General features: G+C 69.7%; 28 protein-coding genes and 1 pseudogene. 13 read left to right on the top strand and 16 right to left on the bottom strand.

The features are described 5' to 3' along the window. The first annotated feature begins 422 nt into the window (after positions 1-422). Entirely contained in the window at positions 423-2,576 is a 2,154-nt protein-coding gene (locus JWQ05_RS08115; protein WP_299657323.1) for a S9 family peptidase, read from the top strand. 46 nt (positions 2,577-2,622) lie between these two features. On the opposite strand, the gene JWQ05_RS08110 is transcribed toward JWQ05_RS08115, so the two are convergent. From JWQ05_RS08110 to JWQ05_RS08100, 3 genes are all read right to left on the bottom strand, one after another. Continuing rightward, positions 2,623-2,994 carry a response regulator gene (locus JWQ05_RS08110; protein ID WP_299657320.1) on the bottom strand — a complete coding sequence of 124 codons (372 nt, stop codon included), beginning with the start codon at positions 2,992-2,994 and terminating at the stop codon, positions 2,623-2,625. Next, positions 2,987-5,485 carry a PAS domain-containing protein gene (locus tag JWQ05_RS08105; protein WP_299657317.1) on the bottom strand — a complete coding sequence of 833 codons (2,499 nt, stop codon included), beginning with the start codon at positions 5,483-5,485 and terminating at the stop codon, positions 2,987-2,989. Before JWQ05_RS08105 ends, JWQ05_RS08110 begins: the two co-directional genes overlap by 8 nt. 280 nt (positions 5,486-5,765) lie before the next feature. After that, positions 5,766-9,422 carry an AsmA family protein gene (locus tag JWQ05_RS08100; RefSeq protein ID WP_299657274.1) on the bottom strand — a complete coding sequence of 1,219 codons (3,657 nt, stop codon included), beginning with the start codon at positions 9,420-9,422 and terminating at the stop codon, positions 5,766-5,768. Positions 9,423-9,650: 228 nt separating this feature from the next. Here JWQ05_RS08100 and JWQ05_RS08095 point away from each other — a divergent pair, with 228 nt between their 5' ends. Further along, positions 9,651-10,127 carry a hypothetical protein gene (locus JWQ05_RS08095; RefSeq protein WP_299657271.1) on the top strand — a complete coding sequence of 159 codons (477 nt, stop codon included), beginning with the start codon at positions 9,651-9,653 and terminating at the stop codon, positions 10,125-10,127. Here the strand turns inward: JWQ05_RS08095 and JWQ05_RS08090 are convergent. The 4 genes from JWQ05_RS08090 to JWQ05_RS08075 are packed head-to-tail and all read right to left on the bottom strand — an operon-like array spanning position 10,064 to position 14,137. Then, positions 10,064-11,488 carry a TAXI family TRAP transporter solute-binding subunit gene (locus tag JWQ05_RS08090; RefSeq protein WP_299657268.1) on the bottom strand — a complete coding sequence of 475 codons (1,425 nt, stop codon included), beginning with the start codon at positions 11,486-11,488 and terminating at the stop codon, positions 10,064-10,066. The genes JWQ05_RS08095 and JWQ05_RS08090 overlap by 64 nt on opposite strands. After that, positions 11,485-12,537: a DUF2955 domain-containing protein gene (locus JWQ05_RS08085; RefSeq protein WP_299657265.1), complete on the bottom strand. Its 1,053-nt coding sequence runs from the start codon at positions 12,535-12,537 to the stop codon at positions 11,485-11,487. The genes JWQ05_RS08090 and JWQ05_RS08085 overlap by 4 nt, the downstream gene beginning before the upstream one ends. Next, the gene (locus tag JWQ05_RS08080; RefSeq protein ID WP_366944571.1) at positions 12,527-13,654 is read right to left on the bottom strand and encodes an HlyD family secretion protein; all 1,128 of its coding nucleotides are present in this window, start codon (positions 13,652-13,654) and stop codon (positions 12,527-12,529) included. The genes JWQ05_RS08085 and JWQ05_RS08080 overlap by 11 nt, the downstream gene beginning before the upstream one ends. A gap of 15 nt (positions 13,655-13,669) precedes the next feature. After that, positions 13,670-14,137, bottom strand: a complete 468-nt coding sequence (locus JWQ05_RS08075; RefSeq protein WP_299657262.1) for a hypothetical protein — start codon at positions 14,135-14,137, stop codon at positions 13,670-13,672. 791 nt (positions 14,138-14,928) lie between these two features. Between JWQ05_RS08075 and JWQ05_RS08070 the strand changes: the two are divergent. Together JWQ05_RS08070 and JWQ05_RS08065 are read left to right on the top strand one after the other, a co-directional pair. Further along, positions 14,929-18,942 (top strand): annotated as a pseudogene (locus JWQ05_RS08070) (response regulator); the annotation flags it as partial. Further along, positions 18,939-21,032 carry a response regulator gene (locus tag JWQ05_RS08065; RefSeq protein ID WP_299657259.1) on the top strand — a complete coding sequence of 698 codons (2,094 nt, stop codon included), beginning with the start codon at positions 18,939-18,941 and terminating at the stop codon, positions 21,030-21,032. The pseudogene JWQ05_RS08070 and the gene JWQ05_RS08065, both read left to right, overlap by 4 nt. 72 nt (positions 21,033-21,104) lie before the next feature. On the opposite strand, the gene JWQ05_RS08060 is transcribed toward JWQ05_RS08065, so the two are convergent. Next, positions 21,105-21,347, bottom strand: a complete 243-nt coding sequence (locus JWQ05_RS08060) for a hypothetical protein (RefSeq protein WP_299657256.1) — start codon at positions 21,345-21,347, stop codon at positions 21,105-21,107. A 189-nt stretch (positions 21,348-21,536) separates the two neighbouring features. Between JWQ05_RS08060 and JWQ05_RS08055 the strand changes: the two genes are divergently transcribed. The 3 genes from JWQ05_RS08055 (at position 21,537) to JWQ05_RS08045 (ending at position 25,401) form a co-directional block, all read left to right on the top strand. Further along, entirely contained in the window at positions 21,537-23,903 is a 2,367-nt protein-coding gene (locus JWQ05_RS08055) for an ATP-dependent helicase (RefSeq protein ID WP_299657253.1), read from the top strand. Positions 23,904-24,303: 400 nt separating this feature from the next. Then, positions 24,304-25,020: a PhoH family protein gene (locus JWQ05_RS08050; RefSeq protein ID WP_299657250.1), complete on the top strand. Its 717-nt coding sequence runs from the start codon at positions 24,304-24,306 to the stop codon at positions 25,018-25,020. Positions 25,021-25,155: 135 nt separating this feature from the next. Beyond that, the gene (locus tag JWQ05_RS08045) at positions 25,156-25,401 is read left to right on the top strand and encodes a hypothetical protein (protein WP_299657247.1); all 246 of its coding nucleotides are present in this window, start codon (positions 25,156-25,158) and stop codon (positions 25,399-25,401) included. An 88-nt stretch (positions 25,402-25,489) separates the two neighbouring features. On the opposite strand, the gene JWQ05_RS08040 is transcribed toward JWQ05_RS08045, so the two are convergent. The 3 genes from JWQ05_RS08040 to JWQ05_RS08030 all read right to left on the bottom strand — a co-directional run bounded on the left by JWQ05_RS08040 (position 25,490) and on the right by JWQ05_RS08030 (position 29,393). Continuing rightward, entirely contained in the window at positions 25,490-26,971 is a 1,482-nt protein-coding gene (locus tag JWQ05_RS08040; RefSeq protein ID WP_299657244.1) for a L,D-transpeptidase family protein, read from the bottom strand. A 353-nt stretch (positions 26,972-27,324) separates the two neighbouring features. Then, positions 27,325-28,278 (bottom strand): acetyl-CoA carboxylase carboxyltransferase subunit alpha, encoded by a 954-nt coding sequence (locus JWQ05_RS08035; protein WP_299657241.1) that lies wholly within the window; start codon positions 28,276-28,278, stop codon positions 27,325-27,327. Positions 28,279-28,463: 185 nt separating this feature from the next. Beyond that, positions 28,464-29,393 carry an AEC family transporter gene (locus JWQ05_RS08030; RefSeq protein WP_299657238.1) on the bottom strand — a complete coding sequence of 310 codons (930 nt, stop codon included), beginning with the start codon at positions 29,391-29,393 and terminating at the stop codon, positions 28,464-28,466. Positions 29,394-29,635: 242 nt separating this feature from the next. On the opposite strand from JWQ05_RS08030, the gene JWQ05_RS08025 reads away from it, so the two are divergent. Continuing rightward, on the top strand, positions 29,636-30,421 hold the full coding sequence (locus JWQ05_RS08025; RefSeq protein WP_299657235.1) for a 3-hydroxybutyrate dehydrogenase: 786 nt from the start codon (positions 29,636-29,638) through the stop codon (positions 30,419-30,421). 62 nt (positions 30,422-30,483) lie between these two features. Here JWQ05_RS08025 and JWQ05_RS08020 read toward each other — a convergent pair whose 3' ends face one another. The 3 genes from JWQ05_RS08020 to meaB all read right to left on the bottom strand — a co-directional run bounded on the left by JWQ05_RS08020 (position 30,484) and on the right by meaB (position 32,613). Then, entirely contained in the window at positions 30,484-30,828 is a 345-nt protein-coding gene (locus tag JWQ05_RS08020) for a CsbD family protein (protein ID WP_299657232.1), read from the bottom strand. A gap of 157 nt (positions 30,829-30,985) precedes the next feature. Continuing rightward, positions 30,986-31,612, bottom strand: coding sequence for a peptidase C15 (locus JWQ05_RS08015; protein WP_299657229.1), 627 nt, complete (start codon positions 31,610-31,612; stop codon positions 30,986-30,988). Then, the gene (meaB, locus tag JWQ05_RS08010; protein WP_299657227.1) at positions 31,609-32,613 is read right to left on the bottom strand and encodes a methylmalonyl Co-A mutase-associated GTPase MeaB; all 1,005 of its coding nucleotides are present in this window, start codon (positions 32,611-32,613) and stop codon (positions 31,609-31,611) included. The genes JWQ05_RS08015 and meaB overlap by 4 nt, the downstream gene beginning before the upstream one ends. 231 nt (positions 32,614-32,844) lie before the next feature. Here meaB and JWQ05_RS08005 point away from each other — a divergent pair, with 231 nt between their 5' ends. Both JWQ05_RS08005 and JWQ05_RS08000 read left to right on the top strand, forming a co-directional pair. After that, on the top strand, positions 32,845-33,891 hold the full coding sequence (locus JWQ05_RS08005) for an alpha/beta hydrolase (protein ID WP_299657326.1): 1,047 nt from the start codon (positions 32,845-32,847) through the stop codon (positions 33,889-33,891). Positions 33,892-34,007: 116 nt separating this feature from the next. After that, entirely contained in the window at positions 34,008-34,376 is a 369-nt protein-coding gene (locus JWQ05_RS08000; protein WP_299657224.1) for a hypothetical protein, read from the top strand. A 111-nt stretch (positions 34,377-34,487) separates the two neighbouring features. Here the strand turns inward: JWQ05_RS08000 and JWQ05_RS07995 are convergent, their stop codons facing one another. After that, complete coding sequence (locus tag JWQ05_RS07995) at positions 34,488-36,155, bottom strand: L,D-transpeptidase family protein (RefSeq protein WP_299657221.1); 1,668 nt, start codon at positions 36,153-36,155, stop codon at positions 34,488-34,490. Positions 36,156-36,299: 144 nt separating this feature from the next. Between JWQ05_RS07995 and JWQ05_RS07990 the strand changes: the two genes are divergently transcribed. After that, positions 36,300-37,169, top strand: a complete 870-nt coding sequence (locus JWQ05_RS07990; protein WP_299657218.1) for an SDR family NAD(P)-dependent oxidoreductase — start codon at positions 36,300-36,302, stop codon at positions 37,167-37,169. A 30-nt stretch (positions 37,170-37,199) separates the two neighbouring features. Here JWQ05_RS07990 and JWQ05_RS07985 read toward each other — a convergent pair whose 3' ends face one another. Next, positions 37,200-38,702 (bottom strand): Dyp-type peroxidase, encoded by a 1,503-nt coding sequence (locus JWQ05_RS07985; protein ID WP_299657215.1) that lies wholly within the window; start codon positions 38,700-38,702, stop codon positions 37,200-37,202. 521 nt (positions 38,703-39,223) lie between these two features. On the opposite strand from JWQ05_RS07985, the gene zwf reads away from it, so the two are divergent. Continuing rightward, a complete protein-coding gene (gene zwf, locus JWQ05_RS07980; protein WP_299657212.1) occupies positions 39,224-40,702 on the top strand; it encodes a glucose-6-phosphate dehydrogenase in 1,479 nt (492 codons plus the stop codon). Positions 40,703-40,809: 107 nt separating this feature from the next. Beyond that, positions 40,810-41,003 (top strand): GntR family transcriptional regulator (locus tag JWQ05_RS07975; RefSeq protein WP_299657209.1); only part of this gene is annotated, 194 nt, incomplete at its 3' end.

Here is a 41,003-nt window from a genome sequence, read left to right as displayed (position 1 = left end):
AACAATATTTCTAGTGGTTCGGATTCTAGACGTGTTCCAATCTTGTGCACGCCTTCGACCGTGGCCGTGTATCACGGACGTATTGACGCAGCCGGCGGCTTTCGCCCCGGGCGATCATTCGCATCCCTCGCGCTTGCGCGCGGGCGAGGGTCGCGGCACATGGCAAACCCACTTGGAGGGTCCACTGGGAAGATCCATCCGGCCGTCCCACGGGAAGGGCTCGCGCCCTTCGAGCGAAAGTGCCCGTCGCCTCAGCTAAATCTCAGGCACGACAAGGATATCCAGGTAGACCAGGGACACGGGCAGGCAAAACTCCGGTTGAGTCGACATTCGAAGCGACGCGCCGCGCGCAAGCCGAAACCTAGCCGGACACGATCACGCTTCCAATTCTTTCTCTCGCACTGTTTCCAGGATTTTTCGCGATGGCCTCCCAGCCCGATTCAATCACAGTTTCGTCACCGGCGCCGGTGGCCGAGGTGCGCCACCACACCGATACAATCCATGATCGCGTGATCGGGGACGACTATGCTTGGTTGAAGGCCGAGAACTGGCGCGAGGTGCTGAAGGATCCCGCCGCCCTGCCGGCGGACATCCGGGCGCATCTCGAGGCCGAGAACGCCTATTCCGAGGTTGCCCTCGCCGAGACCCTGCCGCTGCGCAAGACCCTGGTCGCCGAGATGCGGGCCCGCATCCGCGAGGACGACAGCAGCGTGCCGGAGCCCGACGGCCCGTTCGCCTACTACACTCGCCACCGCGAGGGCGGGCAGCATCCCCTGGTCTGCCGGCGCCCGCGCACCGTCGTGGTCGTGCCCGGCCAGGGCGCCGAGACCGCCGCCGACGGCGGACCCGAGGAGGGCGAGGTCATCCTCCTCGACGGCGACCACGAGGGGAAGGGGCTCGCCTTCTTCGAGATCGCGGCGGCGGTCCATTCCGACGATCACCGGCGGCTCGCCTGGAGCGCCGACGCCAAGGGCTCGGAACTCCACACCATCCGGGTGCGCGACCTCGAGACCCGGATCGATGCCGAGGACCGCATCGAGGCGACCACCGGAGAGGTGGTCTGGACCGTCGACGCCGAGGCCTTCTTCTACGTGGCGGTGGACGACAACCACCGCCCCGCCCGCGTCATGCGCCACCGTCTGGGGACGCCCCAGGCCGCCGACACCCTCGTCTACGAGGAGGCCGATTCCGGCTTCTTCGTGCATATCGAGAAGACGCAGTCGGGCGATTACCTCGCCATCACCGCCTCCGACCACGAGACCTCGGAGGTCCACCTCCTCGACCGCCGGGTGCCCGACGCTCCGCTCAAGGTCGTGCAGCCGCGCGTGCCGCTCCTCATCTACTCGGTGGAGAACTGGGCCAACCACCTCTTCATCCTCACCAACGCCGACGGCGCCGAGGACTTCAAGATCGTCACCGCCCGGGTCGAATCCCCCGGCCGCGAGACTTGGACCGACGTCATCGCCCATCGCCCGGGCGTGATGATCCGCCACCAGCACGTCATCGCGGACCATCTGGTGCGCCTCGAGATCGAGAACGCCCGCCCCCGCATCGTGGTGCGGGACACGCAAGGCAGCGAGCACGTGGTGGCCTTCGCCGAGGAGGCCTATTCGCTCGGCCTCCAGTCCGGCCACGAGTTCGAGACGGCGGTGATCCGCTTCACCTACTCGTCGATGACGACCCCCGCCGAGACCTACGACTACGATTGCGTCACCCGGGCCCGGCAATTGCGCAAGCGCCAGACCGTGCCGAGCGGGCACAACCCGGCCGATTACGTGACCCGCCGCCTGTTCGCCACGGCGCCGGACGGCGAGACCGTGCCGATCTCCCTGCTGCACCGGCGCGACTGCGCCCTCGACGGGACGGCGCCGCTGCTCCTCTACGGCTACGGCTCCTACGGCACCCTGATGCCGGCGGCGTTCCGCACCAACCTGCTCTCGCTGGTGGATCGCGGCTTCGTCTACGCCATCGCCCACGTGCGCGGCGGCACCGAGAAGGGCTGGCGCTGGTACCTCGACGGCAAGCGCGAGAAGAAGCCCAACACATTCACCGACTTCGTCGCCTGCGGGCGGGCGCTGATCGAGGCGGGGTACACCGCCGAAGGGCGCATCGTGGCCCATGGCGGCTCGGCCGGCGGCATGCTGATGGGGGCGGTGGCCAACCTCGCGCCGGAACTCTTCGCGGGAATCGTCGCCGACGTGCCCTTCGTCGACGTCCTCAACACCATGCTCGACGGCGACCTGCCGCTGACCCCGCCCGAATGGCCCGAATGGGGCAACCCGCGCGAGAGCCTCGCGGCCTTCGAGACCATCCTGGCCTACTCGCCCTACGACAACGTCAAGCCGCAGGCCTATCCGGCGATCCTGGCGCTCGGCGGCCTCACCGACCCGCGCGTGACCTACTGGGAGCCGGCCAAGTGGGTCGCCCGCCTGCGGGCCACCATGACGGGGGGCGGCCCGATCCTGCTGCGGATCAACATGGAGGCCGGCCACGGGGGCGCCGCCGGCCGCTTCGACCGCCTGGAGGAGGTCGGCCTGATCCAGGCCTTCGCGCTGCTGGCCGTCGGCAAGGCCTGACGGCGCGGCCTCGGGGAGCCGGTTCCCTCGAACGGAACCGGCTCCCCTAATCCCGCAGGAGTTTCTCGAGTTCCCGGAGCACCATCTCCGGCTCGATGGGCTTCTCGAGGCGGCGGATATGCGCATAGGCGGGGGGGATCGCCGCCCGGTCGTACCCCGTCGTGAATACGAACGGCACGGCGCGGGCGATGAGGGCATCCGCCAGCGGGTAGACGGTCTCGCCGCCGAGGTTGACGTCCAGGCTCGCGGCGTCCGGCACCTGGCCGCCCGACAGGATGCGAAGCCCGTTCTCGACGCAGGCCACGGGCCCCAGCATCTCGGCCCCGACCTCCTGCAGGAGGCCGTTCAGCTCGTCCGCCAGAAAGTACTCGTCCTCCACGATGAGGATGCGGCGCCCCTTCAGCAGGCTCTCAGGCATCGGCTCTCCTCCCGGAGATCGTGCGGCCCGAAACGGGCAGCGCGATGGTGCAGTGAATGCCGTCCGCTTCCATCACGTAGGTTGTTTTCGCGCCGAGTTGGTACGGCAGGGCACGCTCGATCAGCTCGCGGCCGGAGCCGCTCTCCTCCGCGCCGGCCCGTGCCGGCATCCGGACGTCGCGCTCGCGCCAATCCACATGCAGCCAGGGGCCGCGCTCGGGTTCCGGGTAATCCACGTACCAGCGGATTTCGAGCCGCGCCTGCGGCTGCCGGAAGGCCCCGTATTTGGCCGCGTTCGTCGCGAGTTCATGCACGGCGAGGGCGAAGCTCTGCAGCGTCGACGAGCGCAGGGCGACGCCGTGCGGGCCCTCCAGCGTGACCTTGCCGGCATCGCCGTCGAGGGCCGCGACCTCGCTGTGGATCAGGTCGTCGAAGGTGACGCGCTCCCCCTCGGCGAGGCGGGAGAGGAGCCCCTGCACGCGGGCGAGCGAGGCCAGGCGCGTGCCGTAGCGCGCCTTGAAGTCGGGCAGGTCCGCGCTGCGCCGCAGGGTCTTGTCGGCCATGGCCCGCACCACGCCCATCAGGTTGCGGGTGCGGTGCTGCAGCTCGGAGACGAGCACGCTCATGTGCGCGGCCGTCTCCTTCTCCTCGGTGATGTCGCGCCCGACGCCGCCGATCCAGCGCACGGTGCCGGTGGCATCGCGCATGGGGAAGTCGGTGTCGCGCAACCAGCGCACCTCGCCGTCGGTGGAACGCCGGACGCGGTACTCGAAGGTGACGCGCTCGCCGGCACCGACTCGCCGCAGGTTCTCGACGGCGCGTTCCCGGTCCTCCGGCACGATCAGCTCGACCCAGCCGAGCATGTTGTCGCCGGACAGGGCCGCCGTCCGGTCGAGGCCGTAGATCGTCTCGAAGGCGGGGGTGAGGTACACCCACTGGAACGTCGCGGCGTCGCGCATCCAGAGCACGTCGGAGGAGGCCTCGCCGAACTGGCTGAGGCGCGCCTCGCTGTCGCGCAGCGCCCTCTCGGTCATCTTGCGCGCGGTGACGTCGCTGGCCGCCCCCAGCCATTCCCTGATCTCGCCCGTATCGTCGAGGATCGGGACCGCCCGGGACGAGGTCCAGCCGAGCGAGCCGTCCATGCGGATCATGCCGTGCTCCAGCTCGAAGATCGCCTTGGCCGCGATCGCCCGGTCGATGGCGGAATGAACCGATGCCTGCTCGTCGGGATGAATGTAGCGGTCCAGCCAGGTTTCGCTGGCCTCGTCCGTGTCGCTCAGGAAGGCGCGGCCATCCAGCCGGCGCATCTCGGTCCAGCCCGGGCCCATCCGGTAGACCACGTCGGAGCTCGCCGTCACGAAGGCGCGGAAGCGCTCCTCGCTCTCCCGCAGCGCCGCCTCGGTGCGGGCGCGTTCGATGGCCGACCGGACACGCTCACCTGCGCTGCGCAGGAGACCCTGCTCCGCGTCCGTCCAGAGGCGCGGGGTCGCGTGTTGCGCGCAGAGGATGCTCGTCCGCTCATTGTCGCCGAGCAGGACCACGTCGGCGAAGGCGGCGATGCTGCGCGACCGGAGTTCGGCCTTCGCGGCGGCGCCGAGGCGCCCGTCCGTCTCGACATCGCACACCGTGACGACCGCGCCGACCCGATAGGCCGCGACGAAATCCTGGTCGAAGGCGTTCAAGGGATAGTCGCCGACGGCCGAGGAGACGCCGCGCGCATGATCGCGCTCGATCCACAGGCGACCGGCTCGCATCTCGCCGTAACAGGCGCGATCGAGGTCGAGGTGTTCGCCGAGTTGCCGGGCCGCGGCCTCCGCGATGTCGGCGGGCGTCTTGAGCGGCCGCAGCATGTCGCTGAGGCGGAGCAGGAAGGCCTGGTGCTCCTCGCTCTCCCGCAGCGCCTTCGTCCGATCCGCGACCCGCTGCTCCAGGTCCGCCCTGGCCGTCTGCGCCTCCTTGAGGGCGCCGTTGACCACGTGCGCGGCGGAGGCGAACCCGGTCAGCCGGGTGAGCAGCCGGAGATCCTCGCCGTCGAAGGCGCGCCCGGCATCGTGGGCGCTGACCCAGAGCGTGCCGACGGGCTCGTCGTGGGCGTGGAACGGCACCAGCAGGATCTCGTGGATGAGCGGCTCCACCTTGGCGGCGGGGAAGTGGGCGTGCGGACGCGCGAACAGCAGGGGCGTGTCCCGGGTCACGACGATGCCGCAGGGGCTGCCGTCGAAGGGCATGAGTCCGCCGAGATGCTCGGCCCAGAGCCCGGCCACGGCCTGCCATTGGAAGCTCTTCGTCGCCTCGTCCGGGATGAGGATGCTGATGCCGGCGGACCCCGCCAGCTTCATCTCGACGATCAGATCGACGAGGCGCTGCAGGACCGTGCCGGGGCTGGCGGCCAGTTCCCGCGCCAGTTCCGACAGGGCCTGGGCCTCCGCCGCATAATCCGGTGGGCGGGCGGGACGCGTCGTCAACGCATCGGTGATCAGGACCTCGTCCAATCCCGCGAGGACCTCCGGGACCGGCGCCCTCTCGCCTCGGTGCTCGTCCGTCATCGGAGCCTGCGATTGTTGGGGAGGGGCTCAGGATACAACGTCCGCTCGCGCCAACCGATCCGGCCTGCAACTTATGCAAACCCGCGCGCCAAGCGCGTTAACCTGCGTTAGGCACAGGCCGGCGGCGACCGGGTGCCCGGTCCGAAATCTCCGTTTCCCGGAGCGGACGCACCGGCGGCGGCCGGGAACGGACCGTCTTCCCGGGACCACGGTCGGGCGGTGTCCATCAAGGCTGAGGCACCGGCACGGCGTCGCCCGCCGGGGCGTCCGCGTCCGGGCGCTGGCGCCGCGCCGCCTCGTCGGCGGCCTGCTGCGCGCGCAGGCGCGCCTGCCGCGCGGCCTCCTCGGCCGCTGCTTTCTCAGCGGCGAGTTTCTCCGCCGCCGCCTTGTCGGCCGCCGCCTTCAGCGCGAGGGCGCGGGTCTTGTCCATCTCGATGCGGCCGCGCCGCCGCAGCCGCTCGGTCTGGTCGGCCTCGAACAGCTCGATCTTCTCGAGTTCGCGCTGAAGCACCAGGGCGGCGAGGCCGTTCGTGGCCGGGCCGGCATCGACGCTGCGCTCCGGGCTGCGCAGCGTCCCGCCGAACCCGAGCTGGATCGACGGGGTCGCCCCGGTCCATCCCTTCGGGCTTTCGCCCGCCGTGAGGGTGCCGCGCGCGTCGAGGCGGCCATCCCTGAGGTCGAGCCCGAGGGTGCCCGCCCAGCGCGCCGCGCCGAGGTCGAGGCTCAAGGGGCCCGCCCGCAGGGTTCCGCCCACCAAGCTCACCGGGCTCGTCACCGGCCCGCGAGACACCAGCGGACCGGCACCCAGTTCCTCGACGACCAGCGCCTGCAGGCGCCCCTCGCGCAAGGGGTCGTCCTCGGCGAGCGCCTGGGTCAGCGCGCGGGGCAGGCCGGCGGGGTCGGCGCCCGGCAGGCCGAGGCCGGCGATGGCGATCTCGCCGCTGCCGCCGAGATTGTTCATCAGCCCGGTGAGGCTGGTGCCGGAGGCGCCGAAGCGCAGTTGGGCGTTGAGGCGGCCCGCGACGGGCCCGCCGCCGGCCAGGCCCGCGATCGCCGCATCCGTGATCGTCCCCTCGCCGGAGATTGCCGCCGCGCCGCCCTGGCGGCTGAGGGTGGCGCCGCCGGCGATCCGGCCGCCCGCGAGCGCGCCCGAGAGGTCGCTGAACGTCAGGGCCTCGCCGTCGAGGCTGGCGCGCAGCGCCGCGCCCGTCGCGACGAACCCGCGCCCGAGGTCGAGGGCATCGACGCGCAGGGCCAGCGAGACCGGCGGCCGGCCCGCCGGCATCGGCGCGAACCGCCCCGCCGGCTCCACCGGCAGGACCGTGGCGCCCGCGAGCAGCGGCAGGGAGAGCCGCGCCAGGGTGAGGTTCCCGCCGATCTCGCCCTCCGGCCCGCCGGTCAGGTCGGCGGAGACCGGCTGGCCGGCGATGCGCCCGACGAGTCCCGCCCGCGCCTCGGGGCCGGCGCGGGCGAGGCGCAGGCTCACCTCCGCCGGCAGCGGCCCGGGAACCAGGCGCGCGAGCGGCGCGGCACAGCCCGCGAGGCTCAGGAAGGGCGTCAGGTCGGGGGCGGAGAGCTGGACCTCTCCGGCGCGGGGGAAGTCCGCGCCGGATTCGAGCTCCAGCGGCTGCACGGTCGCGACGGACAGGTCGGCGATGGTGCCGCTCAGGCGCAGGGCGAGCCCGGCGCCCGCGCCACCCGCCTCCGCGGGCAGCGACGCGCCGGCCAGATGCAGGCGCCCGGGGCGCCGCAGGGCCGGCACGTCGCCCCGCCCGAACCAGGGGCCGGCATTGGCCGCCGCGACGGTGAGGTCGATGGTCTCGATGCGTCCGGCCCGGTTCAGGAGGTCGAGGTCCAGGGTGCCGCCGGCGGCATCGCCCTTGGCGGCCACCCGCAGAGTGTCGGCGGCGCCGGCATCCCGCTCCAGGCTGACGGCGAGGTCGAGGGCGCCCGCGCGCAGGAAGGCGGGGACGCGACGCGCCTCCGCCACCCAGACCCGGTCGAGGAGCGCGAACAGGGGGGCCGCCACCGCCGCCGAGACGCGGCCCGCGATCCGCCCGGTGCCGTCGGGGGCGATCCGCCCCGAGAGCCGGGCGTTGGCGCCGGCAAGCTCCGTGACGTCGAGGCTGTCGACCACGAGGCCCGCCCCGTCGGACTGGATGCTGGCCGCGATGGTGCCCTGGCCCGAATGCAGTCCGGCGGGGCCGTAGCGCACGTCGCGGGCCTGCAGGGTCAGGCCGAGATCGTGACCCTTCAGTTCCGAGAGGGCTCCGCCGAGGGCGGGCAGGGCGGCGATGTCGATGCCCTGGCCGGCGAGCTGCGCTTCGAAGCGGCCCTGGGTGGCCCCCTCGGCTGCGGTGTAGCGGGCGTTGCCGGTGATCCGGGCCTCGCCGAGACCGAGGCGCAGGTTGCGCAGGGACACAGTGGGCGCGGCCACGGATAGGTCGGTGCCGAGCTGCACCGGGCGCCCGTCCATCACGGCGACCGCCGGGCCTTCCAACCCGAGCCGGCGCAGGTAGCGCCCGAACCCGTCCGAGGCCGGCGTGTCGAGGGACAGGTGGCCGGTGAAGCGCAGGGCCGTGTCGGTGTCGATCTCGCCGCTCGCCCCGAGGACCGTCGCGCCGGGGGCGGTGACGTCGAGGCGGCGCAGGACGAGGCCGCCGGTGCGGTCCAGGGTGGCGCTGGCCGAAAGGCCCGACCATTCGTCGAAGCCGAACGCCAGGCTTTCGGCGGCGACGTCGAGGTCGAGCATGATCGGCAGGCCGGACCCGGTGCGGGCGCCGTTCGCCCAGCCCGCGCTCACGCCGCGCGCGATCAGCGCCTGTCCGGCCGCCGAGGTCAGGAAGGCATCGAGGTCGAGGCGCCGGGCGGCGAGCGCGAGGGCGCCGCGCCATTGGCGCAGGTCGAGGCGGCCGGTGCCCCCGAGCCGCACGGCCTGGCCGCCCGGGTCGATCTCCAGGGCGACGTCGCTGAACGTCGCCGTCAGGCCGCGACCCGTGAACTTGCCCGCCAGGGAGAACGGCAGGTAGGCGCCGGCCGCCTGGACCGGGGGGCCGACGACGATCCGGGCGCTGCCCTCCGCCTCGGGCACCACCGCGCGCAGCCCGGCCGCCTTCTGACCGGCGGACTTCTCGCCGGCGGTCTTCTCATTGGCCGCCCTGGCACCGGCCGGCACCCGCGACGGCACCAGGGTGATCCGCGCATCGGCCTCGAAGCGCGGCTGGGTGTCGCCGCCGCCCGCGATCTTCACCGCGACGCCGTCCGCGCTCGCTTCCCCGGTGGAGACCCGGAACGGCACCCCCCGGCTCGTGCCCTCCGCCCGCCAGGGCCCGAGGAGCGCGGGCGCCTGGACCCGCAGACCCTCGGCGTGGAACTGTTCCGTGCGCCCCGTGGCCGCCACCTGCGTGGTCAGCACGAACTGCGCGATCGTCAGGTCCTCGATGGCGAGGTCGCGCGCCGATCCGACGGGGAGCCCCGCGCCCGGCACCAGCATGCCTTCGCCGTCGGTGACGGGGAGCTTCACCTCCGCCCGGCCGATCCGCGTCTCGGTGAAGCGGATCTCGCCCTTCAGCAGCGGCGCCAGGGCGATCTCGGCCTTCAGCCATTGAAGGTCGAGGCTCGGCAGGTCGAGGCCCGGCCGATCGAGGCTCGGATTCTCGGAGGTGCCTGCCCCGAGCCGCAGGCGGTCGAGCTTCAGCCGCGGCGAGGGCAGGAGGCGCAGGCCGATGCGCCCCTCGGTGTGGGCCTCCAGCCCGAGGGAGCGGGCGATCGTCCGGTCGAGGGTGCCGCGATAGCCTTCCCAGGCCACGAAGGGCGGAACGGCGAGCGCCGCGACGAGCAGCAGGATGACGGCGCCCGCCAGCGCGGTCAGGATGTCACGCACCGTGTCTGTTCCGCCTCGTCACCCACATTCCGTGCGGCATAGCACAACGTCGGCGAATGTGCGTCCGGCCGCCGCCGCGATCTCCCCGCCATCATCCGGGGCCGGGGTTCGGGACCCGATGGCCGGGAAACCCGGCCGCCACGCGCCACAGGATTGATCGCGAGCGTCGCGAAGGAACACACTGTGCGTCGCGCCCGCCTGGTGGCGGCCCGTTCGGGGAGGGGCTGCATGGGTCAATCGCCACGATTGGCGGCCGCCTATGGGGGGCTTCTCGCCCTCCAGACCGCCGCGGCCTCCTGCCTGCTCTGGATGATCCTGCCGGTTTTCCGGCGAATGGTCTCTCGCCTCGGCGAGCCGCAGGAGCTCGAGCCCCGGCGTCTCGCGATCCTCGTCGGCAGCGTCGTCGTCCTGCAAGCCTGCTACTGGGTGAGGCTTCGGTGCGTCCCGATCTCCGCGCCGTTCCGGAACATCCTCGTCGGGCACCTGCTCCTGTTCTCCAGCCGCGCGAGCTTCTTCTTCGGCGGCGCGTTCTTCTCGCTGGTCTTCTTCCGGCATGTGCCCGAGCTCGGGGCGCTGCCGCCATTCGGCCAGGCCGCGGCCAAGGGAATCGCGATCCTCGCGGTCCTGTTCTCGCTGTTCTGCTACTCGCTGGAACTGGAGCGGCTGGGCAAGGCCATCGAGGACGCGCCGGGCGAGGGCCGGTGATCCGCCGGGCCGAGCGGGGCCGTCGCTTCGGCCTCGACGAGCCGCGGTTTGGAAGTGGCCTTCGGTGTCGCCTCGGTCGCGGCCGGATCGCCGAGGCGCCGGGCGATGGTGGCACGCGCCTGCGCGACGATCCGCTCGATGAACCGGAAGTGGTCGCGCTCGATCTCGCCCGCCGCGAGCCGCTCGAACAGCCACTCCGTGATGGCTTCGAACTCCGCGTCGGCGGCGGCGAGCTGCGCGCCGGTGCCGACCTTGGCCAGCCGGACCAATTCCACCACCCGGCGCAGCGTCGCGCCTTCCTCGTGGCTGCGCCGCCGCCGGCGCCGCGACGCGATCCAACCCACGAGGGGCGCGAGGATGGCAAAGACCATGACGGCGAGCCAGTAGACGTTGACCGTCTGGTCCAGGAGGCTTTCCTGCTCGCCGTTCAGGTAGGCCAGCGTCCCGGGATGGACGGGGAGCAGCGCGGACCGCTCGGTGTCGGGCGCCTCCATCTGGGCCGCCGCCGGCAGCGTGGTGACGAGCTTCGCCTTCGTGGTCGAGAGGAGCCGCGTGAGTTCGCCGGCCACGCGGTCCGGCAACCCGGGCCGGGAGACGAGCAGGATCCGGACCGCGACGGTGTTGATGGTTTCCGTCGGCTCGGTCGGCGTGCCCCCGAAGGTGCCCTGCTTGATCTCGACCGATTCATAGGCGGGCCAGCGGGCGGCGACGGCGTCCGCCTCGGCGATGTCGAGGTAGGACGGCTTGGCCTTGAGGCTCCTGCGGATGCCCGCGAAGGCGTCCGGGATCGCCCCCGGGCCGAGGGGGCCGCTGACGATCGCGGCGACGACGCGCCGCGCCCTCAAGGCGGGTCCGAATTCCGCGGGCGGCATCGCGAGGAGGTCGGCCGCGCGCAGCCCGTAGAAGTCCGTGAGAGCCTTGAGCAGGCCGGGATCGGCGCCCGTCGCCACGGCGAGCCTTTTGCCGGCGAGTTCGCTGACGCCTTTGATCTTCGCCTCCGGCGGCAGGATGACCGCGACGGCGTCCCGCAGCAGCACGAAGACCGTTCGGCCGTGCGCGGCCGCCGCGTCGTCGCTGCGCACCACCGCCAGGTCGACGCGGCCCTCCCTGAGGGATCTGGCGCCCTCGGCCAGGCTGTCCGTCGGCACGGGCACGAGGCGCACCAGCGGATGCTCGGCGGACAGGTCGCGGATGAGTGCGGCGAGCACCTTCTGTCCGTCGCTGCCCACCGGGCCGGTGGCGAGGGTCAGGCTGTACCGGGCGGAGATCAAGTCCGGATAGCGCGTCAGCAGGGAGGCCCCCGCCGCCGCCGCGAGGAAGAGGGCGCCGAGCGCCGCGGCGATCTTGAGCACCCGCCTCACGGCGCCCTCGTCCTGCCCGGCGTCAGGCGGAGCGATCCGCCGCGCCGGCTCCCCAGGAGCGAGACCGCCCCGATGGCATAGGCCGACGCCATCAGGACGTTGACGAGCCGCGCCGCGAAGGCCTCCCCGCTGCCGCCCGGCAACGGCGACATCCCGAGCCCCAGCAGGAGGATGAAGGTCGCCAGCGCGATCGCGTTGACCGGCGCCCGCGCACCGGCGCCCGCGATGCGGCCCGCGAACATCAGCGTGGCGGCGAGGCAGACGAGGACGAAGAACGGCAGCGTGTCGTTCATCAGGATCAGGTCGTAGGCGACGGCCGCCGCCACGCCGCCGATCAGGTTGCCCAGGATCAGCCCCAGTGCCGCGCGCCGCCCCGTCTCGGGATCGTGCTGCCGGAGTAGCGTCACGATCACGATCAGCACGACGACCGCGAGTTCCGTGGCGACGAGGATGAACCCGGTCAGGACCGGCAGCAGAACGAGGGTGTCGAGGAGCGCCCCACGTGCCGCGTCAGGCGGGGCCGAGGCGCCGATCGGCGGCGCACCGGATTCGGGGCCGCCGCCCGGAAATGCCGCGAAGGCGAGCCAGACGGTGAGCAGCGCCACGGTCCCCGCGCACAAGAGCGTCGCGGCAAAGCCCGTGGCCGCGTCCGGCGCGGCGACGGCGAGGACCGGCAGGGACACCGCCGCGATCTGGATCAGGAGCGTCACGAGGTCCGGCGCAGCCCTGCGATGCGCGTAGAACGACAGGTAGAGCAGGAGCGCCAGCGCGAGGATCAGGACGGCGGGATGGCCGATGAAGGAGGCCGTGACCGCGAGGACCAACCCCGTCGACAGCGCGATCGCGACGAGGAGGCCGACGCCCTGGCGAAGCGTCGGCGGCTGGCGGAGCTTGACGAGCATCTGCGCGGTCAGCAGGGGCACCAGGAAGGTCGCATCCCAGCCGCGCGCCTCGACGAGGCCGAAGCAGGCGGTGGCGCCGAAGGCGAGGCGAAGGGCGGCGCGGCGTGCCCCGGCAGGCCCGACGTCACGGGCGGGATCAGTGGACATAGGTCAGGAGCGCCACGAGCCGCATGCGGAACCGCCCGATGGCGTTCATCACGGGGCTGTCGTGGGGATAGACCATCACGCTCGCCTGGGAGCCGACGCGCAGGGGGCGGGTCTCCCGGTCGAACTCGATCCGCACCGGCATGGCTTGCGGCGTCCAGATCCAGCCGCTCTGGGCGCGCGGGCTGGGCAGGCCCGTGCGGGCATCGACGCTGCGGTTCCCGACGCCGTAGCCGAGGGCCGCGACGCGCCCCGGGATCACCCGTCCCGGCAGGATGTCGAGGACGATCTCGACGGGATTGCCCACCGCGATCGCCTCCAGGCTGTTCTCGCGGAACGCCGCCTCGATCCAGACCTCGCGCAGGTCGATATAGGTCATGGCGGCCTCGCCCTTGCCGAGCACCTGGCCGACCGCCAGCGAGAGATTGGTGACGCCGCCGTCGGACGGGGCGACGACCGCCGTGCGCGTGAGGTCGAGATTGGCCTGTTCCAGCGCGCCCAGGGCCTCGCGGATCTGAGGATTGTCCTGGCCCTGCGGCCCGAGGGTCTGCTGGGCCTTCTCGACCTCGGCCTGCGCCTGGGACACGCCCGCCTCGGCGGAGTCGAGGGTCGTCTGCGCCTGCTGCTGGCGGGCCTGGGCGTAGACGCCCTTCCTGACGAGCTCGAAGATGCGCCCCGTCTGCTCGCGCGCGTTCTCGCGCTTCGAGACCGCGTCGGCGAGCTTGGCCTGGGCCGAGGCGACGGCGGCCGTCGAGGCACCGATCGATTGCCCGGCGGCTTCGAGCTTCGCTTCGGCGCGGCGCACGGCGAGCGCATAGGCATCCGGATCGATGCGGAACAGGACCGTGCCGGCATTCACGCGCTGGTCGGTGCGCACGCCGACCTCGGTGACCTTGCCGGCGACCTCCGGGGCGATCCGCACGAGATAGGCCTGGACCAGGCCCTGCGCGGTGTAGGGTGTCTCGCGGTCACCGGCGATGCCGTAGGCGAAGAGGACCGCGCCCAGCGCCACGACCGCCAGGGTGACGCGGCGCACCGGGTTCTTCGCGGGGCTTTGCCGCTGCGCGGGAAAGTCCGGCACGGAGCCGTCGCCCTCGCGATCCGCTGACATCCGGGCCATGGCTGGAGCGATCTTTCAGTTGAGCTTCCGATAGAGCCGCACGATCGCCTCCTCGGCGACGAGCATCGTCACGACGACCACGATCAGCGTCACCATTCCGTGGAAGGCGCCCTCGAAACGAACGCTGCTGCCGAACACGACCGTCAGAGCCTCCAGGATCACGAACTTGGAGCCGAACAGGACCAGCCAGGCGAAGAAGAAGCGCGAAAATTTCATGACGGCGCCGGATCTCGCATTGAAGAAATCGGCGACCCAATGCTCGACGACGATCGTAAGCTTCAGCAGGACCTGCAGCAGGATGGCGGCCAGCAGGGAAATCGTGAACGACTCGATGAAGACTTTCCCGGAATATTCGACGAACAGGTTCAGCACGACGAGGTCGATCAGGATCGCCGTGAAATATCGCAGGAACAATCGCTGATTGTTCGACGGCGCGACGGCCGAGAGCGGCAGGAGTGTGTCGATCTGCGCTGCCATGGCCATGCGCGACTCCCGGGCATCAGTGAATCACCTGATGCTCAGACGCTACACGAATATTCGAGCAAAGTCGAAGGTGGTGCTATCAATCGCGTCGAAGCGAAGGATTGAATTGGATGGCGAGACGCCAGAGTCTAGTGCTTTCGCGTATCAGAAGCACTGTCGCGGGTTTTCCGAATACTCGTGTGCCCGACCTCCGCTTCTGAATGGAGACACGCGCCGGCCGGGCGCGGTGAGATCGGGCCGAGCCGGGCCGTCACTCCGCCCGCCGGTCGATGCCGATGCTCCGGCCGCGACACCCCCGGCCATTGGCCGACCGCAACGGGCAAGGCCATGGGGCGTTCGGCATGTGCGCAGAAGTTGTCGATCGTCGGTCGGTGTCGTCGAGTATCACCGTAGGTAGAATTATGATCTGGCGGCGCAAACGCTTGTAAGCAAGAAACCGTACAGTAGGATTGCGTTTTCCCTGTACCCTGAAAACCGTTCGCTTTTGTCAACGCCAGCGATTAAGCCGCCGTTCAACCTGAAACCCGTACCCGCCTTTCCTCGACGTCTCGCGTTCTCTTCCCGTCTCCGAACTTTCACTCCGATGGTCGGGCCGCCAGGCCAGAGCTTCCTGCCGAAGGTATGTCCGAATGACGCCGTCCTCGTCGCAGCTTGAGCCGAAGCTCCTCCTGAAAAGCCTGCGGGCCTTCCGCCGGGGGGACTTCGCGGCCCGCCTGCCCCTCGACCTGACCGGCATCGACGGTGAGATCGCCGAAGCCTTCAACGACATCGTCGAGCTGAACCAGGGGCTGGCGCGCGAACTCGACCGGGTCGCGCGCGCCGTCGGCAAGGACGGCCGCATCGGGGAGCGCGGCAAGCTGCCGGCGGCAACCGGCGGCTGGAACGATTGCGTGGACTCGGTCAACGCGATGATCGGCGATCTCGTGCAGCCGACCACGGAAGTCGCGCGCGTGATCGGGGCCGTGGCCAAGGGCGACCTCAGTCAGACCATGCAGATCGAGATCGAGGGCCGCCCGCTCCGGGGTGAGTTCCTGCGCATCGGCAAGGTGGTCAACACGATGGTGGACCAGCTCAACTCCTTCGCCTCCGAGGTGACCCGCGTCGCCCGCGAGGTCGGCTCGGAGGGCAAGCTCGGCGGCCAGGCGCAGGTGAAGGGGGTCGGCGGCACCTGGAAGGACCTCACCGACAACGTCAACCTGATGGCGGCCAACCTCACGGGGCAGGTCCGCAACATCGCCGAGGTGACCACCGCCGTCGCCCGGGGCGACCTCTCGAAGAAGATCACCGTGGACGTGAAGGGCGAGATCCTCGCCCTGAAGCTGACGATCAACACGATGGTGGACCAGCTCAACTCCTTCGCCTCGGAGGTGACCCGCGTCGCCCGCGAGGTGGGGTCTGAAGGCAAGCTCGGCGGCCAGGCCCAGGTGCGCGGCGTCGGGGGCACTTGGAAGGACCTCACCGACAACGTGAACATGATGGCGGCCAACCTCACGGGCCAGGTCCGCGGCATCGCGGACGTGGTGACGGCGGTGGCTCAAGGCGACCTCAAGCGCAAGCTCTCGGTGGACGCCAAGGGCGAGATCGCGGCCCTCGCCGATACGGTCAACAAGATGATCGAGACCCTGGCGATCTTCGCGGACCAGGTCACCAACGTCGCGCGCGAGGTCGGCGTCGAGGGCAAGCTCGGCGGGCAGGCCCGGGTGCCGGGGGCCGCCGGCCTGTGGCGGGACCTGACCGACAACGTCAACCAGCTCGCGGCGAACCTGACGACCCAGGTGCGCGCCATCGCCGAGGTGGCGACCGCGGTGACCAAGGGCGACCTCGCCCGCTCGATCTCGGTGGAGGCCTCGGGCGAGGTGGCCTCCCTGAAGGACAACATCAACGAGATGATCCGCAACCTTCGGGATACGACCCTGAAGAACGCGGAGCAGGATTGGCTGAAGACGAACCTGGCGAAGTTCACCCGGATGCTGCAGGGCGAGCGCGACCTCGCCACGGTCTCGAACCTGATCCTGTCCGAGATCGCATCGCTGGTGAACGCGCAGCGCGGCGTCTTCTACATGGTGGAGGCCGACGCGGGCGAGCCCGTGCTCGATCTGATGGCGAGCTACGCCTTCACCGAGCGCAAGAACCTCTCGAACCGCTACCGCATGCGCCAGGGCCTCGTCGGGCAATGCGCCTTCGAGAAGAAGCGCATCCTGCTCACCAACGTGCCGGGCGACTACATCACCATCGGCTCCGCCCTCGGCGAAGCCGCTCCCCTCAACATCATCGTGCTGCCCGTCCTGTTCGAGCAGGAGGTCAAGGCGGTGATCGAGCTCGCCTCGTTCAGCCGCTTCAGCGAGACCCACCAATCGTTCCTGGACCAGCTCACGGAATCGATCGGCATCGTGCTCAACACGATCGCCGCCAACATGCAGACCGAGGGCCTGCTCAAGCAGTCGCAGCTGCTCACCGGCGAGCTGCAGAGCCGGCAGGAGGAACTCAAGAAGACGAACGACCGCCTCGAATTGCAGGCCGCCTCGCTTCAGCAATCCGAGGACATGCTCAAGAACCAGCGCGAGCGCCTGCAGACGACGAACGAGGAGCTGGAGGAAAAGGCACGCCTCCTCGAGATCCAGAAGAAGGAGGTCGAGGGCAAGAACCGCGAGGTCTCCATCGCCAAGACGGCCCTGGAGGAGAAGGCCGAGCAGCTCTCGCTCACCTCGCGCTACAAGTCGCAGTTCCTGGCCAACATGAGCCACGAGCTGCGCACGCCGCTCAACAGCCTGCTGATCCTGTCGAAGCTCCTGTCCGAGAACAAGGACGGGAACCTGAGCGACAAGCAGCGGGAATTCGCCAAGACCATCAACGCGGCCGGCTCGGACCTCCTGTCGCTCATCAACGACATCCTCGACCTGTCCAAGATCGAGTCCGGAACCGTGTCGCTGGAACTCGGCAACGTCGCCCTGCAGGACATGGTCGACCACCTCGACCGCACCTTCCGGCAGGTCGCCGAGGAGCGCCGGCTCGGCTTCACCATCGAGGTCATGCCGGGCCTGCCGGCGGCGGTGCGCACCGATTCCAAGCGCCTGCAGCAGGTGCTGCGCAACCTCCTCTCGAACGCCTTCAAGTTCACCGAGACCGGCAGCGTGACGCTGCAGATCGGGTCGGCGGAAGGCTCGCCGCTGCGAACCGGCAGCCAGTGGATGGCGTTCTGCGTCAAGGATACGGGGATCGGCATCCCGGAGGACAAGCAGCGCATCGTGTTCGAGGCGTTCCAGCAGGCGGATGGCACCACCAGCCGCAAGTATGGCGGGACAGGCCTGGGCCTGGCGATCAGCCGCGAGATCGCGCGCCTGCTGGGCGGTGAGATCGTCCTCGAGAGCCACCCCGGACAGGGCAGCACCTTCACGCTGTTCCTGCCCTACGAGCCCCCGGTGCATGCGGGTACGAACGCCCCCGCCGACCTCGCCGAGAGCCAGGGCGCGCCGCCCCCGCACAACCGCCAGCCCTCCACCGCCATGGCGCTCTCGGCCTCGGCGGACGACCGCCACGTCATCCACCCGGGGGATCACACGGTCCTGATCGTGGAGGACGACGCCATGTTCGCCTCCGTTCTCCTGGAACTCGCCCGCGAGCGCGGCTTCAAGGGGCTGATCGCGCAGGACGGCGCCGGGGCGCTCGCGCTGGCGCACCGCTACAAGCCCAACGCCATCACGCTCGACATCGGGTTGCCCGACATGGACGGCTGGGCCCTGCTCGACCTCCTGAAGAACGATCCGCGCACGCGGCACATCCCCATCCACGTCATCTCCGTCAACGACGAGAAGAAGCGCGGGCTCAAGGCCGGCGCCTTCGGATTCCTGGAAAAACCCGTCGATCGCGAGGGCTTGTTGAAGGCCCTGGAGCGCTCGAAGGAGTTCATCACCCGCCCGGTCCGCAACCTCCTCCTCGTCGAGGACGACGAGAACCAGCGCGCCGGGATCACGGCCCTGCTCGGGATGGAGGACGTGCAGGTCTTCGGCGTCGGCACCGGGGCGGCGGCCCTCGAGGCGGTGGAGGGCGGGCGCTTCGACTGCGCCATCGTCGATCTCGGCCTGCCCGACATGCACGGGGCCGACCTCATCCAGCAGATCCGGGCGGCACCGGGCGGCGAGGAGTTGCCGATCATCGTCTACACGGGGCGCGAACTCACGGCGGCGGAGGAGCACCAGCTCAAGCAGACCGCCTCGACCGTCATCCTCAAGGACTCCCTCTCGTCGGAGCGGCTCCTGGACGAGACGGCGCTGTTCCTGCACCGCGCCATCGGCAACGCGCCCGCCGACGACCGGATCGTGGTCGAGCGCCGGGAGCCCGCCTCGCTCCAGGGCTGCCGCGTCATCCTCGTCGACGACGACCTGCGCAACATCTTCTCGCTCACCAGCGCCCTCGAGGAATACGGGCTGACGGTGCTGTTCGCCGAGAACGGCCGCGACGGCATCGAGCTCCTGAAGGCCAATCCCACCGTCGACGCGATGCTGGTCGACATCATGATGCCGGGCATGGACGGCTACGAGACCATGCGGGCGGTGCGCAGCCACCACGCCTTCCGGTCGCTGCCGCTGATCGCCGTCACCGCCAAGGCGATGAAGGGCGATCGCGAGAAGTGCCTGGAGGCCGGGGCCTCGGATTACGTCTCGAAGCCCATCGACATGGACCAGCTTCTCGCGGTCCTGCGCGTTCAGCTCGACCGGCGCAGCATCGCGGCGGATCGGGACGCGCATGGCGTGAACGGCGCGGCTCCGGCGGCGGGCACGGCTCCGGTGGCGGGCTCTTCCCCATGAGCGAGCTCTCGACCCTCGTCGCGCCGGGGCCGGATGGTCCGGGCGTCGTGGCGGAAACCGGGGATCCGGTGATCCGCGCCAAGATCCTGATCGTCGACGACGATCGGCGAAACCTGCTCGCCGCCTCGGAGGTGCTCGACGAGCCCGGCCTCGACCTCGTCCTGGTGGACTCGCCGGAGGAAGCCCTGCGCCGGACCCTGCGCGACGACTTCGCGCTGATCCTGCTCGATGTGCAGATGCCCCGCATGGACGGCTACGAGGTCGCCTCCCTGATCCGGAGCCGCCCCCGGAGCTCGCAGGTCCCGATCCTGTTCCTGACGGCCCACAACAAGGACGACATCCACATCTTCCGCGGCTACTCGGCCGGCGCCGTCGACTACGTCTTCAAGCCGATTCAGCCCCTGGTCCTGAAATCGAAGGTCGGCGTCTTCGTCGAGCTCTACCGCAAGACCGAGGAAATCCGGCGGAAGGCGGCGGCCGAAAAGCAGTTGCTCCTCGAGAACCTGCGCGTTCGGGGCGAGAAGCTCGAAGCCGAGCGGGCCCTGCGCAGGGGCGAGCAGCATCAGGCCGCCGTGCTGCGCAGCCTTCCGATCGCCCTCTACACCGCGCCCCTCGGGGAAACGGACCGCTGCCTGAACTTCACCAGCGACAACATCGAGCGGATCACCGGTTTCCCCCGTGACGCGTTCGGGGGGGCGGGTTTCTGGCAATCGCAGTTGAATGCGCAGGACAGGGACCCGGTTCTCGCCGCGCTCCGCGCCGTCACCGAGACCGGCACGGTCTCGCTGGAATATCGCTGGCGCAACGCCGATGGCGACGAGCGGCACATCCTCGATCAGATCGTCGTCAACCATCCCGACGACGGCAGCCCGCCCGAGCTCTTCGGGATGTGGTTCGATGTGACGGAGCGCAAGGAACTCGAACTCAGCCTGCTCCACGCCTCGAAGCTCGAGGCCGTCGGCCGTCTCACCGGCGGCATCGCGCACGACTTCAACAACATGCTGAGCATCGTCATCGGGAACCTGGACCTGCTGCAGGGCTCGCTTCGCGGCGACGAGAAAGCCCTTCGGCGCGTGCAGAACGCCATCGAGGGCGCGCAGCGCTGCGCCGAACTCACGAGCCGGCTCCTGACGTTCTCGCGGCGCTCTCCCCTCCAACCCGTGGGCCTGGATTTCGCGGCCTTCATGCCCGGCCTGATCGAGCTGCTCAAACGCACCCTGGGCGAGCGGGTCAGCCTGTCCCTCTCGATGGAGGAGCCGCTGCCGGACATCTGCGTCGACCACGCGCAGTTGGAGGCGGCCCTGATCAACCTGGCGGTCAATGCCCGCGACGCCATGCCGGAGGGTGGACGTCTGACGATATCGGTTCGCCCCCAGGCGCATGCCGCCGCGGGCGGCGAGGCGGCCGACAGGTTCGTCGAGATCACGGTCTGCGACACGGGCACGGGCATGCCGCCCTCCGTCCTGGCCCGGGTCTTCGAGCCCTTCTTCACGACCAAGGAGGCGGGCAAGGGCACCGGGCTCGGCCTCAGCATGGTGCACGGCTTCGTTCAGCAGAGCGGCGGCGCGATCTCCGCCGAGAGCGTGCCGGGACAGGGCACCCGCATCACCCTCGCGCTGCCGGCGGCGGACCGCGACGACCGGACCCGGGCGGCGCCGCATCCGGACGAGATGTCCGAAGCTCTGCAGGGTGGCGGTCGAACGATCCTCGTGGTCGAGGACGACGACGACGTGCGCCAGACCACGGTCGCGGCCATGGAAGCGCTCGATTTCGAGGTCTTCGCGGCCCGGAACGGCGATGAGGCGCTCACGCTCCTCGACCAGAAACCGGGGATCGCCCTCGTGTTCAGCGATGTGAACATGCCGGGGTCCCTGACGGGTCTGGAACTCGGTCATCTCGTGAGACGGCGATGGCCCCACATTCCGATGATCCTCACCTCCGGCTTCCTGCGCGAGGAGCAGGATGCGAGCGCCTTCGATCTGCTGCAGAAGCCGTACCGCGCGGCGGACCTCGTCTCGAAACTGCAGGCGCACCTGCTGAATTCAGAGGCGCCCCCTTCGGACACTTCAACCTTGGCGCTGGAGGCCTGAACCACGTCGCGCCTGACGGTATCGGGGCCCGTGACCCCGTCGCGGAACCGGCCGGCGACCGGGCGCGTGGTCTCAGCGGCGTCCCGGAACGACGATCGGGGCGGAGGGGGCGCTCGGGCGGAACAGGTCGCTGCGCTGGATGTCCATGCGCGTCTGGTTGTTCTGGAACTGCTGGCGCTGCTCGATGCCCCGGATCTCGCTGCGGTTCGAGAGCCGCTCGTTGGTGGCGTTAAGGCTGTCGATCCCGCCGCGCGACTGGGCGAGGGCCGGGCCCGCCGCGAGGAGCGCCAGGCCGGCGAGGAGGGTGGCACGCATGGATTCGTCCTTGTTCGATGACGTGTGGGATCTGCCGAGACGACTCGCGGGTGCGAAGGCGGGTTCCCGAGGCCCTGGCCCATGCGACCCTGTGGTGACGGCCCGGCGCCGAGCGCCGGCGACGCCCGATCGCTCCGGCGACCCGGCCCACCCTCGACGCCGTTCGCGTTTTGGTCCAGGGATGGGCCCATGACCCAGCGCTCCGACGCGGCCGGCCACTTCGCCACCGACGCCGCCCCGACCTCCATCGCCGCCCGTGCCATGGCCGCCCTGCGGCCCCAGGGCGGGTCCTATCTCGAAGGGCTGAACCCCGATCAGCGCCGCGCCGTGGAGGCGACCGACGGGCCAGTCCTGGTGCTCGCCGGCGCGGGCACCGGCAAGACCCGCGTGCTGACGACGCGCATCGCCCACCTCATCGCGACGGGCAAGGCCCGGCCCTTCGACATCCTTTCGGTGACCTTCACCAACAAGGCCGCCCGCGAGATGAAGCACCGCATCGGCGGGCTCATCGGGCCGGCGGGCGAGGGCATGCCCTGGCTCGGCACCTTCCATTCCATCGGCACCAAGATCCTGCGCCGCCACGCCGAACTCGTGGGCCTGCGCTCGGATTTCACCATTCTCGGCATGGACGACCAGCTTCGCCTGATGAAGCAGGTCATCGCCGACCAGAACATCGACGAGAAGCGTTGGCCGGCGCGCGCCCTGTCCTCGGCCATCGACGGCTGGAAGAACCGGGGCCTCCTGCCCGAGCAGGTGCCGCCGGGCGAGGCCCAGGCCTTCGCCTTCGGCAAGGGCGGCACGCTCTACTCCGCCTACCAGGCCCGGCTGCTGACGCTCAACGCCGCCGATTTCGGCGACCTGCTGCTGCTCTGCCTCAAGCTCTGGCGCGAGAACCCCGACGTGCTGGAGAACTACCAGCAGCGCTTCCGCTACATCCTGGTGGACGAGTACCAGGACACCAACGTCGCCCAGTACCTCTGGCTGCGCCTGCTGGCGCAGGGGCACCGCAACGTGGCCTGCGTGGGCGACGACGACCAGTCGATCTACGGCTGGCGCGGGGCCGAGGTCGACAACATCCTGCGCTTCGAGCACGATTTCCCCGGCGCCGTCGTGGTGCGTCTCGAGCGCAACTACCGCTCCACCGGCCATATCCTGGCCGCCGCCTCCGGCCTCATCGCCAAGAACGAGGGCCGGCTCGGCAAGACGCTGCGCACCGAGGACGTGCCCGGCGAGAAGGTGACCGTCTCGGGCGCCTGGGATTCCGAGGAAGAGGCGCGCCAGCTCGCCGAAGCCATCGAGAGCCTCCAGGCCAAGCAGCACCCCTTGTCCGAGATCGCCGTGCTGGTGCGCATCTCCGCGCAGATGCGCGAGATCGAGGATCGCTTTGTCCAGCTCGGGCTGCCCTACCGCGTCATCGGCGGTCCGCGCTTCTACGAGCGGGCCGAGATCCGCGACGCGCTGGCATACCTGCGCGTCACCGCCAACCCGGCCGACGACCTCGCCTTCGAGCGCATCTTCAACACCCCGAAGCGGGGCCTCGGCGATGCGACGCTGCAGGCGCTGCACGCCTATTCCCGCGCCGAGCGGGTGCCGCTCCTGCAGGCGGCCCGCCTCGTCGTCGAGACCGACGAGCTCAAGCCCCGCGCCCGCTCGGGCGTGCGGGCGCTGGTCGAGAGTTTTTCCCGCTGGTCGCGGATGATCGGCACACAGCCGCATTCCGAGGTGGCCCAGACCATCCTGGAGGAATCCGGCTACACCGAGATGTGGCAGAAGGATAAGTCCGCCGACGCCGCCGGGCGCCTCGAGAACCTCAAGGAGTTCGTGCGCTCCATGGAGGAATTCCCGGATCTGGCCGCCTTCCTCGAACACGTCTCGCTCGTCATGGAAGCCAGCGAGCAGGAGGGGGCCGACCGCGTCTCGCTGATGACGCTGCATGCCGCCAAGGGCCTGGAGTTCGACACCGTGTTCCTGCCCGGCTGGGAGGACGGCCTGTTCCCCAACCAGCGCGCGCTCGACGAGAGCGGCCGCGCCGGCCTGGAGGAGGAGCGCCGTCTCGCCCATGTGGGGCTGACCCGCGCCCGCAAGCGCGCCAAGCTGTCGTTCGCCGTCAACCGGCGCATCCACGGCCTGTGGTCCTCCACGATCCCGAGCCGCTTCATCGACGAGTTGCCCGAGGACAGCGTGGACGTCCTCGACGCGCCCGCCCACTTCTCGGCCGGGGCCTCGCGCTTCGACCGCAATCCCACCCCCTTCGGCTCGTCCTACGGCACGCCGGGCTGGCAGCGGGCCCAGGCCAACACCGCGCAGAACGGCAACGCCAACGGCTACGGCGTCGGCAACCGCGCCCCGTCGGGACGCGGGGGGCCGCGCCAGATCGAGGGCGAGCTCATCGCCAAGTCGAGCGGGGCCCCCTCCGCCTTCAGCCTCGACATGCGGGTGCTCCACATGAAGTTCGGCCCCGGCACCGTGGTGGGTGTGGACGGAAACAAGCTCACCGTTGATTTCGACAAAGCCGGCCGGAAGATGGTGCTCGACAGCTTCATCCAGGAAGCCTGATCCTCAGGGTCCTGGACGGAGGCGCGAGGGGCGGGCGTCGATGCGGACTGCGTCTTCTCCGGCACGGGGCCGGGCAATCGGCCCGCACGATCCCGCACTGCGGGATCGGCGCAGACTTTTTACACCATTCACAAGAATAGTGGCTGTCACGCCCCTGTCGCGGCGATCGCGGCATGGTGCGTGCAACGCTGGAATTCGTGGTCAGGTGGAGCCACGACGGGAATCCACAGGTGAGATGGCGCCCCCTGGAACTTGGAGGCGGTCGCCGGATTGGCTGTAAAGCGGGCGAGTATGGAAAGGATCGCCGGGACGGGATTGGTCAAACAATGACACGACGCAAGTTCAGCAAGTCAGGCTCAGATTAAATCCAGGTTGGCAAGTCCGGTTGGAGTGTTGATCGATGAAGAGACGCCGCGCACGACTTGAACTCGTTGAGGACCGCCCGGTCCGGCTGCACAAGACCCGCTTCGACGAAGAACGCATCCTCAGTCCGATCCAGCCCCTCACCGAACGCCAGGCGCAGTATCTCGACGCCCTGGCCCTTCACAAACAGGTGATCGTGCTCGGCCCCGCCGGCACCGGCAAGACCTTCATCGCCGGGACCCGCGCCGCCGACCAGCTCCGCCAGCGCCGCATCGCCAAGGTCATCATCACGCGGCCCAACGTGCCCTCCGGCCGCTCGCTCGGTTTCTTCCCCGGCACCCTGGAAGAGAAGATCGCGCCCTGGGTCGCTCCCCTCACGGAGACCATCAAGGAGCGCATGGGCGAGGCCGCCTTCGAGATCGCGGTGAAGACCGGCGACATCGAGGTCGTGCCCTTCGAAGTCATGCGCGGGCGCACCTTCAAGAACTGCCTCGTGATCCTCGACGAGGCGCAGAACACCACCACCGCCGAGATCAAGATGTTCCTCACCCGCATCGGAGACGATTGCCAGGTGATCATCAACGGCGACGTCTCGCAGACGGATCTGCGCGAGACGTCGGGCCTGCGCACCGTCATTCACCTCATCAAGAGCCGGATGATGCCGATCCCAGTGGTAGAATTTACCCTCGACGACATCGTCCGCTCGGGAATTTGTGCTGAATGGGTGCGGGCTTTCGAGGAAACGAATCTCTGACTCGCGTGTTATCAGCGGCGGACCGGAACGGGGTCCGCCGCTCACTCCGGTGCGCGACACACGTTTCTCGGGCCCCTCGGCTCTTGAGGCGAACCGGGTGCCGCGCTCGGGACTAAGAAAAACAGGAGTCTTCACGTGAGGAAACTGACCCTAGCCTTCGCCGTGCTCGCCTCGCTCGGCGGTGCCAGCCTCGCCACCTCCGCCTCGGCCGCGCCCGGCGCGCCGATGGGCGTCACCGCGCCCGAGACCGTGTCCACCGTGCAGATGCGCATGGAGCGCCGCATGGAGCGTCGGATGATGCACCGCCGCATGGAGCGCCGGATGATGCACCGTCACATGGAGCGCAAGATGATGCACCGTCGCATGATGCGCCGGATGTGATCGGGCCGAAAGCCTGAGTTTTTCGGAGAAGGGTCCCTCGCGGGGCCCTTTTTCTTTGGCGCGAACCGCTCGGGGAAACAGGTCGGCGTCAGGTCTTGGGCGTTGTCGAGCCCGTGGTCTTGGGCGACGGCGCCGCGGTCTTCTGGGCCGGCTTGGCGGCCTTGTCGCCGACCGTCTTGTCGTCGCCCGCGGGCTTCGCCTTCGCGGAGGCCAGCGTCGCATGCGCGACCTTCGCGGGCGCGTGCTTGGCCTCGAGCTTCAACTCGGGCTTGGGCGCCTCCGCCGTCGCCACGACCGGAGCCGTCGCCGCATCGGCGGCAGGCGTCGCGGGCGTGCCGTTGCTGAACAGGTTGCCCAGCACCTTCCTGTAGGCCGCCGGGTCGCCCTCGGCATCGGCCACCATCACGCGGGCGGGCTTGGCCGGTTCGGCGACGATGGGTTCGGGCTTGGCGGGCGGGGCGGCACCCTTCCGGGCGAGGTTGGCGGCCGCCGCCTTCGTGGGGATCGGCGCGGCGGCGGCCATCATCACCGGGCGGCCCTTGGCGTCGACCTCGATCTCGCGCTCGGCGGCGAGGCTCTCGGGGCGGCTGACGTCGCCCAGCTTGTGCTGGGCGTAGTCCTTCGGGTCGATTGGCAGTTCGGGCTCCGGTTTGCCGAGGCTCGCGAAGGTCAGCGTGCTCGACGGGGTCTGCGCCCCGCGGAAGACCGGGTTCTGGCTGCCGTCGTCGTAGACGAGACGGGTGGCGGGCGTCCCCTTGGCGATCAACTCGGCGATCTCGCGATTGTCGCGCTCGCGCTTCTCGGCCACTTGGGGCTCGACCTTGGGGCTACAGGAGCCGGCCGCCGCGTCCGCTCCCCCGAAGACGTACTTGGTGCCGCACAGGCCCACGCGCGGCTCCTCGCGCAGAGCCTCGAAGTAATCCGAACCCTCCTTGAGGTTCTTCCAGAACGGAGCGTTCGGATCGTTGCGGAATTTGGCGACGTTCGCCGCCGTCATCCGGAAGGGATAGGACTGGAACTGGAAGGCCCGCTGGCCACCAGCGAAGGAATCGCGCGCGAGCGCGTAGATCTCGCCCATCGATTCGTCCGTCATGGCAAAACAGCCCGAGGACGAGCAGGTGCCGTGCACCATGATGTAATTGCCCGTCCGTCCATTCGCCCGGTCATAGGCGTTCGGATAGCCGGTATCGAAAGAGAGATAGTACGACGAGTTCGGGTTCATCTGACCCGGCGTCACCGTGTAGAAGCCTTCCGGCGCCTGGCGGTCGCCCTGCTTGGTCTTCGGGCCGAGCTGGCCCGACCAGCGGCAGATCGGGAATGTCTTGAGGAGCGCGTACTGGCCGTTGGCGCCGCGCTTCCAGACCTCCATCTCCGCTTCCTTCTTGTAGGCGCGGACGAGGATCGGGTCGTTCTGGGACATGCCCTTCTGCGCCATCAGCGCCAGGGTCTTCTGGGAGACGGGCGCGAGGGCCCGAAGCGGGATGCCGCCGCCCGTCGAGCCGTCCTGGCAGGCGCCCAACGTGAGTGCGAGCGCAGCGAAACCGGCGGCCACGAGCGGGCGCATAGCCATGGGGAACCCCGTCCTCAGTCACGCGGCCGCAGGATCTCGCCCGCTGGCCGCCACTCCCCAACCCTTTAGCGTCGTTAAACTTACCCGCTTGTTACCGCAAGGCGAAGCAAGGTGGGGGCGGTGCACCTTGGGGATTGCGAGCATCATGGGTGAGCCGGGCGTGATCTTGCCCCAATCTTCACGGCGCGCCCGCCCGTCGCGGCATCCCTGCCGCGAGGCGTTTGATTTCGCACGGCTTTCGCACCGGCGGTCCGCAGCCGAGACCGGCAAGATCCTGATCGACACCGATGAACGAATGCCGCGTTAGTTCCACTGGCGATCCGCGTCAGAACGACGCAGAAGAGTGGGCCGTTTTACAGCTTACGTCCGATGTCCAGGAATTTGGCGGCGCGCCGATCGCGAATCTCGTCCGGGCTCAAACCGTCGAATTCGGCCAGGGCAGCTTGCATCGCCGCCCCCGCCGCCGTGATCGCCGCGTCGCGGCCACGATGCGCGCCGCCGGTGGCCTCCGGCACGATGCCGTCGATGATGCCCAGACGCAGCAGGTCCTGCGCGGTGATCTTCATGGCGGTGGCCGCGTCCGCCGCGCGGCCCTGGTCGCGCCACAGGATCGAGGCCGCGCCCTCCGGCGAGATCACGCCGTAGATCGCGTGCTCCAGCATCAGGACGCGATTGGCCGTCGCCAGCGCTATGGCGCCGCCCGAACCGCCTTCGCCGATGACCAGGGCGACGTTCGGCACGCCCAGCGCCAGGCAGGCTTCCGTCGAGCGGGCGATGGCCTCGGCCTGCCCGCGCTCCTCCGCCTCGATGCCCGGAAATGCGCCCGCCGTGTCGACGAAGGCCAGGACCGGCAGGCCGAACCGGTCGGCGAGTTCCATCAGGCGCACGGCCTTGCGGTAGCCCTCGGGCTTGGCCATCCCGAAATTGTGCCGCAGGCGCGTCTCGGTGGTGGAGCCCTTCTCCTGGCCGAGTACGCAGACCGGGCGGCCATGGAAACGCCCGAAGCCGCCGACGATGGCCTGGTCCTCGCCGAAGGCACGGTCACCCGCCATGGGGGTGAATTCGGTGATGAGCCCGGCGCAGTAATCGATGAAGTGCGGACGCTGCGGATGGCGGGCCACCTGCGTCTTCTGCCAGGGCGTCAGGTTGGCGTAGACGTCCGAGAGTGCGGCGGCGGCCTTCGCCTCCAGACGCCCGACCTCCTCGCTGATCGAGACCGCGCCGTCGCGCGCGCCCACGGCCCGCAATTCCTCGACCTTGGCCTCGAGTTCGGCGACGGGCTTCTCGAAATCCAGGTAGGTGCGCATCACCGTCATCGGTCGGAGGTCCATTTCGTACACGGGCGCGGCACCGGATGCTCCGGCGGGCGCGCGACCGTTCTCATGCGGATCGTGTCGGGCCTATGGCATGCACCGGCGAGGTGACGCGGCCGCAGGGTGTTGGGGAAGCAGGGGCGGGTGTCAACCGAGCGGCGCGATCCCGGCCCAGCCCCTCACCCGACGAGCGCGAGCAGCCCGATGAGCATGATAGGCATGCTCAGGCCCGCCAGTACGGTCTGCACGGCGGTGATCCCCGCCATGAGGGGGGCATCGCCCCCGAGCTGGCGGGCCATGATGTAGGAGGAGGAGGCGGTCGGCAGCGCCTGGAACAGCAGCGCCGTGGCGGCGGCGGGGCCGTGGAGCCCGAGCGCCAGGCAGGCGGCCAGGGTCGCCAGCGGCATCGCCACGAACTTCGCCGCCGAGGCGACGAGGATGGGCCGCACCCAGGTCCGCGCCGAGCCGAAATCGAGGGCCGCGCCGACGCAGAGCAGTCCCAATGGCAGGGAGGCCTGTCCGAGGGACCGCAGGGCCGGTTCGAGACCAAGCGGGAGACCGACGCCACCGGCCTTCATGCCAATGCCGACGAGGCAGGCCAGGACCAGCGGATTGAGCGCGATGAGGCGCAGCAGCCCGGGGAGCGACGGGCGCCCGTGGGTGCCGAAGCGGGCGAAGACGAGGACGCAGAGGATGTTCACGGTGGGCACGATGGCGGCGTTGGCCACCGCCGCCATCGCGATGCCCTGGGCGCCGAACAATCCGGCCGCCACGGAGACGCCGACGTAATTGTTGAAGCGCACGCCGCCCTGGAAGACCGAGGTGAAGGCTGCGCCTTCGAAGCCGAGGAGCTGGCGGCTGGCGAGGAGGATCGCGGCGACGAGCAGGGTGGAGCCCACCAGCACGCTGGCGAGCGCTCCGATGGGGACCCCCGCCAGCGGCGCCGTGACGAGTCCGTGGACGAAGAGGGACGGGAGCAGGACGTAGAAGCCCAGCCGCTCCGCCTGCGGCCAGAAGGCGTCGCCGAGGAAGCGCGAGCGGCGCAGGGCCGCGCCGAGGCCGATAAGGAGGACGATGGGCAGGAGTGCGAGGAGGATCGTGCCGGTCATGGGTTCGGGCCGGGAGGGTCCGTCGGCTTAGCGGTGCAGCGCGGGTTTCGCCACCGTGTCATCCGCCCGGCAAAGTGGCTGCCTATGACAAAGACCGCCTCCGCGTCTCCAGGATGGGCCGGGAGCCCTGGCCTATGCCGCGATTCTGGGTGTTGTGGTCGGCACGACCGCGCCGTTCGAGCGCGACCCTCGCGTATCATACCGCCCGACCACAAATCTGACGTCCCGATCGGAGCCCGCCCATGACCCTGAAGAACAGAACCGCCGTCGTCACCGGCTCCACCAGCGGGATCGGCCTTGCCGTGGCCCGCGCCTATGCGGGGCAGGGTGCGAATGTCGTCCTCAACGGCTTCGGCAAGCCAGAGGACATCGAGTCGGCACGCAGCGGCATCGAGTCCGAATTCGGCGTGAAGGCGATCCATTCGCCTGCCGATATGACGAAGCCCGAGGAGATCGCCGGTTTCGTCGCGCTCGCGGAGGAGACCTTCGGCTCCGTCGACATCCTGGTGAACAACGCCGGGATGCAGTTCGTCTCGCCGATCGAGGACTTCCCGCCGGAGAAGTGGGAGCTGATCCTGGCGCTCAACCTGTCCTCGGCCTTCTACACCATGCGGGCGGCAATTCCGGGCATGAAGCAGCGGGGCTGGGGGCGGATCATCAACACGGCCTCGGCGCACTCCCTGGTGGCCTCGCCCTTCAAGTCGGCCTATGTCGCGGCCAAGCACGGCCTTGTCGGCCTGTCGAAGGCGGCGGCGCTCGAAGTCGCGACGCACGGCATCACGGTGAACTGCATCTCGCCGGGCTACGTCTGGACCCCGCTGGTCGAGAGCCAGATCCCCGACACCATGAAGGCACGCGGAATGACCGAGGAGCAGGTCATCAGCGAGGTATTGCTGAAGGCCCAGCCCACGAAGGAATTCGTGACCGTCGATCAGGTCGCCGCGCTCGCGGTGTTCCTGGCTTCCGATGCGGCAAGTCAGATCACCGGCGCCAACATGGCGATGGATGGCGGCTGGACCGCGCAATAGCGGATCGACACCCTCGGCCCGCTGAGCCACAGGCTCTGAGCGGGACGAGGGATCGAGCGGTTCTAGCGGCGGGAATGCAGCAGCAGGGCGAGGCCGTAGCCGACGGCGCCCGCGATCACGAGGGCGATGAACGGGTTCTCCTCGACGCGGGTGCCGACGGCGCGGCTGCCGTCGCGCAGGTAGTGGCCGCCACGGTCATAGGCGTCGCCCGCGTAATCCGAGACGTTGTCGGCCACATCGCGGAGCGTGTCCTTGGCCTGCCCATAGATGTCCTGGGCGCGCCCTTCCGCCTCGCGGTAACGGCCCTCAACCGAGGCCCGGTTCGAGCCGGCGAGATCTCCGACCGCGCCCTGCACCTTGCCGCCGACTTCCTTGGCGGCGCCGACGATGCGATCCGTATCGACCATGGTCTCTCTCCTGAACCAGATGGTGCGGGCGTGCTCTCCAAGGCCGGTGACGCCCGCAACCGACCTTCACAGAACGCCCGACGGCGCCAAGCGAACCATGCGCGGTCGAGAAAACTTGCCGTGCCGGCTGCGGAACCCGCCTTCGCCGCTCTCGCCGTCACGGACGAGCCCGTACGGCGAGGCCGCGCGCGACCTCGACGAAGGCCTGCGCCATGGCCTCCTGCGGCCCCTGGCGGCGCGGCTTGGCGGGCCTCGCAGGCCGGGCGGTTCGGGGCGGCATCGGGATGTGCAGGAACAGGGCCGGGCAGCCTTCGCGCAGGGCCCGGAAGTAGGTGGCGTTGCACAGGTAGCGCCCGGCATCCCGCGAAGGGACCGCCGGAACGCCGGCCCGGCGCAGGATCGCGAGGCCTTGCCGTCCGAACGCGGTCCGGCGGGCGGCCGGGCCCTCGCGCTCCAGGGTCAACCGGGCCGCGATCCGTCCCGAGGCGTCGGGAAACAGGCGGCTCGTGCGGTTGCGGCCCTGCGCTTCGACCCGCACGCGCTTGGCGCGGGTGGCGACCCCGAGCATCAGGATCGCGGCCGGCCCTTCAGCCAGTGCGGGCTCCAGCACCTCGGGAATCGCCGAATAGGTGGTGGGCAGGACCAGGACCCGCACCGGCAGGCCGCCGATTTTCGGGCCGACGAGGCGGCCGATGCGGCGTGCGAGCGCCGCGCTGGGGTTGCGGGGCACCCCCGGAAACGGGCCAAACCCGGTGACGAGCAGGGGCCGCTGCGCTGCCCTCACAGGCCGATCAGAGTGGCGATGGCCTCGGCCCCGGCGGCGGGCGAGGATTCGCCCCGCGCCACCGCGCCCTCGGCCTCCGCCGTCTGGCGGCGCACCTCGGCCGTGCCGACGAGGCGCTGGTACAGCCGCTCGTGCACGAGGGCCCACATCCACTTCACGTCCTGCGCCCGGCGCTTCTTGGCGATCTCGCCGGTGGCGGTGAGCTTGTTGCGGTGATCGACCACCCGCTCCCACAAGCCGTCGAGGCCCTTGTTGTTGAGGCCCGAGATCGTGACGACGGGCGGCGTCCAGGTCGAACTCGGCGCGGACAGGATGTGCAGGGCCGCGCGATACTCGGAGGCCGCCGCGCTCGCCCGGCGCTCGCCCTCGCCATCGTCGGCTTTGTTGACCGCGATCATGTCGGCGAGTTCGAGAATGCCCTTCTTGATCCCCTGCAACTCGTCGCCCGCCCCCGGCAGCATCAGCACGAGGAAGAAGTCGGTGAGATCCGCCACCGCCGTCTCCGACTGACCGACGCCCACCGTCTCCACCAGGATGACGTCGAAGCCCGCCGCCTCGCAGAGCAGCATGGTCTCGCGGGTCTTGGCCGCGACGCCACCCAGGGTGCCCGAGGAGGGCGAGGGACGGATGAAGGCATTGGGGTCCAGGGCGAGGCGCGCCATCCGGGTCTTGTCGCCCAGGATCGAGCCGCCGGTGCGCGTGGAGGACGGATCGACCGCGAGCACCGCCACCTTGTGCCCGGCCGCCGTCAGGTTGGCGCCGAGCGCGTCGATGGTGGTGGACTTGCCCACTCCCGGAACCCCGGTGATGCCGACCCGGATCGCCGTGCCCGTATGGGGCAGCACCGCGTCGATGAGCGCGCGCGCCGCGGCGCGGTGGTCGGCGCGCTTTGATTCGGCGAGCGTGATGGCGCGGGCCAGGGCGGCCCGGTCGCCGGCAAGCAGTCGCTCGCGCAAGGCATCGATATCGAGGGCGGGGGCGGGTGCGGAAGACAGGGCCATGGCTGCCTTCTTTGCCGGTCCAGCCGGGTTTCGTCGAGGGGGAGGCTGGCCATCCACCCTCCCGAGGGACCCGATACCCCCGTGGACTCGCCGCCACAGGCAGGGCTCTGCCCGCAATCCACATCGCTGAGGCCACGTTCGCGCCCCGCCATGGTCATGATCCTCGACGACAGGGGTGCGGCACGGCAGGCCCGCCATGGGGCCGCCACGTTCAGGGTCACCTTGCACGCCATGATCCGCCCTCAACCTCCGACCCGCCGCGCCATCCTGCGGTACGCCGCCCTCTCGGGCGTGGCCGGCCTCACCCCGGGGCTCGCCGGATGCGTGGCCGACGGGCTCGTCACCGACACGGTGGGAGGCCGGGCGCCGGAGCGGCAATCAGCCCTCGACGTCAGCCCCGTCCTGCTCGTGGCGACCACGCGCAAGGCCGTCGGCTCGCCGCCGAAGAGCCCGTATTTCAGCTCGGAGCGCGGACGCGGCCTCAGCTTCGCCGAGGTCCGGCTCTCGGCGCCCGACCGCTCGCTGATCGGGAAGGTCTCCTCCGTCATCACCGACGACTGGGCGGTGACGGCGGTGCCGCAGGTCGAGACGGGGCCGGGGGCGGCCGGTGCCTTCGCCCAGGCGGCGCTGGGGCGCGACGTGCTGATCTACGTGCACGGCTACCGCGAGAGCTTCCAGTCGGCGGCCCTCAGCGCGGCCAAGCTTTCGGACGGCATCCGCTTCCGCGGCGCCTCCGGGCTGTTCACCTGGCCGTCGGCCGCCGCCACCTTCGATTACGGCTACGACCGCGAGAGCGCGCTCTGGTCGCGCGACGGGTTCGAGGACCTCCTGAAGGCGCTGGCGAACTCGCCCTCCGGCGGGCGCATCAACATCGTCGCGCATTCCATGGGCACGCTCCTGACCCTGGAGACCCTGCGCATGCTGCGCGCTGAGGCCGGCGAGGCCGCGATGGCCCGCATCGGCGCGGTGGTGCTCGCCGCCCCCGACATCGACATCGACCTGTTCACCAGCGCGGTCGAGCGGATGGGCTCCGACGTGAGCAAGATCACCGTGATCTCCTCCACCAAGGACCGGGCACTGGAGCTCTCCGGCGCCATCGCGGGCGGCGTGGTCCGGGCGGGTGCCGCCGACCGCGAGCGCCTGGAGGCGCTGGGCGTACGGGTCGCGGACGCCTCGGATTACGGCGGCGGCCTGATCAACCACGACCTGTTCCTGTCGAACCCCGACGTCCAGGGTGTGGTCAAGCGCGCGATCGGGCGTGCGAGCGGCGGCGCCTGAACCCCGTCCGTTCCCTCGCGTTCACGTCCGGCTTTGCTCGGGTTCGACCCTTGGCCTGCGGCCCGTTCGCCCCTAAACGGACAGCGGCCCCGGGCCACAGACAACAAGGATTCGCGATGTTCACACTCGAGATCGATGGCGTGGCCATCGCGGTCATCAACGGATCCGAGGAGGTCGCCAACGACCTCTTCACCTGCGATGGCTTCAAGGACGACATCCAGACCATGAAGAGCGACGGCAAGGTGCTGTGGAACGGCACCTCTCCGCTCAAGATCCGGGCCGCCACCGAGGAGGAGACCGAGATCTTCGAGGACGCCCTGGCCGAGGACGATTCCGAGGAGGACGAGCCCTACGAGCCGGACGCCCACCACGCCAAGGCCTCGAACGACGACGAGGCGCAGGACGGCGAGGATGACGAGGAGGAAGAGGACGCCGACATCGTGTTCCTCGTCGACATCGACGAGGATGGCGGCCTCGATTCCTGATCGCACACGACCGGGCGGCTCAGGTTTGGGCCGTCCGAAGCGCCAGCGGGATACGACGCTGTCACGGTGGTGGATGACGGGAATGTCATCCGCTTCGTCCAAACATACCCGTCAGTTCATGACCGGCCGTGCCGCCTTGGTGGGGATCAGGCCCGGCGGGACCGGCCCTTCGCTCACCGGGCGTGCCGGTGCCATGCCGACGGCTTCGGCCTTGCCCACCTGCGGCCGGACGGGCGTGAGCTTGACCGGATTCGGCGAACCCGGCGCTGCGCCTGCTGTCTTGTCGGACAGGCGCGCGGCAGGGAGTGGCTTCTTCGGTGAGATCGCGCCCGTGGTCGCCACGTCCGGCATCGGGGCCGCCGGGCTGTCGATCCCGTAGATGTCGTCGCGAAAATGAGCGCGCCCGTCCGGCGTGGCGTAGCCGGTCAGATACACGAACGTCACGGGGATCTGCTTGGGCAGCTTGATGTCGAGGCGCTCGTTGGTGGCGATGCTGGTCTCGATCTCGATCGGACCCCAGGTCGAGCCCGGGCCGTTGGGGCCGGGCGTGCCCTCGAGCAGCCAGCCGGCCAGTTCCTTCACCTGCGCGACCCGCACGCAGCCATGCGAGTGGAACCGGACCTCGCGGGCGAAGAGCGATTTCGACGGCGTGTCGTGCATGTAGACCGCCTGCTTGTTCGGCATGTCGATGCGGACCTGGCCGAGTGAGTTCTCCAGGCCGGAATCCTGACGCAGGGTGTAGTTGGCCGCCTTTTCGCTCGACCAGTCGATGGCGGTGGGGTCCACCTCGACGCCGCCGGGGCCGAGGATGCGGATACGCTCGCGGGCGAGGTAGCCGGGGTCCTTGCGCATCTTCGGGATGATCTCCTTCTTGATGATGGAGACCGGCAGGGTCCAGGTCGGGTTGAGGTTCACGTCGGTGATGCGCGCCTCGATGCGCGGCGTCGCCTTGTCGGGCTTACCGACCACCGCCACGTAGCGGCGCACCACCACGCCGTGGTCCACCGCCTCCACGGTGGCGGAGGGGATGTTCACCACCACGTAACGGTCGCCATAGGCGAAGTTCGAGCCGATCTGCCGGGCGGCGGAGGCGCTGAGCTGGCGCTGGCGGGTGGCCGCCGGCACGTTGAGCGCCGCCACCGTCTGGCGCCCGATCAGCCCGGTCTCGGGCAGGCCGTGACGTCCCTGGAAGGCTTTGACCGCTGCCACCAGGGGGGCGTCCAACTGCTCGCTCATCGGCGTGTCGGCGGGCAGGTCGCCGACGAGGGCGAGGTGCTTGCGCAGGCCCGGGATCGCCGGATGGCTGGCGCCAGGCTTGATCACGAGATCGGGAGGCAGCGGCACCCAGCCGCCGGCATCGGCGAACGCCTGGTAGCGGTCGGCCATCCGCAGAGTGTCGAGGAAGGTGGAGGGGCTCAGGGTCGGCACTGGATCGGTGGAGACCCGCGCCACCACCAGCGGCGGCAACTCGCGCGATTTCTTGACCGGTGTGGGAGCCATGGGCGTGCCCGCGGCGTCCGCCGCGCTCGGTACGATGGCCTGGACGGAGGGCGTCGCAGGTACCGGGGCCGCGAGGTTCTCGACCTTGGGCGCCCGCGTGGACGGTTCGGACGCAGCCTTGGCGGCCGCCTCCGGCACGGCCCTCGGGGGGACGGGCATCACCTGCGCTACGGCGGCGCCGCCGAGGGCGACGAGAAGCGCCAGGGGCGACAGGCCCGCGCGGAGGCGGGATCGGTGCGCCGGCGGGCGGAGGACGGCGGCACTGTGGCGCGAAAGCATCGCGGATCTCTCGAGTGTGGTGTCTCCCCAACCATGCGGGCAGAGGGTTACCAATCTCCTGTTCCGGCCTGACGTGCTCCACAGGGCGCCCTACCTGATGCGCGCAACGGCGCATCCGGCCGGGGCGGCAATTTGGGAGAAGGCATGGCTCAGCATCCGGCACTGCAGGCGGGGCGGACCGCCGTCGTCACCGGTGCGGCGAGCGGCATCGGACTCGCCGCCGCCATGCGCTTTGCCGCGCACGGGCTGGCGGTCTGGCTTGCCGACCTGCCGGGCGCGGCCCTGGAGGCCGCCCGGGTCGAGGTCGCGGCGCTCGCCGAGACGACGGGGCAGGGCGCACCTGTGCGGGCGCTGGCGACGGACGTCGCGCGTCCCGAGGCGGTCGCGGCCCTGTGTGAGGCAGCCTCCACCGATGGTCCCCCGGCCCTGGTGATGCTGAATGCCGGGGTCGAGGCCGGAGGCAAGCTGTTCTCCGATGCAGAGACCTGGCGGCGCATCGTCGACACCAACCTCTGGGGCGTCATCAACGGCATCCAGGCCTTCGCGCCCGGGATGATCGCGGGTGGCCAACCCGGCGCCATCGTGGTCACCGGCTCGAAGCAGGGCATCACCACGCCGCCCGGCAACACGCCCTACAACGTCTCGAAGGCGGGGGTGAAGGTCGTCACGGAAGCGCTCGCCCACGACCTGCGCGGCCGCGCGGGTGCGTCGGTCAGCGCCCACCTCCTCATCCCGGGCTTCGTCTATACGGGTCTGACGAAGGCGCGGGGCGTCGCCGAGAAGCCGGCCGGCGCCTTCACCCCGGACGAGACCGTGGAACTCCTGATGGCCGGACTGGCGCGGGGCGACTTCTACATCCTCTGCCCGGACAACGAGACCACCCGGGCCGAGGACGAAAAGCGCATCGCCTGGGCGGCCGGCGACATCATCGAGAACCGTCCCGCCCTGTCACGCTGGCATCCCGATCACGCCGAGGCGTTCGGCGCCTTCCTGGCGGGGTCGGACCCGACCTGATCGAAGCCGGTCGCTCCGGTCGTCGGCAAATCAGAGGCCGCGCATCGCCGGGATGGAGGGCGCGAAGAAGTACGCGCCCCCCTGCATCCGCACGAAGCTCTTCAGGCTGAAATCCGGTTTCTTGGCCGGATCGCGCGAGACGGGCGCGGCGCCCTTGAAGGGACGCTCGGGCGCGGCCGCCTGACCGATGATCGGGTCGATCCCGCTCGTTTCCTGCGAAAAATCGGACGCGTTCGACCATTGTGCCTGCACGAACTCGAATTGATCCGCGATCGAGGTGACGTAGCACTTGAACAGGAGGCCGCGACCCATCTCGGCGTTGGACACGCCCGAGAGTGCCTCCCGCTCCGTGACTTCGGGGCCGAAGGCGATCCCACGACGCAGCATGCGATGGGTTTGCGTGAAGGCCTCCGCCGCCGCGATGGCGGTCTCGTCGGGGGTGGTATCGTGCCGTACGTCGTCGCGCGGGTAGGTCTTCCGGACATGCGCCGCCCAGGGGCAGACCAGACCTTCGCGGTCGCCGCCGAATTCGAAGTTGTTGGCGTCCGGCGTGTTGTCGCCGACCGCGCGGTCGTCGTGCGTCGGCGCGTTGATGATCGACGCGCCGCTCTTCCAGCGTCCGATCATCTGGGCGCCGAGGAGATCGGGATCGGCTTTGTCCGCGGTTGCCGGGATCGCGGTCGAGGCGGCCTTCACCGACGCGTTGAACTCCGGAACCAATTGCGCGAGCCGCCGGATGACGAGATAGGCCCCGAAATTCATGAACGGGACCGGGGGCGCCTTGTTGGGGCCTTTCGTCGCGAAGCTCGCCGCCGACGGATCCTGCCCCGGAAAGCCGAACACGAACTCCCCCGGCCACAGGAGGTCCTGCCCGGCGGCGGCCTGATCGGGGTTCGCATCATCGACGGACGGGTGGAAGGGAGTCGCCGGATCGATGCGGCCGCGCACGCCCGGCTGTGACACGCCGTCCGCGTATCCGAAATGTTCGTGGCCCACCACGGGCTCGGGTCTCACCGTTCCGACTTCCTCGAAGAGAAGGCGCCAGCCATGCGCAGTCGGGGGCGCCAGGCGAAGGGACATCACGTCGACGACCTCCGCATGGGACGCGCCGGTGACGACGAAGACACCGTGCAGGTTCGGATCGGGCTTGAGCGTCCTCCAGGTCGACGCGGGCGGATCGGACAGGGTCCCCTGGCTCTTCGCCATGCCGGCCTTGAAGGGATCGCTGTCCGGCAACTGCGCGGCCTCGATCGCACCGAGGGCTCGGAGACCCGCGAAAGTGAAGGCCACGTTCAGGCCGGGGGTCGGAACGAGTTGCGAATTGATCTTCTTCTGGGCCTCGATGTCCGCCCGGTCCTGAAGGCAGTCCCGCATGCTGGTCACGTGCAGGGCCTTCAGGAAGGCCTTGAACGCCGCTGGTTCGACGATCGTGAAGAACATCAAGTGTTCGTGGCGCTTGGGCAGGCCTGTCAGAATATCGCCCTGGATGTCGTCGAGCGGAAAGAGTGGCTCTGCAGTGATGTCGCGCGGCATGGGGGATTTTCTCCGGAAGTATGAGGGTCAGTCCGATCATCCGGTCGACGCCTTCGGTCCCGTCCTGCGCACGGCAAGGGGTCGAAGGTTTCGATCGGTGAAACGGATTGGGGGAAACGCGACAGGTTGCTTGCCCGGGACGCTCGCGGGACCCGGTGTCGGAAAACAGGACGATCGAGCGTGAGAACGCTGCCTGCGTGATCTGCAGCAGGCCTTGAGCTTTAATTTTTATAACAGTTTACGAATCAACGAATACTTACAAAGAAAAAAATTGTCAAACCTGAATCGGGACCGGAGTGGCGATGAATTTGATCGAAACTGCGTGGCGCGCGCCGTTACTTCAGGCGTGCGTCCCCTATCGGCGGATCGATCGATTCGGTCCGAACGCTCGCATTGTGCGTGCTCGGCAATCCGACGTATCGCTGCGGATGGCGACGGCCTTGCATGGCGTCGAGGGTGGGCCCGCACGACACCACGACGTCTGGCACTGGTCTGAAGTTCGAAAAATACGGGAGCCGTTCTTGGCCACCATCATCCCCGTCGCCTCCTTCGACTGCGTCGTCTTCGGCGCGACCGGCGACCTGACCACGCGCAAGCTGCTGCCGGCCCTGTACTACCGCTTCAAGGACGGGCAGATCCCGGGCACGAGCCGGATCATCGGCGCCTCCCGCTCGGAGATGAGCGCCGAGGCGTTCCGCGAGCGGGCCCGCGACGCGATCAAGCGCTTCGTGCCGGTTCACGACATCGCCGAGGACAAGCTCGCCGCCTTCCTCGACCACCTGGACTACGTGGCCGTCGACGGCGCGGGCGACGAGGGCTGGGAGGATCTCGTGGCCAAGCTCGACGAGCGCCCGGATCAGGTCCGCCCCTACTACCTCGCCACCTCGCCCGACCTCTACGGCTCGATCTGCCGGAACCTCGCGAGCCACGGTCTCATCGGCGAGAAGTCCCGCGTGGTGCTGGAAAAGCCCATCGGCAAGGACCTGAAATCGGCGCGCGCCATCAACGACGCGGTCGGCGAGGTGTTTCCCGAAGAGCAGATCTTCCGCATCGACCACTACCTCGGCAAGGAGACGGTACAGAACCTCCTGGCCCTGCGCTTCGCCAACACGATCTTCGAGCGGCTCTGGACGGCGGACGTCATCGACCACGTCCAGATCACGGTCGGCGAGACCGTCGGCGTCGAGGGCCGCGCCGGGTACTACGACACCTCGGGCGCGCTGCGCGACATGGTGCAGAACCACATGCTGCAGCTCCTCTGCCTGATGGCGATGGAGAGCCCGCTCTCCCTCGACGCCAATTCGGTGCGCGACGAGAAGCTGAAGGTCCTGCGTGCCCTGAAACCCATTACCCCCCACGACGTGCAGACGGTCACGGTGCGCGGCCAGTACGCGGCCGGTGCCATCGACGGCAAGCCGGTGGAGGGATACCGCACCGACCTCGGCGGCGACACGATGAGCCGCACGGAGACCTTCGTCGCCCTGAAGCTCGAGGTGCAGTCCTGGCGCTGGGCCGGCGTGCCGTTCTACCTGCGCACCGGCAAGCGCCTGCCCCAGAAGCTCTCCGAGATCGTGGTGCAGTTCCGCGCCTCGCCGTTCTCGATCTTCCCCACGGAAGCCTTCGGACGCGAGCCGAACCGCCTCGTCATCCGGCTCCAGCCGGAGGAGGGGATCAAGCTCGAGGTCATGACGAAGGACCCGGGCCCCGGCGGCATGCGCCTGCGGCCGACCAACCTCGACATCTCCTTCGAGGAGACCTTCAAGCAGCGCTACCCGGACGCCTACGAGCGCCTGCTGATGGACGTGGTGCGCGGCAACGCCACCCTGTTCATGCGCCGCGACGAGGTCGAGGTCGCCTGGGCCTGGGCCGATTCCCTGCTGAAGGCCTGGGCCGACCGGCCGGAGCCGCCGCGCCCCTACGCCGCCGGCAGCTGGGGGCCCACCGCCGCCATCGCGCTGATCGAGCGCGACGGTCGGACCTGGCACGAGGAGATCCGCTGAGCGCTGTGCGCAGAGCCGTGGTATAGTTCCGGGCTCCCTCGACAGGACTCAGTCGGAGGGCTACCAGAGGGAGTATTGTTCCTTCCTCTTCCAGACGTCGCGGACCCATGAACAAGATCGAGACGGGCCTCGGCATCAACCGGCGCTATCTTCACGACGAAGTCGTGGACCGAATGCGCGACCTCATCCGCTCCGGCGAGCTGGAGCCCCGTGCGCGGGTGAACGAAAGCGAGCTGACCGAACGCTTCGGCATCTCGCGCACGCCCTTGCGCGAGGCGATCAAGATCCTGGCGACCGAGGG

The sequence above is a fragment of the Methylobacterium sp. genome (assembly GCF_028290105.1).
Classification (GTDB): domain Bacteria; phylum Pseudomonadota; class Alphaproteobacteria; order Rhizobiales; family Beijerinckiaceae; genus Methylobacterium.
Note: the sequence above shows the minus strand (reverse complement) of the source record. Positions and strands in the feature narration are given on the sequence as shown.

Bases quoted from the DNA above. Each gene is read 5' to 3' on its own strand.
- JWQ05_RS08115 (WP_299657323.1), top strand. From the start codon at position 423: ATGGCCTCCCAGCCCGATTCAATCACAGTTTCGTCACCGGCGCCGGTG.
- JWQ05_RS08110 (WP_299657320.1), bottom strand. From the start codon at position 2,994: ATGCCTGAGAGCCTGCTGAAGGGGCGCCGCATCCTCATCGTGGAGGAC.
- JWQ05_RS08095 (WP_299657271.1), top strand. From the start codon at position 9,651: ATGGGTCAATCGCCACGATTGGCGGCCGCCTATGGGGGGCTTCTCGCC.
- JWQ05_RS08085 (WP_299657265.1), bottom strand. From the start codon at position 12,537: ATGTCCACTGATCCCGCCCGTGACGTCGGGCCTGCCGGGGCACGCCGC.
- JWQ05_RS08080 (WP_366944571.1), bottom strand. From the start codon at position 13,654: ATGGCCCGGATGTCAGCGGATCGCGAGGGCGACGGCTCCGTGCCGGAC.
- JWQ05_RS08075 (WP_299657262.1), bottom strand. From the start codon at position 14,137: ATGGCCATGGCAGCGCAGATCGACACACTCCTGCCGCTCTCGGCCGTC.
- JWQ05_RS08065 (WP_299657259.1), top strand. From the start codon at position 18,939: ATGAGCGAGCTCTCGACCCTCGTCGCGCCGGGGCCGGATGGTCCGGGC.
- JWQ05_RS08060 (WP_299657256.1), bottom strand. From the start codon at position 21,347: ATGCGTGCCACCCTCCTCGCCGGCCTGGCGCTCCTCGCGGCGGGCCCG.
- JWQ05_RS08055 (WP_299657253.1), top strand. From the start codon at position 21,537: ATGACCCAGCGCTCCGACGCGGCCGGCCACTTCGCCACCGACGCCGCC.
- JWQ05_RS08050 (WP_299657250.1), top strand. From the start codon at position 24,304: ATGAAGAGACGCCGCGCACGACTTGAACTCGTTGAGGACCGCCCGGTC.
- JWQ05_RS08040 (WP_299657244.1), bottom strand. From the start codon at position 26,971: ATGGCTATGCGCCCGCTCGTGGCCGCCGGTTTCGCTGCGCTCGCACTC.
- JWQ05_RS08035 (WP_299657241.1), bottom strand. From the start codon at position 28,278: ATGCGCACCTACCTGGATTTCGAGAAGCCCGTCGCCGAACTCGAGGCC.
- JWQ05_RS08030 (WP_299657238.1), bottom strand. From the start codon at position 29,393: ATGACCGGCACGATCCTCCTCGCACTCCTGCCCATCGTCCTCCTTATC.
- JWQ05_RS08025 (WP_299657235.1), top strand. From the start codon at position 29,636: ATGACCCTGAAGAACAGAACCGCCGTCGTCACCGGCTCCACCAGCGGG.
- JWQ05_RS08020 (WP_299657232.1), bottom strand. From the start codon at position 30,828: ATGGTCGATACGGATCGCATCGTCGGCGCCGCCAAGGAAGTCGGCGGC.
- meaB (WP_299657227.1), bottom strand. From the start codon at position 32,613: ATGGCCCTGTCTTCCGCACCCGCCCCCGCCCTCGATATCGATGCCTTG.
- JWQ05_RS08005 (WP_299657326.1), top strand. From the start codon at position 32,845: ATGATCCGCCCTCAACCTCCGACCCGCCGCGCCATCCTGCGGTACGCC.
- JWQ05_RS08000 (WP_299657224.1), top strand. From the start codon at position 34,008: ATGTTCACACTCGAGATCGATGGCGTGGCCATCGCGGTCATCAACGGA.
- JWQ05_RS07995 (WP_299657221.1), bottom strand. From the start codon at position 36,155: ATGCTTTCGCGCCACAGTGCCGCCGTCCTCCGCCCGCCGGCGCACCGA.
- JWQ05_RS07990 (WP_299657218.1), top strand. From the start codon at position 36,300: ATGGCTCAGCATCCGGCACTGCAGGCGGGGCGGACCGCCGTCGTCACC.
- JWQ05_RS07985 (WP_299657215.1), bottom strand. From the start codon at position 38,702: ATGCCGCGCGACATCACTGCAGAGCCACTCTTTCCGCTCGACGACATC.